At 65.9% G+C, this 57,671-nt stretch carries 45 protein-coding genes and 8 pseudogenes (1 of these 53 running past the window's edge); 28 read left to right on the top strand and 25 right to left on the bottom strand.

Features of this window, described 5'->3' with window-relative positions; genetic code table 11:
* Positions 1–305, bottom strand: the 5' portion of a protein-coding gene (locus P2T60_RS00265; protein WP_276280557.1) for a deoxyuridine 5'-triphosphate nucleotidohydrolase. Its footprint begins 190 nt before the window's first position; 305 of the gene's 495 nt are visible here — the first part of the coding sequence; its start codon is at positions 303–305; its stop codon lies off the left edge, out of view.
* Between the two features lie 164 nt (positions 306–469).
* On the opposite strand from P2T60_RS00265, the gene P2T60_RS00260 reads away from it, so the two are divergent.
* Both P2T60_RS00260 and P2T60_RS00255 read left to right on the top strand, forming a co-directional pair.
* Positions 470–2,443: an aconitate hydratase gene (locus P2T60_RS00260; RefSeq protein WP_276280556.1), complete on the top strand. Its 1,974-nt coding sequence runs from the start codon at positions 470–472 to the stop codon at positions 2,441–2,443.
* 366 nt (positions 2,444–2,809) lie between these two features.
* Positions 2,810–3,331: a GNAT family N-acetyltransferase gene (locus P2T60_RS00255; RefSeq protein ID WP_276280555.1), complete on the top strand. Its 522-nt coding sequence runs from the start codon at positions 2,810–2,812 to the stop codon at positions 3,329–3,331.
* Between the two features lie 108 nt (positions 3,332–3,439).
* Here P2T60_RS00255 and P2T60_RS00250 read toward each other — a convergent pair whose 3' ends face one another.
* Positions 3,440–3,940 (bottom strand): DUF5810 domain-containing protein, encoded by a 501-nt coding sequence (locus P2T60_RS00250; RefSeq protein ID WP_420028690.1) that lies wholly within the window; start codon positions 3,938–3,940, stop codon positions 3,440–3,442.
* Positions 3,941–4,369: 429 nt separating this feature from the next.
* Here P2T60_RS00250 and P2T60_RS00245 point away from each other — a divergent pair, with 429 nt between their 5' ends.
* A complete protein-coding gene (locus P2T60_RS00245) occupies positions 4,370–4,780 on the top strand; it encodes a DUF5809 family protein (RefSeq protein ID WP_276280554.1) in 411 nt (136 codons plus the stop codon).
* A gap of 74 nt (positions 4,781–4,854) precedes the next feature.
* Here P2T60_RS00245 and P2T60_RS00240 read toward each other — a convergent pair whose 3' ends face one another.
* Complete coding sequence (locus P2T60_RS00240; protein ID WP_276280553.1) at positions 4,855–5,370, bottom strand: metal-dependent transcriptional regulator; 516 nt, start codon at positions 5,368–5,370, stop codon at positions 4,855–4,857.
* Positions 5,371–5,822: 452 nt separating this feature from the next.
* On the opposite strand from P2T60_RS00240, the gene P2T60_RS00235 reads away from it, so the two are divergent.
* Positions 5,823–6,353, top strand: coding sequence for an NUDIX hydrolase (locus P2T60_RS00235; protein WP_276280552.1), 531 nt, complete (start codon positions 5,823–5,825; stop codon positions 6,351–6,353).
* Between the two features lie 10 nt (positions 6,354–6,363).
* Here P2T60_RS00235 and P2T60_RS00230 read toward each other — a convergent pair whose 3' ends face one another.
* Together P2T60_RS00230 and P2T60_RS00225 are read right to left on the bottom strand one after the other, a co-directional pair.
* Positions 6,364–7,011 (bottom strand): helix-turn-helix domain-containing protein, encoded by a 648-nt coding sequence (locus tag P2T60_RS00230; RefSeq protein WP_276280551.1) that lies wholly within the window; start codon positions 7,009–7,011, stop codon positions 6,364–6,366.
* Positions 7,012–7,077: 66 nt separating this feature from the next.
* A complete protein-coding gene (locus P2T60_RS00225) occupies positions 7,078–7,758 on the bottom strand; it encodes a uracil-DNA glycosylase (RefSeq protein ID WP_276280550.1) in 681 nt (226 codons plus the stop codon).
* 77 nt (positions 7,759–7,835) lie between these two features.
* Between P2T60_RS00225 and P2T60_RS00220 the strand changes: the two genes are divergently transcribed.
* On the top strand, positions 7,836–8,393 hold the full coding sequence (locus tag P2T60_RS00220) for a GNAT family N-acetyltransferase (protein ID WP_276280549.1): 558 nt from the start codon (positions 7,836–7,838) through the stop codon (positions 8,391–8,393).
* On the opposite strand, the gene P2T60_RS00215 is transcribed toward P2T60_RS00220, so the two are convergent.
* From P2T60_RS00215 to P2T60_RS00205, 3 genes are all read right to left on the bottom strand, one after another.
* A complete protein-coding gene (locus P2T60_RS00215) occupies positions 8,394–10,361 on the bottom strand; it encodes a hybrid sensor histidine kinase/response regulator (RefSeq protein ID WP_276280548.1) in 1,968 nt (655 codons plus the stop codon). It lies immediately after the preceding gene.
* A gap of 92 nt (positions 10,362–10,453) precedes the next feature.
* Positions 10,454–11,764 carry a ribonuclease catalytic domain-containing protein gene (locus P2T60_RS00210; RefSeq protein WP_276280547.1) on the bottom strand — a complete coding sequence of 437 codons (1,311 nt, stop codon included), beginning with the start codon at positions 11,762–11,764 and terminating at the stop codon, positions 10,454–10,456.
* 106 nt (positions 11,765–11,870) lie between these two features.
* Positions 11,871–12,170, bottom strand: a complete 300-nt coding sequence (locus tag P2T60_RS00205; protein WP_276280546.1) for a DUF7562 family protein — start codon at positions 12,168–12,170, stop codon at positions 11,871–11,873.
* A gap of 341 nt (positions 12,171–12,511) precedes the next feature.
* On the opposite strand from P2T60_RS00205, the gene P2T60_RS00200 reads away from it, so the two are divergent.
* Complete coding sequence (locus P2T60_RS00200; RefSeq protein WP_276280545.1) at positions 12,512–12,892, top strand: rhodanese-like domain-containing protein; 381 nt, start codon at positions 12,512–12,514, stop codon at positions 12,890–12,892.
* A 196-nt stretch (positions 12,893–13,088) separates the two neighbouring features.
* Here P2T60_RS00200 and yciH read toward each other — a convergent pair whose 3' ends face one another.
* From yciH to P2T60_RS00180, 4 genes are all read right to left on the bottom strand, one after another.
* The gene (gene yciH / locus P2T60_RS00195; RefSeq protein WP_128477306.1) at positions 13,089–13,382 is read right to left on the bottom strand and encodes a stress response translation initiation inhibitor YciH; all 294 of its coding nucleotides are present in this window, start codon (positions 13,380–13,382) and stop codon (positions 13,089–13,091) included.
* A gap of 139 nt (positions 13,383–13,521) precedes the next feature.
* Entirely contained in the window at positions 13,522–15,825 is a 2,304-nt protein-coding gene (locus P2T60_RS00190) for a transglutaminase TgpA family protein (protein ID WP_276280544.1), read from the bottom strand.
* The gene (locus P2T60_RS00185; RefSeq protein ID WP_276280543.1) at positions 15,822–16,898 is read right to left on the bottom strand and encodes a DUF58 domain-containing protein; all 1,077 of its coding nucleotides are present in this window, start codon (positions 16,896–16,898) and stop codon (positions 15,822–15,824) included. Before P2T60_RS00185 ends, P2T60_RS00190 begins: the two co-directional genes overlap by 4 nt.
* Positions 16,898–17,875, bottom strand: coding sequence for an AAA family ATPase (locus P2T60_RS00180; protein ID WP_276280542.1), 978 nt, complete (start codon positions 17,873–17,875; stop codon positions 16,898–16,900). The genes P2T60_RS00185 and P2T60_RS00180 overlap by 1 nt, the downstream gene beginning before the upstream one ends.
* Before the next feature lie 262 nt (positions 17,876–18,137).
* Between P2T60_RS00180 and P2T60_RS00175 the strand changes: the two genes are divergently transcribed.
* Positions 18,138–18,737 (top strand): TetR/AcrR family transcriptional regulator, encoded by a 600-nt coding sequence (locus P2T60_RS00175; RefSeq protein ID WP_276280541.1) that lies wholly within the window; start codon positions 18,138–18,140, stop codon positions 18,735–18,737.
* A gap of 350 nt (positions 18,738–19,087) precedes the next feature.
* On the opposite strand, the gene P2T60_RS00170 is transcribed toward P2T60_RS00175, so the two are convergent.
* Positions 19,088–19,324, bottom strand: a complete 237-nt coding sequence (locus P2T60_RS00170; protein WP_276280540.1) for a DUF7573 domain-containing protein — start codon at positions 19,322–19,324, stop codon at positions 19,088–19,090.
* A 233-nt stretch (positions 19,325–19,557) separates the two neighbouring features.
* On the opposite strand from P2T60_RS00170, the gene P2T60_RS00165 reads away from it, so the two are divergent.
* Positions 19,558–19,764: a DUF8024 family protein gene (locus tag P2T60_RS00165; protein WP_276280539.1), complete on the top strand. Its 207-nt coding sequence runs from the start codon at positions 19,558–19,560 to the stop codon at positions 19,762–19,764.
* Here P2T60_RS00165 and P2T60_RS00160 read toward each other — a convergent pair.
* Entirely contained in the window at positions 19,721–20,725 is a 1,005-nt protein-coding gene (locus tag P2T60_RS00160; RefSeq protein ID WP_276280538.1) for a 5,10-methylenetetrahydromethanopterin reductase, read from the bottom strand. The two genes, P2T60_RS00165 and P2T60_RS00160, sit on opposite strands and share 44 nt — an antisense overlap.
* Positions 20,712–21,500 (bottom strand): coenzyme F420-0:L-glutamate ligase, encoded by a 789-nt coding sequence (locus P2T60_RS00155; RefSeq protein ID WP_276280537.1) that lies wholly within the window; start codon positions 21,498–21,500, stop codon positions 20,712–20,714. The genes P2T60_RS00160 and P2T60_RS00155 overlap by 14 nt, the downstream gene beginning before the upstream one ends.
* Positions 21,501–21,998: 498 nt before the next feature.
* Between P2T60_RS00155 and P2T60_RS00150 the strand changes: the two genes are divergently transcribed.
* The 5 genes and pseudogenes from P2T60_RS00150 to P2T60_RS00130 all read left to right on the top strand — a co-directional run bounded on the left by P2T60_RS00150 (position 21,999) and on the right by P2T60_RS00130 (position 28,370).
* On the top strand, positions 21,999–23,666 hold the full coding sequence (locus P2T60_RS00150) for an Hvo_1808 family surface protein (protein WP_276280536.1): 1,668 nt from the start codon (positions 21,999–22,001) through the stop codon (positions 23,664–23,666).
* Between the two features lie 57 nt (positions 23,667–23,723).
* Positions 23,724–25,021, top strand: a pseudogene (locus P2T60_RS00145) (eIF2B alpha/beta/delta subunit family protein).
* A gap of 237 nt (positions 25,022–25,258) precedes the next feature.
* The gene (locus P2T60_RS00140; protein WP_276280535.1) at positions 25,259–25,780 is read left to right on the top strand and encodes a hypothetical protein; all 522 of its coding nucleotides are present in this window, start codon (positions 25,259–25,261) and stop codon (positions 25,778–25,780) included.
* A 570-nt stretch (positions 25,781–26,350) separates the two neighbouring features.
* Entirely contained in the window at positions 26,351–27,280 is a 930-nt protein-coding gene (ddh, locus tag P2T60_RS00135) for a D-2-hydroxyacid dehydrogenase (RefSeq protein ID WP_276280525.1), read from the top strand.
* Between the two features lie 340 nt (positions 27,281–27,620).
* A complete protein-coding gene (locus P2T60_RS00130; RefSeq protein WP_276280524.1) occupies positions 27,621–28,370 on the top strand; it encodes a hypothetical protein in 750 nt (249 codons plus the stop codon).
* A 19-nt stretch (positions 28,371–28,389) separates the two neighbouring features.
* Here the strand turns inward: P2T60_RS00130 and P2T60_RS00125 are convergent, their stop codons facing one another.
* The 3 genes and pseudogenes from P2T60_RS00125 to P2T60_RS00115 form a co-directional block, all read right to left on the bottom strand.
* Positions 28,390–29,616, bottom strand: coding sequence for a M20 family metallopeptidase (locus tag P2T60_RS00125; protein ID WP_276280534.1), 1,227 nt, complete (start codon positions 29,614–29,616; stop codon positions 28,390–28,392).
* Positions 29,609–31,054, bottom strand: coding sequence for an APC family permease (locus P2T60_RS00120; protein WP_276280521.1), 1,446 nt, complete (start codon positions 31,052–31,054; stop codon positions 29,609–29,611). Before P2T60_RS00120 ends, P2T60_RS00125 begins: the two co-directional genes overlap by 8 nt.
* 265 nt (positions 31,055–31,319) lie before the next feature.
* Positions 31,320–32,013 (bottom strand): annotated as a pseudogene (locus tag P2T60_RS00115) (helix-turn-helix domain-containing protein).
* A 103-nt stretch (positions 32,014–32,116) separates the two neighbouring features.
* Here P2T60_RS00115 and P2T60_RS00110 point away from each other — a divergent pair.
* On the top strand, positions 32,117–33,178 hold the full coding sequence (locus tag P2T60_RS00110; protein WP_276280519.1) for an N-acetyltransferase DgcN family protein: 1,062 nt from the start codon (positions 32,117–32,119) through the stop codon (positions 33,176–33,178).
* Between the two features lie 25 nt (positions 33,179–33,203).
* Here P2T60_RS00110 and P2T60_RS00105 read toward each other — a convergent pair whose 3' ends face one another.
* On the bottom strand, positions 33,204–34,298 hold the full coding sequence (locus tag P2T60_RS00105; RefSeq protein ID WP_276280518.1) for an NAD(P)/FAD-dependent oxidoreductase: 1,095 nt from the start codon (positions 34,296–34,298) through the stop codon (positions 33,204–33,206).
* Positions 34,299–34,679: 381 nt separating this feature from the next.
* Positions 34,680–35,300: a GTP-binding protein EngB gene (gene engB / locus P2T60_RS00100; protein ID WP_276280533.1), complete on the bottom strand. Its 621-nt coding sequence runs from the start codon at positions 35,298–35,300 to the stop codon at positions 34,680–34,682.
* A 424-nt stretch (positions 35,301–35,724) separates the two neighbouring features.
* Here engB and P2T60_RS00095 point away from each other — a divergent pair, with 424 nt between their 5' ends.
* The 3 genes from P2T60_RS00095 to P2T60_RS00085 all read left to right on the top strand — a co-directional run bounded on the left by P2T60_RS00095 (position 35,725) and on the right by P2T60_RS00085 (position 39,281).
* Positions 35,725–37,038 carry a TIGR00341 family protein gene (locus P2T60_RS00095; protein ID WP_276280516.1) on the top strand — a complete coding sequence of 438 codons (1,314 nt, stop codon included), beginning with the start codon at positions 35,725–35,727 and terminating at the stop codon, positions 37,036–37,038.
* Between the two features lie 92 nt (positions 37,039–37,130).
* Complete coding sequence (locus tag P2T60_RS00090; protein WP_276280515.1) at positions 37,131–37,877, top strand: SIMPL domain-containing protein; 747 nt, start codon at positions 37,131–37,133, stop codon at positions 37,875–37,877.
* Between the two features lie 60 nt (positions 37,878–37,937).
* Entirely contained in the window at positions 37,938–39,281 is a 1,344-nt protein-coding gene (locus P2T60_RS00085) for a TIGR00341 family protein (protein ID WP_276280514.1), read from the top strand.
* A 225-nt stretch (positions 39,282–39,506) separates the two neighbouring features.
* On the opposite strand, the gene P2T60_RS00080 is transcribed toward P2T60_RS00085, so the two are convergent.
* Positions 39,507–40,478 carry an NOG1 family protein gene (locus P2T60_RS00080; RefSeq protein ID WP_276280532.1) on the bottom strand — a complete coding sequence of 324 codons (972 nt, stop codon included), beginning with the start codon at positions 40,476–40,478 and terminating at the stop codon, positions 39,507–39,509.
* Positions 40,479–40,658: 180 nt separating this feature from the next.
* On the opposite strand from P2T60_RS00080, the gene P2T60_RS00075 reads away from it, so the two are divergent.
* Positions 40,659–40,808, top strand: coding sequence for a hypothetical protein (locus tag P2T60_RS00075; RefSeq protein WP_276280513.1), 150 nt, complete (start codon positions 40,659–40,661; stop codon positions 40,806–40,808).
* Here P2T60_RS00075 and P2T60_RS00070 read toward each other — a convergent pair.
* The gene (locus P2T60_RS00070; protein WP_276280512.1) at positions 40,792–41,199 is read right to left on the bottom strand and encodes a DUF7718 family protein; all 408 of its coding nucleotides are present in this window, start codon (positions 41,197–41,199) and stop codon (positions 40,792–40,794) included. The two genes, P2T60_RS00075 and P2T60_RS00070, sit on opposite strands and share 17 nt — an antisense overlap.
* Positions 41,200–41,380: 181 nt before the next feature.
* Here P2T60_RS00070 and thiD point away from each other — a divergent pair.
* A pseudogene (thiD, locus tag P2T60_RS00065) lies at positions 41,381–42,768 on the top strand (bifunctional hydroxymethylpyrimidine kinase/phosphomethylpyrimidine kinase).
* On the opposite strand, the gene P2T60_RS00060 reads toward thiD, so the two are convergent.
* Positions 42,765–43,238, bottom strand: coding sequence for a hypothetical protein (locus P2T60_RS00060; RefSeq protein WP_276280531.1), 474 nt, complete (start codon positions 43,236–43,238; stop codon positions 42,765–42,767). The pseudogene thiD and the gene P2T60_RS00060 overlap by 4 nt on opposite strands.
* Positions 43,239–43,296: 58 nt before the next feature.
* Between P2T60_RS00060 and P2T60_RS00055 the strand changes: the two genes are divergently transcribed.
* Positions 43,297–43,587 carry a DUF8152 family protein gene (locus tag P2T60_RS00055; RefSeq protein ID WP_276280509.1) on the top strand — a complete coding sequence of 97 codons (291 nt, stop codon included), beginning with the start codon at positions 43,297–43,299 and terminating at the stop codon, positions 43,585–43,587.
* Positions 43,588–43,598: 11 nt separating this feature from the next.
* Here the strand turns inward: P2T60_RS00055 and P2T60_RS00050 are convergent.
* Positions 43,599–43,754, bottom strand: a pseudogene (locus P2T60_RS00050) (RNA-guided endonuclease TnpB family protein); the annotation flags it as partial.
* Between the two features lie 413 nt (positions 43,755–44,167).
* Between P2T60_RS00050 and P2T60_RS00045 the strand changes: the two are divergent.
* Positions 44,168–44,365 (top strand): heavy-metal-associated domain-containing protein, encoded by a 198-nt coding sequence (locus P2T60_RS00045; RefSeq protein ID WP_276280508.1) that lies wholly within the window; start codon positions 44,168–44,170, stop codon positions 44,363–44,365.
* A gap of 72 nt (positions 44,366–44,437) precedes the next feature.
* Here P2T60_RS00045 and P2T60_RS00040 read toward each other — a convergent pair whose 3' ends face one another.
* Positions 44,438–45,643, bottom strand: a complete 1,206-nt coding sequence (locus P2T60_RS00040; RefSeq protein WP_276280530.1) for a hypothetical protein — start codon at positions 45,641–45,643, stop codon at positions 44,438–44,440.
* A gap of 194 nt (positions 45,644–45,837) precedes the next feature.
* Between P2T60_RS00040 and mutS the strand changes: the two are divergent.
* From mutS to P2T60_RS00005, 7 genes and pseudogenes are all read left to right on the top strand, one after another.
* Positions 45,838–48,574 (top strand): annotated as a pseudogene (mutS, locus tag P2T60_RS00035) (DNA mismatch repair protein MutS).
* A gap of 73 nt (positions 48,575–48,647) precedes the next feature.
* Positions 48,648–50,600 (top strand): acetate--CoA ligase, encoded by a 1,953-nt coding sequence (gene acs, locus P2T60_RS00030; protein ID WP_276280504.1) that lies wholly within the window; start codon positions 48,648–48,650, stop codon positions 50,598–50,600.
* 800 nt (positions 50,601–51,400) lie between these two features.
* Positions 51,401–52,963, top strand: coding sequence for a bacterio-opsin activator domain-containing protein (locus tag P2T60_RS00025; protein ID WP_276280529.1), 1,563 nt, complete (start codon positions 51,401–51,403; stop codon positions 52,961–52,963).
* A gap of 160 nt (positions 52,964–53,123) precedes the next feature.
* A pseudogene (gene acs, locus P2T60_RS00020) lies at positions 53,124–55,113 on the top strand (acetate--CoA ligase).
* Between the two features lie 85 nt (positions 55,114–55,198).
* A pseudogene (locus P2T60_RS00015) lies at positions 55,199–55,646 on the top strand (DUF4212 domain-containing protein).
* A complete protein-coding gene (locus P2T60_RS00010; RefSeq protein ID WP_420028689.1) occupies positions 55,643–57,307 on the top strand; it encodes a VC_2705 family sodium/solute symporter in 1,665 nt (554 codons plus the stop codon). Before P2T60_RS00015 ends, P2T60_RS00010 begins: the two are co-directional and overlap by 4 nt.
* 29 nt (positions 57,308–57,336) lie before the next feature.
* A pseudogene (locus tag P2T60_RS00005) lies at positions 57,337–57,669 on the top strand (universal stress protein); the annotation flags it as partial.
* Between the last annotated feature and the right edge of the window lie 2 nt (positions 57,670–57,671).

The raw sequence follows: 57,671 nt of genomic DNA, 5'->3' as shown, positions 1-57,671 counted from the left end.
GAGTTCCGGAGGAGCGACGACCGGGGGTAGACGTACCCGACGTGGTTCTCGGGAATCTCAACCGTCTCGGCGTACTGGACGACGTAGCCGCCGGACGTGAGGTAGTAGGTCTCGGGTGCGTCGTCGGCGACCTGTTCGGTTTCGAGTTGCTGGCGCTCGCCGACTTCTTTCGTCTCCCGACCGATTCGGCCGGGTTCGCGCTGTTCGTACACCGCTTCCAACGTGAGGTCCACGCCGTTTGGTTGGACTTGCTCGTCGTCGGTTTCGGAAACGTGTTCGGCCACGAAGGGACCGCTCTCGAACATATTCTGGAAGAGCTATCGGTGACGTATATCGGTATCGGAGTCGGTTCACCACGAACGGTCAGGAATTCCCGTAAGAATTGCCGCCCGGCTCCCGGATTGTCAATAATCATCATGAACAGAAACGCGCGGGATTTATAACCAAGGAGAGTCGATATTCGGTCGATATGGGACAGACGCTAACGGAGAAAATCCTCGAGGACCACCTCGTCGAGGGTGACCTCACGACCGGCGAGGAAATCGGAATCGAGATTGACCAAGTCCTCGCACAGGACACGACTGGAACACTCGTCTGGCTCCAGTTCGAGGCGCTGGACCTCGACGAGGTGCAGACCGAGCTGGCCGCGCAGTACTGCGACCACCAGACCTACCAGTTCGACTTCAAGAACACCGACGACCACCGCTTCCTGCGGTCGGCCGCCGGTACCTTCGGCGCGCACTTCTCCCGACCCGGTAACGGAATCTGCCACAACGTCCACAAGGAGAACTTCGCCGCGCCCGGCAAGACGATGCTCGGGTCGGACTCCCACACGCCGACTCCCGGCGGGATGGGCGAACTCGCCATCGGTTCGGGCGGTCTCGACGTTGCGGTCGCCATGGGTGGCGGCCCGTACTACATCGAGATGCCCGAAGTCGTCAGCGTCCGACTCGAAGGTGAACTTCCCGAGTGGGCCACCGCGAAGGACGTTATCCTCGAGATGCTCCGACGCCTCAGCGTGAAGGGCGGCGTCGGCAAAATCTTCGAGTACACCGGTCCGGGCGTCGAGAGCCTCTCGGTCCCCGAGCGGACGACCATCACCAACATGGGGACGGAACTCGGCGCGACCTCTTCCATCTTCCCGACCGACGAGAACACGAAGGACTACCTCGAACGCCTCGGCCGCGGCGACGAGTACGTCGAACTCTCGGCCGACGAGGACGCCGACTACGACGACGAAATCGTCATCGACCTGAGCGACCTCGAACCGCTCATCGCCAAGCCGTCGATGCCCGACAACGTGGTGCCCGTCAGCGAAGTCGAGGGCACGGAAGTCGACCAAGTGATGATTGGCTCCTGTACCAACGGTGCCTACGAGGACATCCTCCCGGCCGCTAAGATGCTCGAAGGCCGCGAGACGAACAAGACGACCGAGATGATTGTCGCGCCCGGTTCCAAGCAGGCCTCCGAGATGCTCGCCCGCGAGGGTTGGGTCTCCGAGATGATGGCCGCTGGCGTCAACTTCTCCGAGGCGACGTGCGGTGCCTGTATCGGCATCGGTCACGTTCCGGCAAGCGACTCCGTGTCGCTCCGGACGTTCAACCGCAACTTCGAGGGACGGTCGGGAATCGAGGACGACAACGTGTACCTCTGCTCGCCGGAAGTCGCAACCGCGGCCGCCATCAAGGGCGAAATCGTGGACCCGCGCAACCTCGCCGACGAACTCGGCGACCTCGAAGACCCCGGATTCGAGATGCCCGACGAGTACACGGGTAGCAAGGCCGACCTCATCGCGCCCGACGAGGCACCCGACGACGAACTCATCAAGGGTCCGAACATCGGCGACGTGCCCCTGAAGGACGAACTCGACGCGGACCTCGAAGGCCCGAACCTCCTGAAGATGGAGGACAACATCACGACCGACCACATCATCCCGGCGACTTCGGACATCCTGAAGTTCCGGTCGAACATCCCGAAGCTCTCGGAGTTCACGCTCTCGCGCGTGGACCAAGACTTCGCCGACCGCGCGCTGGACGCCGACGGTGGCTTCCTCGTGGCTGGCGAGAACTACGGTCAGGGTAGTTCCCGTGAACACGCGGCGCTGTGCCCGATGTACCTCGGCGTCGAGGGCGTCCTCGCCCAGAGTTTCGCCCGCATCCACAAGGCGAACCTCTTCAACTTCGGTCTCATCCCGCTGACCATCGACGAGGAGACCTACGAGAACATCGAGCAGGGCGACAACATCGAAATCGTGGACGACGTGGCCGAGGCGGTCCGCTCCGGTCAGGAAGAGTTCACGGTTCGCGTCAACGACGACTGGGAAGCGACGGCCCACCTCGACGCCTCCGAGCGCGAGCGCGAGATTCTCGCCGACGGTGGCAAGCTCTCGCACACGAAGAAGCACGCCGAAGGCGGCGACTCGCCCGCTCCGGCAGACGACTAAATCGCACGCCGAATTTTTCCGTTTTTTCGCGTTCTGAGTAGTGGTTACTGTGTCGCAAGGGTCGGTATGGAACAGCGGGCTAGCGTCTGTACCGCGAGCGAGTAGCGGAGCGACCGACTGCTCGGAAGACACGGTTTGTCTTCCGGTGTTTTTGGTCGAGCTTTTTATCGAGCGCAGTCGCCGACTGCGCTCGATAAAAAGCTCGTAGTGTCGTACGCAAAAGGTGGGGGGTGGGTGGGGGAGATTTCGGGAGCTTGCACCTCCGGCCGGAGAGTGCATTTACTTCTTATGATTCATCCTACTAAAGAATTGCGGGGTCGGTCTCGGGCATGACACTCATAAGGGTCGGGCGAGAAATCGCGGTCAGTGACAACGACTCACGCGGAAGACGAGGGCGACGTGCGAGTCCGGCAGGCAGTGCAGGCCGACCTGCTCGCCGTACTACGTATCGAGCGGGCCTCGTTCGACCAGCCGTGGCCGTTCTCCGCGTTCGAGCGCTATCTGGGCGAACCGGGCTTTCTGGTGGCCGTCACCGGCGGCGGGCCGTCTCCGGCCGACGAGCAGGGCGAACCGCGGGCGGACGAGAACGTCGTGGGCTACGTCGTCGCCAACCTCGTGCCGAACCACGGTCGGTCGTTCGGCCACGTCAAGGACATCGCGGTGCATCCCGACCACCGCGGCGAGGGCGTCGGCGCGGACCTGCTGGAGCATTCGCTCCGCGTGCTGGAGGTGCAGGGCGCACAGAGCGTCAAGTTAGAGGTGCGCGCGAGCAACGAGACGGCGCTGTCGCTGTACCGGGGCTTTGGCTTCCAGTACCTCCGGACCATCCCCCGGTACTACGACGACGGCGAGGACGCGCTGATTCTGGTCGTGGACTTGGACGCGTGAGGGTCGGGTTTCTCGCTTCGCAACGGTACCGCTAGGGCGACCCCGTTACCCACCCGGACCGCGGCGGATGGTCAGTCGAGCGTTCGCAGTCTGTGGCTCGGCGGTCGCTCACTCCGCTTCGTCGTCGCCGTCGCTCTCGGTGTCCTCGTCGTCCAGCATCTCCTCGGTCATCTGCTGGGCCTCCTGTAGAATCTCCTGTGCCTCGCCGTCGAGCGCGCCCGCGCCGCCCGCGCCGCGCCCGCCCGTGCCGCTTGCCATCGACCCCCGACCGCGGCCGTTCGCACGCTCTAACTCGTCTTCGAACAGGTCGCCGCCGCGCGGTTCGTCGCCGTGGTCGTGGCCCGTCGTGTCCTCGAAGACCTGCGGGAAGCCGACTTCCTTGGCGTACTCCTCGACGCGCGCCGCGAGTTCGTCCTCGCCCTGCTCGTTCCACCCCGGCGCGTGGTCGTCTAGCCACGCCTCGTGGCCCTCGTCGCCGAGCATCGCCGTGAACGCGAGGTGATTGGCGAGGTGTTCGGCGTCGGATTGGGGCGTCTCGCACACCGGACAGGCGTATCCCATGTCGCCCAGTTGGTCGCCCGCGCCGAAAAGCGCCACGTTCGACGCCACGGAATCTCTCGGCCCGCCGACGGGACGCGCTCGGCCGACCCGCCGACGGGACGCGCTCGGCCGACCCGCCGAACGCGGGCGCTCGACCGACCATCCGCCAGCGAACGCCCGCCCCACCAACCGACAGGGGCGGATAAAGGGGCCGTCCGCTCGCGGGCCGCAGGCCCGTGGTCGTCTCCGCGGGCAACTATTCGAGCGAGTGAACGGAGTGAGCGAGCGGGAATATCCCGCGGAGAGACCGCGAGCGGGCGGGGGCTTTCGAGGCATTCGTCACGGCAGTTCCGGCGGTTACTGTGCTGTTGCGGAGAGAACGAGCAGGCCCTCGAAAAGACGACACGGTAACAGGAGCGCCCGCAGTGCTGGTCACCGATTCTCCGGCGCTAACGCGTAGACGAAAACCAGTAGTCCCCCGACTCCGAATCTCCGGCCATGGAGACCCACGGCTTTCTCGCGCCCGAGGACGAATCGGACGCCCGAGAGCGCTACGAGGCGGTCGGTCCCGCGGCCCAGACGGTCGTCAAGGAGACCGCGAAGGCGATGGCGTTCGACGCCGACGAGTACGACGAGCGCGTGACCGGTGAAGTGGTCGAGACGGCCCGCGACGCCCTCTTCGCTTCGTTGCTCGAAGTCCGGACCGGCACGCGCGAGGAGTACGACGAGTGGCTGGCCGACCGCGACCGGGAAGTCATCGAACACGGGAGCGAGAACGTCGGCAACGTCGCGTGGCACGACGCGCTCGGCGAAACCGTCGTGGCCGCGACCTACGAGCGCGAACCGCGCGCGGCGGTGGCGACCCTCCGACGGCAGGCGTTCGGTCGCGTCTACCGCGAGTTAGTGTAAACAGACGAAATTATTCCCGAAGAAACGATTTTAGTTTTCTTAAGCAATATTTTCCGTTGCTTTCAGCCTTCGCGCTACGACTCGGCGTCAACGTTGTCGGCGTCGAGACCGGTTCGGTCGGCGTCGGCGCTCTCGTCCGACTCTCCGGCGTCGTCCAGACACGCGCTGTACTCGGCGCTCGGGCCGCTACACTTCCCGTCGCAGGGGTGGTCCACGAGGTCCTTGAGGCGGTGGACGGCCTCCTCGGAGAGTACTCGACCGATGGCGAGCGGTCCGTCCGCGGCGTCGTCGTCCCGGAGCGCGGCCGGGTCGAGACCGAGGTCGTCTTCGAGGAAGTTCTCGGTGACGCACCGCCGCCACGTGAACTCGCGGGCCGCCGTCTCGCCCTCGTCGGTGAGGGTGACGCCCTCGTACTTCTCGTAGACCGCGAGACCCCGGTCGTCCAGCGACGTGACCATCCCGGTGACGCTCGCGGCGCTCACGTCGAGAATTTCGGCGAGTTCGCTGGTCCGCGCCCGCCGGTCGGCGTCGGCGGTCAGCAGGTAGATGGCGCTGAGGTACCGGCCGACGCTCTCGGAAACCTCGCTCATGCTACGTGGGTGGTAGGCGTGAGCGAGTATAAGTTTGTTCCCGGAGACGTGAGGTTCGGGCGTGTAGTGACAAGAGAAAGCGTCTGAGAAGCGTTCGACAACCGAAGAAGAGTCGAGAAGAGTCGGCGGCAGGGTCGAGAAGAGCTAACTTCAGGCTTGAGCCAATGAGGACCGCAACCGCACCGCGACCGCGGACCACACCCTCCCCAACCGATTTCGGTCCTCGGCCTCCGCTTCGCTCCGGCCTGCGGTCCTCATCTCGCGCGAGTGGGCGCGACACGCTTGCGGTCGTGCCCGCACGCGCCGGTCGGCAGGTCGGTCAGCGCACGCCCACTTCGCTGGGTTCGCCAGCGCGCGCCGACTGTAGTAGATTGGAAATCCGAGGCTCGTCCGAAAGCCGGGTTCGACGCCGAGTAGTCACGCTTTAGCCGCCGGACGGCGACCGACTCCACATGAGCGACGACTGGCGCGTCATCGAGTCGGTCGTGGAGTACGAAACCGGGTGGTACACCGGCGGCTACGACCTCGTGGAGCAACCCGACGGTTCGACCAAGAAGTACTACTGGGCCGAACTCCCGCCCGCGGTCGTGATTCTGGCGGTCACCGACGGCGAAGTCGTCTTCGTCGAGCAGTACCGACCGGCCATCCGCGAGCAGTGCCTCGAATGCCCGGCCGGAATCGTGGAGGACGGCGAGTCCTACACGCAGGCCGGAGCGCGCGAACTCCGCGAGGAGACCGGCTTCGACCCCGCGGGCGTCAGCCTGCTGGAGGACTTCTACTGTGCGACCGGCGTCCTGCGCCACGAACGAGGCATCGTCTTCGCCGAGAGCCTGACCCCCGTCGAGCGCGAACTCGACAGCAACGAGTTCCTCTCGGTCCGGACGATGCCGGTCGAGGACGCCCTCGACGCCGCGCGCGCGGACCCCGCCAACGACGCCACCATCGAGGCGCTCCTACTCGCCGAGCAGGAGGGACTGCTGTAGGTCGGTCCCGTCAGGTCTCCGTGACGAGCGTCCGGGTGATGAGTTTCGCCTCGGCCCGGCGCATCCGCCCCGACACCGCCGTCGGCGAGAGACCGAGCAGGTCGGCGAGTTCTTCGAGCGTAACGTCGCGCGGTTCCTCGAAGTAGCCGTGTTCGAGCGCCGTCAGCAGGGTCTCGCGTTGCTCGGGCGTCAAGCCGTACTTGTCGTCGGTGTCGATTTCGGTCAGCGAGTGGAGTCGCCGGAGTTCCAGCGAGATGTCGTGGTCGGTGCAGTCGGCCTGAAACGACCGCACGTCCTCGTTGGACGCGAACCGGAGTTCGAACCGCCACGTGTCGCACTGACCGCTGGCCTCCAACACGGTGGCGTCGGTCTCCCGGATGATGCGTCCGAGGTCGGTCAGTACGTCGGTCCACTCGACCCGGTAGAGTATCTGGTCGTCTACGCAATCGACCACCTCCAGCGACTCCACGAGCGACTGGTCGCGTACCGTCTCGGCGAACGCGTCTAAGTTTTCACCCCACGCCCAAAAGAAGGGGAGAATCTGCATCCGGGTCGGGACGACCTTTTCGAGTTCGACGTGGACCCCCGGGTGTGCGGCGAGCGCGTCCCCCAGCGCGAACTCCTCGGCGGGCGTGGTGAACTCCGCGATGATACTCATCGCGTCGTACATCGGCATGCTTCATTAAAAGATGATTGCCAGACATTGAAATAGGCGGCCAACCTCTCATCGCCGCGCGGCGACGACCGCTCGAATCTCGGCGACGTACTCCTCGCGGGAGCGACCGATTCGGGGCAACCAGACGTTCTGGTACGACGGGTGCAACAGAGGGAGGACGGTGGTCCCGAACTCGGCAGACTCGCGCGGTTCGAGAACCGCGTCGAGAAACCCACCCGAAAGGTCGCCGAGTACCGACAGGGTGGCGTGCTTGCCGGTGGTCGCCACCACCGCGGGGTTCACCTGCTCGATTTCGGCCGCGAGGTGGTCCCGGCAGTTCGCTCGTTCCTCGGCGGTTGGTTCGCGGTTGGTGGGATTGGGGTCGCTGTCGGCCTCCTTCGGAAAGCACTTGACGGCGTTCGTGAAGTAGAGGTCCCCGTCGGCGAGTCCGGCGTCGGCGAACAGGTCCCGGACCGCCCGACCGGAGTGTCGAGAGGTGTAGGCCATCCCGGTCCAGTTGCCCCCGCGCCACGTCTCGGCCTCCGGGTCGCCGAACGCGGGCGCTTCGCCCACGACGACAACTTCGGCGTCTACCGACCCGTTGCCCCACGAGATGCGCTCGCGGGACTCGACCAGCGCGGGACACCGCGAACATCCCGGTTCGAGGACGTTGCGCGACTCGGGAGCGGAGACGTTGCGCGACTCGGGAGCGGAGACGTTGCGCGACTCGGGGTCGGAGGAGTCGGCCATGGTCGGAGTTGGCGGTCCTCATTACTCAAATGCTCGCTCGCGGAAGCTATTTGTCGCCGGTTACACACCTACAACGCATGGACGACCTGACCGTCCGCCCGGCGACCACGAGCGACGTGGCCGACGTTCGGCGCGTCGCCCGCGAGTCGTGGCACGCCGCGTACGACGACGTTCTGGGTGCCGAAACCGTCGAAGCGGTCTCGAACGACTGGTACGACCTCTACGACCTTCGCCAGTCGGTCGAACGCGAGGACAGCGCGTTTCTGGTCGCGGAACGTCCGCGAGAAGCGGGAGACGAACGGAAAGACGAACGGGCGACCGACGACGAACCGGCAGACCAGCGAATCGTCGGATTCGGCGAGGGCGTCCTCGGCGAGGAAGACGCCGCGGCCGAACTCGCCCGACTCTACGTCCACCCCGACCACTGGGGCGAGGGAATCGGGTCCGCGCTCATCGACCGCATCGAGACGTGGGTCGCCGAACACGGGACCGAGCGACTCCGACTGATAGTGCTGGCCGACAACGAAATCGGCAACGACTTCTACGAGAACCGGGGCTACCGGAGGGTCGGCACGCGCGAATCCGAGTTGGAGGGCGAGACGTTCGCCGAGTACGTCCGGGAGAGAGAAGTGTAGTCAGACATCCGCGCTCGGAAAGCACAGTTCGACTCGGCAGGTGTCGGCCCCGGCGTCGTCCGGCGGCCGGTCGTCCGAGGGTCCGTCGGCGGTCCGGACCGTCCACCCGTGGACTCGCGCGATGTCTTCCACGACGCGGAGTCCGTCGTCGGCCTGCGAGCAACCAGTCTCGCCCTCGCACCCGAGGCCATCGTCGGTGTCGCCGCCGCGACCACCCTCGACGGCGACGTAGAGACCGTCTCGCCCGTCGAGAGCGCCTACTTCGACGGTGACGGCCGCGTCGGGCGACGATTCGACCGAATCGTCGCCCGACGCCCGAGCGCTCGCGGCCGACCGGAGAACGTTCCGGAACAGCGTCTCGAACAGTCTTCCGAGGCGCGACTCGTCGCCGGACACCTCCGACGGCGGGTCGTCGGTCGTGAGGGTCGCTTCGCCCGTCTCGACTGCTTCCCACGCCTCTTCGACCACCGCGGGAATCGACGCGGTTGCCGACTCCGAGAGAATCCGGCCGCGTTCGGCGAGTTCGACCGCCTCGTCCACGCGGCGTTCGATTCGGTCCAGCGCGGTCCGGAGTCGGTCGAGTCGGTCGGCGTCTTCCGCGTCGAGTCGTCCGGCGATGTCGTCGGCGGTGGCGAGCGAATCCCGAACCTCGTGGCGGAGGACGCTCACGAACTCGTCGAGGTGTTGGTTCTGGCGCTGGAGTTCGCGCTCCCGGCGCTTCTGCTCGGTGATGTCCGTGTAGACGACGAACCCGTCCGCGTCCTCTTCGGGCGCGAGGACGGTGTGAAGCAGGAAGTCACGGGGACCGTCGGCGGTGATGCGCCGGACCTCCCACCCCGAGACGTGTTCGCCGTCCCGCATTCGCTCGTTGATTTCGGCCGCCTCGTCCTCGGCCGAGTCGCTCTCGGGGACGATGAGGTCGTCTATCGGTCGCCCGGCGATGTCCTCGATGTCCCACCCGAACACCTCCTCGAAGGTCGGGTTGGCCTCGGTGATGACGGGTTCGCCGTCCTCGAACGACCCGACGCCGATGGCGTGCGGAATGTTGTGGAATAGCGCGGCGAACTTGTCGCGTTCGTCGCGGAGTTGCTCTTCGGACTGGATGCGGTCCAGCGCGGCCGAGACGTGGGCCAACAGGAGTTCGGCGAGTTCGAGGTCCCTGTCGCTGAACCCCTCCACGTCGCGCGAAACCGCCTGAAAGACGCCGTGGTCGTCGATGGGGACGGTCAGCGTCGAGCGATAGTCGGACTCGGCCGGGGCGACCCCGTGGTCGCGCAGGTCGTCGATGCGAATCGTCTCGCCCTGTCTGTAGGCTCGGGCCGCGAAGTTGTCCTCGGCATCCACTGGGGTAGACCAGTAGTAACCGTCTGACGGGACGCCCTTCGAGACTGCCGCGGGGACGAGGTGGGACCCTTCGCAGAGACTGATGTCGCAGATGTCGAACGCCAGAATGTCCTCGGCGGCATCGACCGCGAGTTGGCAGAGTTCGGTCCGGTGGGTGCAGGTCGCGGCGCGGGCGGCGGTTTCGTGAAGCGCCTCGATTTTCTCCCCGGTCCGACGGAGTTGCACCTTGGCCCGGTTCTCCGAAATCGCGTTCTCGATGCGGTTGGCCAACACCTCGTAGTGGTCGGTGCCCGACTCCTTCTGGAGGTAGTCGGTGACGCCCGCCGAAATCGCTTCCGAGGCGATTTCCTCGCTCCCCTTGCCGGTGTAGAGGATGAACGGGAGCGAGGGGTAGTCGTCGCGTACCGCCTCCAGAAACTCCAGTCCGTTCATCTCGGGCATGTTGTAGTCCGAGACTACGCAGTCGAATTCGTCGTCGTCCCCGAGATACGAGAGACCCTCGCTCGCGGAAGTCGCCGTCGTAATCGACATCTCGTCGTCGATTCGCCGGAGGTACTCGGCCGCTAAATCGGCCAACCCCGGTTCGTCGTCGACGACGAGAATCTTCTTGCCAGAGGGAGTCATGATGGGTAAAGGCTAGCACACGGATATAAATTTTCCGAGTAATATCTGCGGATTTGATTGGGAAAATAGTCGGAAGACCTTCGAATCGGTGGTCAGGACTCGTCGGTGACTTCGAGACCACGGTTGTTGACCGCCGCGGCGTCGAGACCCACCTCTTCGAGGAACTGCTTGTACTCGCGTTCGCAGGTCTCGGCATCGGCCTGCTTGTCGCTGGCGCGGTCACAGAGCGCCACGAGGTCCTCGGGCACGTCGTTGCTGTAGACAATCCAGTGGTTGATGAGGTCACTGAGTCGCCGGATGGGACTGGTGAAGTGGCCGTAGATTTCGAAGTTGAGCGCGTGGTGGCCACCGAACGGGTCGTTCATGTACTTCGCGCGCGGCATCACCTTCATCACGGCCCACTGAATCTTGTCGAGTTGGCGCTCGGGTGCCTCTTCGAGGGTGGCGTTGACGGCCATCCGGGGGTCGTCCCACTTCGACCCCGGAATCGAGACGCCATCGAGGTCCTGAATCTCTCGGAGGGCCTCGCCCCACTCGTCGGGACTCGGTTGCGGGTGGACCCGATACATCGCCTCGACGCCGCGGTCCCACATGAGTTTGTGCGTGACGGCCTTGTTCGCCTTCAGCATGCACTCCTCGATGATGGTGTGGGCGCGGTCCCGCCGAGGGTTGAGGACGAGACTGCCGTCCTCCTTTCGCTGTTCGTGCATCCGGTCGGCGAGCGTCCAGACGAGTTCGGTCTTCTCCGCGAGGTCCACTTCCGGGTCTTCGAGGTGGTCGTCGGCGGACTCGGGGTCGTCTAACAGTCGCTCGGCCTCGGTGTAGGTCAGGCGGGCGTCGCTCTCGATGACCGACTTGTAGATTTCGATGGTCTCGAAACTCAGGTTCTCCTTGTCGAGGTGCATCTCGACGGTGTGGGCGAGGCGGTCCTCGTTGGGAACCAGCGAACAGACGGTCTCTGCCAGCACCGGCGGGAGCATGTGGATGGTGTAAGCGGGCAGGTAGACGGTGTTGGCCCGTTCGACCGCCTCGTCCCACATGTTGGTCTCGGGGTTGACGTAGTGAGTCACGTCGGCGATGTGGACCCAGAGGACGTACTCGTCGTCTCGTTCCTCGACCGAGAGGGCGTCGTCGAAGTCCTGAGCGTCGATGGGGTCGGTCGTCCACGTCGTCATATCGCGGAGGTCGCGGCGCTCTTCTACCTCTTCGCTAATCTCGGACTGAATGTCTTCGGTGCGCTTCTCGGCCTCGGTCAGCACCGCTTGGGGAAACTCGTCTCGAATCTCGAACTTCTCGAAGAGTTCCTCGCGCTTGTCTTCGAGTTTGTCGGCCAGTTCCGGCGAAATCTCGACCGGACCTTGCCCTTCGGGAGTGCCAGCCTCGGCCTGCGCGTCGTTCGTCATACTGTTGACTAACGGAGTCGAGTAGTTAGTCGTGTCGGAGGAATACGGACGCCGTTTGTGACTCGTCGTCGGCCCGTCGCACGTCGCTCCGGGATGTATCCCCGGCTTACCGTTCGTGGTCGAGGGGTCCGTAGCGGTCCTCGACGGCCTGACAGTACCGAGTCAGAAACTCGATTTCGGTGAGTCCCCCGGCGTCGATGTCTACCAGCAGTTCTTCGAGTTCGTCCCGCGGTTGGTGACAGAGACCGGTGTGACACTCCTTACAGAGGAACTCGAACTGCTTGCCCTTCCGGTCCCAGCGGTCGCCCTCCTTGTCGTACTCGCGGGCGTCGGACCGGCGAACGGTCTCGCCGCAGGCGATGCAATCGACCGAGTTGCTTCCCCGGTTGCTCCGGGTGCCCCACATACTCGGACTCACGTGCCGGGATTACTTGCGGTTTTTGGTCAACTGCACGACAGTTTCGCGGGACGACGCGGCGAAAGTAACGAAGGCTTAACTGCGAGTTTTCGCGGCGTCGGACCGCGGAAGATAAGAGGTCGCCACCGAACGCTCGACTGTCCATCCGCCGGTTCAGGCGGTCCCTTTCGGGGACTTCTCGGTCGCAGTTTCTGGGGCCGCGGTAACGGTGCGGAGCCAAAGCGAGCAGTTTCCGTGACGATTGCACCGACGATTCCGGCAGTCGCCGTCGTAACTCGGTCCCGTACCGAGCGTGGGGCTTATTCGGCCCGGCGACCAACCACGAGTCGATGGACGCCGAAATCTCCCCCGAGGAGGTCGAAAAACTCCTCGACGCGGGCGAAGCGGTCCGCGTCGTGGACATCCGGTCGAAGGCAGAGTTCGACCGGGGACACATCCCCGGCAGCGAGAACATCCCGTTCCACGCGCTCGCCGACGAAATAGAACGACTCGACGGCGCGGAGCGCGTCGTCACCGTCTGCCCGCACGGGAAAGCCAGCGTGCAGGCCGCGCGACTCGTCGCCTCCTACGAGGGCGTGCCCGACGACGCCCGCGTCGAGAGCATGGCGGGCGGACTCTCGAAGTGGGAGTCCGAACTGGAACGGACGGACGACGCTGACGGCGACGACGCCGACGAGGAAGTCACCGAGGGTCCCGACGCGCCCTTCTGACCGGCGCGCTTTCGACCGGCGAGTCGCGGGACAGCTCTATCGTTCTCGAAGTAATTTTTCATCGTGTTAAAGAAATATATTTCTTGCTTTAGCAAATGCAGAACATTCTCGACCGTCCGCTCGCGGTCTCGGAACAGAAGTGGAACGGCAGTGGGCACTCGTTGACCCGCTACGACAGCGCAAAACCGACGTGAGGTTAGGCTACGTTGAACCCTTTGTCACGGAGGAAATCCTCGACGCGCCCGGTGTGATTGCCCTGAAGCTCTATCTGCCCGTCTTCGACGGTCCCGCCGCACGCGAACTTGGACTTGAGGTCCGAGGACAAACTGTCCAAATCTACGTCCTTGGGGTCGAATCCTTCGATAATCGTTACCTCTTTACCGTAGCGTCGCTCGTCGATGCGGATGTTGATTTGCTGGGACTCTTTGGCAACGTCTTCGCAGACGCAGAGCTCTTGAGGCAGCCCGCACGTCGAGCACACTTCCGACATTACAGTTCGGGAATTGGTCGTAGGGGTACAAAACTGTGTCGCTAATTCCTCGGGTTGGACCGCGATAGAAAGCGAACGCGACGGCCAATCGGCCGATTCCGCGCGCGGCGGGCGACCGAAGGTCGTTCCCGCGAGCGGTTCAGCGTCGGCCGAGCAAGCCTCGGCGTTCGCGGACCAACTCGTCCACCAGCGACACCGCTTCGTCGGCCAGTCCGTCCTCGACCGCTCCGGCGTAGCGAACTCGCTCGTAGATAGCCCCGACGCGCTCGGCCCTATCGTCCAAGTCGTCGGTCGCCGCCAGCGCCGCGAAGTACTCGCGGGGCGTCTCGCCCGGCCGACGCTCGCGGTACTCGCTCCCGAGCAGGTGTTCGAGGCGCTCGAACGCCCGTTCCACGTCGGTCTCGGGGTTGCGGCGTGGTTGCCACCGCAACCACGCCGCGCGCCGGAACCGTCCGAGGAGTCCGGTCCGTCTCGCGGCCGCGAGCAGGCCCACGGCCACGAGCGCGCCCAGCACCGCCTGCTCGCGCGAGGGGACGCCGACCGGGAGGCCACCGCTCTCGTCGCCGGAGTCCCCGCCGAGCGTCCCGTTTTCGGTGGTGGTGAACCCGCCGACCGTGCCGTCGAAACCGTCCCCGCCGGGGTTGATTGGCTGGCGGTCCCCGAGTCCCTGCCCGGCGGTGGTCGGAACCGTCGTCGCGTTCCCCTCGGGCGTCGTCGTCGCGTTCCCCTCGGGACCGGCAGTCGTCGTCTCCGTGGCCGTCGTGGTCCACGTCCCTTCCTCGCTCTCGTCGGTGTCCACGCCAGAGACGTTCCCCTGCCGGGCCTGCTGGACTTGCGAGTTCTCGACCTGCTGGCGCGGGCCGCCGGGGGTCGGGTCGAACTTCACCCACCCGACCTCCGGGAAGTAGACTTCGACCCACGCGTGGGAGTCGAGTCCGCGGACGACCCACTGGTCCCTATCGACGCGCTGGCCGGGGGTGTAGCCCACCACGAACCGAGCGGGAACACCCTGCGACCGGAGCATCGTGACCATCGAGGTGGCGTAGTAGGTGCAGTAGCCCGACTGCATGTCGAAGATGAAGCTCTCGGCGATGTTTCCCTCGGGACGGGACACGTCGAGCGAGTAGCTCTTGTTGCCTTCGAGCCAACCTTCGATGGCCTTCGCCTTGGCGTAGGGCGTCCGTGCGTCCGCCGAGCGCACGATTCGATTCGTCCGGGTCCGGATGCGGTCGGCCGAACTCCCCGGCAGTTGGAGGTAGCGACTCTCGACTCGCTCGGGGTAGTCGGTCCCGGCGGTCCGGAGTTGGCGCGTCGTGGGGTCCGGAACCCGACTGACCACCGTGTAGCTCTCGCCCTCGCGGAGCGCGCCCACCGGCTCGAAGGCTCCGAGCGACGTGCGGCGGGTGTTGTCCCGGTCGCCCGACTGCAACCGGGTGGGCTTCCACGCGGCGGGCATCGCGCCCATCCGCTTCACCTCGACTTCGACGGTCTGTTTCACGACTTTCGACCGGCCGGGCGGCGCGGACCGGGAGCGATACGCCCCGCCCTCGCCGGTCCGAATCCAGCCGTTGCCGTCGTAGCGGTCGTAGGCCGCGACCCGCCAGTACTGGGGTTCGTTCGACTCGACGCTGAACCGGACCTTCGGCGAGAGCCGAATCGACCCGACGATGGACACCCGGTCGCCGCTGGTGACGAACGCCTGTTCGACGGTCGGCGTGCCCGCGCCGCCGCCCGGAAGGATGGGACTCGCGCCGCCGCCGGGGACGACGCTGGCAGTCGAGGCGAGCAGTATCATCGCCACCAGCACGACCGCCAGCGTGTCCACCTGCGCGGCGGTCCCGCCGCGGCGCGCGAGAGTGCCGAACCCGAGAGTCGCGGTGGCCGCGAGCATCCCGACCAGCGTGGCGAAGTTGCCGAGGTCTCCGGTCAGCACGAAGAAGCCGAACGCCGCGCCCGCCGCGCCGACCGCCAGCGCGTAGCGCCGCCGGAAGACGAGGTACCACGGCGCGAACACCATCGCGGGGGCGACGCCGAGCGCCCACGCGCCGACTTCGGTCATCCGCAACACCGACAGGCCGGTCAGCAGGGCCACGTTGTCGGCGACGACCTTCCCGAGCGACACCGCGACGAGGTAGGCGCTTGGCACCGCCAGATAGTAGGCTACGAGTCCGAGCGCCAGCAACGCGACTGCGAGCGCACCGGCCTGCACGGGTCGAAGCCGACGGGCGGTCGCCGCCCCCGCCAGCAGGGTCGCGCTGACGAGCGCGACCAGCGTGGTCGTCCCGCCCACGATGTCGGTGACGTGGTAGAGAACGTTCAGGTAGGTCGCCATCAGGACCGCGAGCGACCCGACCGCCAGCCAGTGGTACGACACCGCCACGTCGCCGAGGTCGAGTTCACGCCCGACCCCGGAGGGTCCGCCGGACGCAGCGTCGGCGCTCATCGCTCACCTCCCGCGAGTCGGTCGTCCCGCGGGGGACCGCCGTCGGCGAACGCGGTTCGGCCGTCGGCGTCGTTCGCAGTCGGCCCGCCGGACTGCTCGACGGCCGACCCGGACAACTGCCCGAAGGTGACGGTCCGCTCGCCGACGGTGACGCGAACCTCCTCCTCGTCGGCCCGGCCCGCCACGAGTACGTCGGACCCCTCCCGGCGTCGGTCGCCCACCGTGCCGGGGTGGGTCCCGGCCAGCAGAGTCAGCAGTTCGGTCCGGTGGTCGGGTCCCGCGCCGGGTTCGACCCGGCCGCCGGGGACGGTCAGGCCGACCGCGAGTCCGGCGTCGAGCAGGTACGTCAGGACGCTGGCGGCGGCCTCGGCCACCTCGTCCATCCGACCGCCGTCGGCCTCCGCGAGGAGTTCGACCCGTTCGCGTTCCTCGTTGGCCTCGAACTCCATCACCACGAGGTCATCGTTCGGGCGCTTGGCGCTGGACTTCCAGTGAACGTCTCTGAGCGGGTCGCCGCGCTCGTACTCCCGGAGTTGGTCGAACCGCTCGCGGCCGCCGAGACCGAACTCCTTGTGGAGTGCCGCGAGGTCGCTGGCGTCGTTCAACCGGTGAATCTCGGGGAAGACGACGATTTCGTTCGAGACGGGGTAGGTGTAGGTCTCCTGCCAGACGCCGAGTACGTCCTCGGCGACGACTTCGACCGGGCCGACCGACTGGAAGCCCCGGTCTCGGAGCGTCACGTCGAAGGTCACGGTGCCGTCGGCGACGGTGGTCTCTAACTCGGGGGCGGCGACTTCGAGTCCCTCGCCGGTTTCGAGTCGGACCGTCGCGGCTAGCGGCGTCGAAGCCTCGAAGTCCAGCGAGACGGTCTCGGCCTCGCCAGCGAATCCGTACTCGGGCGTCCGGGTCCGGAGTTCTGGCTGGCCGGTCCGACGGACCTGCACCCACCCGGCGACGAGGGCGACCAGCGCCGGGCCGACGACCGCGTTCAACGAGCGGGCGCTGAACCACGCGGCCATCAGGAACGACCCGACCGCGACGGCCGCGAGCGCCCATCCGCGTCTCGTCAGCATCACTCCACCGGAACCGAGTCGAGCGCGTCGGTTATCAACTCGCGGCCCGACTTGCCGCCCGACTCCGCGCCGGTCCGGACCCGGTGGGCGAGGACGCCCTCGGCCTCGGTCTGCACGTCGTCGGGAATCACGTAGTCCCGGCCTTCGAGGACGGCACGGGCCTGCGCCGACCGGAGGAGCGCGATGGACCCCCGCGGACTCACCCCGAGGTCGGCGTGGTCGCGGGTGTAGTTGGCGAGTCGGGTGACGTACGCCCGGACGGGTTCCTCGGCGCTCACGTCGGCCACCGTCTCGCGGGCGGCCAGCACGTCTTCGGCCGTGGCGACCGGTTCGAGTCCCTCGATGGGGTGGCCGCCCGTGACTCGCCGGAGGACTTCCGACTCGTCGTCGGGCGAGGGGTAGCCGAGGGTGAGGCGCTTGGCGAAGCGGTCCACCTCGGCGATTGGGAGTTCGTAGGTCCGGTCGGCCTCCACGTCGTTCTGCGTGGCGATGACGGTGAAGGGCTGGTCGAGTTCGTAGGTCTCGCCGTCCACGGTGACTTGGGCCTCCTCCATCGCTTCGAGCAGGGCCGACTGGGTTTTGGGCGGAGCGCGGTTGATTTCGTCGGCGAGGACGACGTTGCCGAAGACGGGACCGGGCCGGAAGTCGAACTCGCGGGTCCGCTCGTCGAAGACGTTCACGCCGGTCACGTCGGTCGGCATCAGGTCGGGCGTGAACTGGACCCGCGAGAAGTCACAGTCGATGGACCGGGCCAGCGACCGGGCGAGCATCGTCTTGCCGACGCCGGGCACGTCGTCCAACAGGAGGTGGCCCCGCGCGAGGATAGCGGTCACGATGTGTTCGGTCACGTCGTGGTGGCCCACGATGACTCGCTCGACGTTCTCTATCACCCGCTCGGCGACGCTCGCCGCTTCGTCTACCGGCAGGGGGTCGGGTGACGGGTCGGTTCGGCGCTTTGGGGGATTGGCTTCCGTCATGAGTGGTGCTGTCTGCACGCAGAGGGCGAGAAAGTCGGCGACCGATTCGCCGGTCGCCGGAGCGTGCTTTACTGTCCCAACCTTTCGCGTCCACCTTTGAAACTTTTGTCCCGGCGAAAACTCGTCGCTGTGGTGGCCGACCGCGCCGCCGTCACGGAAATTGTCGGGTCTCTCCGCGGGCAAGACAGTTCCGAAACGGGTCGTCCTCTGCTGGAGACGGAGATTTAATACGTCGGTCGGTCGTACGTAGATAGTACGCTACATGCCGCCCGAGGCCCTCTTCGAAGAATCGGCCGACGACACCCGTACGGCCATCATGGAAGCGACGTACCGGGCGCTGACCGACTACGGGTACGCCGACTTGACGATTCAGCGCATCGCCGACGAGTTCGACAAGAGCAAGTCCCTGCTCTATCACCACCACGACGGGAAAGACGACCTGTTGGTCGATTTCCTCGAATTCGCGCTCGACCACTTCGAGGACAACGTGCCGTTCCGCGACGACACCGCCGACGAGCGACTCCGTACGCTCCTCGACGCGGTGGCCGCCACGAAACCCGAGGCGGACGAGGAGTTCGTCGGCATCCTCGTGGAACTGCGTGCGCAGGCGGTCAACGACGACGACTTCCGGGACCACTTCCTCGGGAGCGACCGGTTCTTCCACGACCACATCGTGGACATCATCGCGGAGGGAATCGAGGAAGGGACTTTTCGGGACGTTGACCCCGAACAGACCGCTTCGTTCCTGCTAACGCTGGTCAGCGGCGCGATGGTCCGCAATACGACCGGCAACCAAGTGGCCGTCGAACGGACACGGGCAGAAATCCGCGAGTACATCGACGCTCGCCTCCTCGCCGACTGACGGCGGAGCGCGACTCACCGACCGCCGTTCCGAGAGTCGTCACAACCGCGTTCCGAGAGTCGTCACAACCGCGTTCCGAGAGTCGTCACATCCGTCGTTTCGAGAGTCGTCACATCCGTCGTTTCGAGAGTCGTCACAGTCCACGGGACGCGCCGCGTTCGCGCGGAACCGCGCGAACGCGGCGGGGAGGAACGGGGGCGCGGTGCGGTGGCGGTGCTGTGCGGTTGCGGTATGATTGGTTCAAGCCTGAAGCTAGTTTCTCGCCGTCGCGTTCGTGGGAAGTCGTCGGAAGTCTCGCCGTCGCCTTCGTTGAAACCCGTCGGAGGCCTCGCCCTCACTCCATCCGCGTCTCACCACTCTTTGCAGTCGGGACAGACGAGCGACCCGTCTCGCTCGCCGCCCGACCGCCAGCGTCGTTCGACCACCTCGCCGCAGGCGGCGCACTCGCCGCCCGCGGGCGACCAGTCGTAGGTAGAGACGGCGGGGTCGAACTCCTCGGGGTCCGGCGTCTCGGCGTCGGAAACCTCCTCGGCGTCGTCGCCGCTCTCGGTCGAATCGAAGGCGTCGAGGGGTACGTCCTCGGGCACGCGCCGGACTACGCAGGCCCCCGTCGTAAGAGTAGCGGAGACGCGGGGAGTTCGGAATTTGAGGAATATATAGATATGTTAGAGACAGAGATAGAAGTCTTAAAGCAATAAAAAATTTGCTTGCGGAGCTTCGCAACGAGACGACTGCCGAGACGACGGGAACGCGGTAGGCAGGAGACGACGCCGCGGATGCATACGGAGCAAACAAGTATCCCCACTACACACGTCTACGCATGGCAGGCATCATCCAGAACATCGTGGACATGATAGGCTACTTCGCCGACGCCGCCACCGCGTTCCCGACTTCGATACTGCTGTTGGCGACGGGGTTCGTGCTGATAACCGGGTCGTCGCTGGTGCTGGCGTACCTGACCGCGGGCGCGGCCATCGACCTCATCACTCCCGAGTCGGCAGGTCGCAGGCCTCAGCAACGAGGCTAACCGCCTCCTTGGGGTCCGGGCCGAGCGGCGACCCGGCGACGAAGCTATCGGCGTACTCCAACACGCCCGCAATCTTCTCCGCGGCGGTCGCCGGCGTGCCAGCGATGCAGAAGGCGTCTATCATCGCCGGTGTAACCGCCTCGAACGCAGTCGAGAAGTCGCCCGACTCGATAGCCTTGCCGATTTCGGCCGCGCGCTCGTGGTCGATGCCGTGCCTGTCGAGGACCGGCGGCGCGGCCCCGCCCGCGATGAACGCCACCGGGGGTCTGGCGGCCTCCCGCGCGGCGTCGGCGTCCTCGGCCACGCTGACGCTGGCGTAGGCCGCGAAGTCGAAGTCCCCGCGCTCGTCCGGTCGCTCGGCGAGACCCTTCTCGACCTGTTGGTCGGCCCACGCGAAGTCGTCTGGGTGGGAGGCGTTGACAAGCACGCCGTCGGCGTGCTTGGCGGCCATCCGAATCATGTGGGGTCCCTGCGCGCCGACGTAGACCGGGATGTCGTTCGCGCCGTCGCCCCCGCCGATGGCGTCGGCGTAGTTCAGCGCGGCGTCGGTGGCTTGGAACGTTCCTTCGTGGTCCACGCGCTCGCCGGACCAGAGCTTCTGGGAGACCTTCATGGCCTCCAGCACGCGCCGGAGGGGTTTCTCGCGGTCGAATCCCAGATTCGTGAGCGTCGAGCGGTCGCCCGCGCCGAGTCCGCACACCGCCCGGCCGTCGCTGGTCTCGTCCAGCGTCGCCACGCGCGAGGCGAGCGACACCGGATGGGTCTCGTAGGGGTTGGCGACGCCCGGCCCGACCAGTAGGTCGTCGGTCGCGGCCGCAACTCGGTCGAGGACGACGAACGGGTCGCGGTTGTTGTAGTGGCAACTCGCAAAGAGGGCGTCGAAGCCCTCCGCTTGCGCCGTCTCGCCGATTTCCACGAGGTCCGAAATCGGATGCTCGGGCGTGAGTTCAATCCCGCGCAAACTCCCACCCCCTGAGGGCTTGGCGCACGAAGTCGCCGTCCACGTCCCGATACAGGTTGTCGCTTCCCTCGTGGTCGCCGAACTCCCAGTCGCGGACGACGGCCACCGGCAGGCCGTCGTCGCCCTCGCCGGTGACGAGGTTCGCCGCGGCCGCGAGTTCGTCCACGACGGCCTCGACCGTGACTTCGAGTTCGTGGCCGTCGCGGTCGGTCTCGCCGCGCCAGTCCCGACTCGCCGGGACGCCCGACCATCCGATGGCGACTCCGCGCTGGCCGTGGCGGAACGGTCGGCCGGAGGTGTCGGTCACGATTACGGCGGGGTCGGATTCGAGGTTCCGGCGAATCCGGTCGGCGCTCTCGGTCGGTCGGTCGGGCAGAAGCAGGAGGTCGCCACCTTCGCCGTCCGCGCCGTCCCTACCGGAACCGACGTTCGAGCGGTCGATGCCCGCGTTGACGCCGACGTGCCCGAACTTGGTGGCGGTGAGAAGGAACGGCGCTTCCATGATAATCTCGGTACTCTCCTCCAAGACGGCCTGCGCGAATCGGGGGTCTTTCTCCTCGCCGGAAATCCCTTCGAGTCGCTCGGCAATCTCTCTCGCTCTGGGTCCGGCCGGGAAGTCGTCGAGGTCGGCGCGCCGACCCTCGGCCTTCGAGACGATTGTGCTGGCGACCAGCAGTACGTCGTCGTCCCGGAGGTCGGCCCGCGAATCGACGAGGGCCGCGAGGTCGTCGCCCTCCCGGACCTCGGGCAGTCCCGGCACAGCGAACACGTCCATACCCGAAGATTGACGCGTCGGCGTAAAAACCCGCCCGAAACGGGCAATCGAGACGACAGACCGCGGACGGTGCAGGCGTAGCAGGAGTCGCGCAGAAGATGCAGGCGTAGCTAACCACCCGGCGCGTGCGGGCGCGACCGCGGAGCGTGTCGCGCCCGCCGCGCGAGGTCTTCCGGAGCGACGCGACGGACGGCTCGTCGGAACTCGCTTCCGACGGTGGACGAGGACCGCAGGCCGCAAGGCCGAGGCTTGCGAGACGCTTCGCGTCTCGCTGATTTCAGAACGTCGTTCGCAAATCAGCGAGCGACCGGAGGGAGCGAGACGCGCAGTCGGTTGGGGAGGGTGTGGCTGTCGCGGTGCGGTCCGATATGAGTCGGCAGTAGCTAGTTTCTCGCCGACTTCCACCATCGTTCCACGCTTTCGAGTTCCAGAAGTCGCGGAGTCGGAGCGGGCGACGACCTTTTGCCCGGCGCGTCCGTGGATACCCACGGAGGAGTAGTGGGGAATGCTAACACAGGGAAAGAAATCGACAGCGATGCTACTGGTAGTCGCGTTGCTCGCGTCGGGTGTCGCCGGGGGACCCTCGGCGGAGCGACGGCGACCGAAGAGAAACCAGAGCAGAGCGCACAGGACGGACAGCAGACCGGGCCGACCGGACAGCAGGCCGGGCCGACCGGACAGCAGACCGGGCCGGGCCAATCCGCGACGAGTTGCGCGGCCGCGCCGCCCGAGGACGGAAGCGACCCCGACGCCGACGCGAAAGGGTGGGAGAACGGAATCTGGTACGACGAGTCAATCGACGTGAACCAATCCGACGGGGTGGAGAAGGCCGAGCGAAAGCGAATCGTCTCGCGGACGATGGCCCGCGTCGAGGCGGTGCGGTGCATCGAGTTCGACCAGTCGGTGCCCGTGTCGGTCCTCAGCAGAGAGGAGTACCGACGACAACAGGCGAGCGGCGAGACCGACGAAGCACTCCGGAAGTTCGACAACGTGAAGTTCGAAGCCCTGATGCTGGTCAACGAGTCGGCCGACTCCATCGCGGTCCAGAACCGCAACCGCGGGAGCGGCGTTCTCGGTTTCTACAGTCCGCGAAACGACGAAATCGTCGTCATCGCGGAGAGCGCCGAGGACCTGCGAATCGACGAACTCACGCTGGCCCACGAACTGATGCACGCGTGGCAGGACGCCCGGTACGACCTCGCGGGCAGTCCGTTCGACGCGAAACTCCGCGACCAAGTGAACGCGCGGAACGGTCTCGTGGAGGGCGACGCCAGTTACACCGAGGCGCTCTACGAACAGCAGTGCGGCGAAGGGTGGGAGTGTCTCGACGCGAAGCGAGGGGGAGGCGGCGGCGAACTCGCCAACATCGGCGTCTACCTGATGAAGTTCCAACCGTACAGCGACGGCCCGGCGTTCGTCCGGATGGTCCGGCAGGTGGGCGGATGGGACGCGGTGAACGAGATGTACGCGAACCCGCCAGCGAGTACCGAGCAGGTCATCCATCCGCTCAGGTACGAGACCGACCCGCCGACGAACGTGAGTCTGAACGACACGGCGACGGACGGGTGGTCTCGCGTGCGCGCGACCGACCGACCCGGATACGGGCGACTCGGCGAGGCGGCGGTGATGATGACGTTCGTCTATCCGTACTACCACAGTCAGGGCGAGGCCCAAATCGTGCCGCCCGAAGAGTGGTTCGACTACAACGAGTCGGGCGAACTCAGCGACTTCGACCCGCTGAACTACGAGTCGGACTACTCGGCGGGGTGGGACGGCGACCGACTCCACGTCTACGAGAACCCCAGCGGGGAGTTCGGATACGTCTGGCGACTCGCGTGGGACTCGCCCCAGAACGCCGAGCAGTTCGTGGAGGGGTACCGAAACGTCCTCTACTACTGGGGGGCGGAAAAACTCGGGCCGAACGTGTGGCGCATCCCGGACGGCGGGTTCGCCGACGCCTTCTACGTGAGCGTCGATGGCCGGAACGTGACCATCGTGAACGCGCCGACCGTCGAGCAGTTGTCCGAGGTCCGCCCCGACGTGGGACCGATTGCGACGACTGACGCGACCAACGAGACCGACGCGGGCGACGAGACCACGACGGAAGACGAGTCGGTCTCCATCGAGGTGGAGACGAACGCGACCACGACCACGGCCGACGGATAAGTCGCTCGCGCCGGTCCGAACCCGGATTTCAAGCCGTTTCGGGCCGACGGTACGAGTATGGACGAAACCCACGTCGTCACCTGCTTTCTGCGGAATCGCGGCGAAGTGCTGTTGCTCCGGCGCTCGGAGCAAGTCGGGTCCTACCCCGGAAAGTGGGGCGGGGTCGCGGGCCACGCCGAAGGGTCCCCGACGCCGCGGCCCGCGAGGAAATCGAGGAGGAGACGGGCCTGCTCGACGCCTGCACGCTCGCTCGGAAGGGCGTCACCTTCGAGTTCGAGGACAGCGAGGCGCGGAGCGTCTCGGAAAACCGGGAGTCACCCGGTGACGGGGACCTCGACGCGCGGTGGGTCGTCCACCCCTATCTGTTCGACTGCGAGCGTCGAGACGCCGAGACCGACTGGGAGACCGTCGAGTCGGAGTGGGTACACCCGACCGAAATCCTCCGGCGCGAGACGGTGCCGAAGCTCTGGGCCTCCTACTCCCGAGTCGGTCCGACCGTCCGGCAGGTGGCCGAGGACGCCGACCACGGTTCGGCGTACCTCTCGGTCCGGGCGCTCGAACTCCTGCGCGACCGGGCGGGGAGTTTCGCCGCGCGCGACACCGAGGCGGTCGGGTGGTCGCAACTGACCGCTGTCGCCGAGCAACTCCTCGACGCCCGACCGAGTATGGCCGCGGTCGGCAATCGGGTGAACCGTGCGATGGCCGCCGCCAGCGGCGAGGCCACCGCGGAGGCGGTCGAACGCGCCGCCCGCGAGGGAATCGAGCGCGCGTTTCGGGCGGACGAGCAGGCGGCCGAGAACGCGGCGGCCGAGATTCGGAGCGAGAGCGTCCTGACGCTCTCGCGGTCGGGGACCGTGCTGGACGCCCTGCCCGCCGCGAACCGGGTCTTCGTCGCGGAGTCGCGCCCGGCGCGGGAGGGCGTCGGCGTCGCCGAGCGACTGGCCGCGAACGCCGACGGGCCGGACGTGGCGCTCCACACCGACGCCGCGACTGCGCACGTACTAGCGACCGAGGACGTGGACGCGGTGGTGGTCGGCGCGGACGCGATTCTGCCCGACGCCCGCGTGGTGAACAAGACCGGAACGCGGGCGGCGGCGAGCGCCGCCGCCCGCGAGGGCCTTCCGGTCTACGTCGTCGCCGCCAGCGACAAAGTGCGGACCGACGACGCGGTGCGTCTGGAGGACGGCGACCCCGAAGCCGTGTACGACGGCGAGACCGACCTCGACGTGCTGAATCCGACCTTCGACGTGACGCCAGCGGATTGGATTTCGGGCGTGATTACCGAGAGCGGGGTGTTGGACGCCGAGGAACTCAGGGACGTAGTTGAGGAACTTCGTGGCTACTCGACGTGGTGACAGTAAGTAGCTGGCCGTTCCACGGCGTGGAGGCGACAGAAGGATGGATGTTAACTCAAACCACGCCTCCACAAGACTAATGAAATAATACTAATTAGTAGTATCCATGAAGGGAGGTGTGACCCGTCGAGACGCAGCAAAGATTGGAGGGAGCGTCTTCGGAGCGGGGCCGGATTCTCGACACTCGGCCAGCAAGTGAGTGCGAGCGGCTTGTTCGAGAGCATCGACCTCCGCGAGGTGAAGGTCGGTGACGATACGCTCTTTCCGGAAGAGGGTGACGAAACCACGTTGACCGTCGAAATCAGGAGTACCTACGACGAGACCAAGTGGGGTCACGTCGTTCCGCATTTGTACCATCAGAACTACATTGACGACCAGCGTGTGTATCTGAATCCGGATACATACGGCGGTAATGCCATCGAAATCCCTCCCAATCAGACGACCGAATACACGTTCGAGTGGGCACCAGGTGTCTTCCTCGAGCCGGGAATCTATCATCTGGAAGTGAACGTAAACGACGAAAACGACGAGGGCGGCTGGAACGACCCGCTATGGGCGAGTTGGTATATCGAAAACGCGGTCGCCGTGGGGTTCGACATCGACCTCGGTTGCTACCAGTCGATACGGAACTACCAGAAGGAGGTTCGGTCTAAAGGCGGCCCATCGGTCAGTTCGGCCGGTAACGGTATCGGCGCGGCGATGTCGCTCATCTCGATAATCTACAGTCAGAATCAGGTTGCGTCGAACTGCGGCGACTAACTAGTACCCTGGTCTCTTCTAGCTGGCTCGAACATGCGACCCCTCATTCGAACAGCAGGACACAGGGCAACGTCACGGGATTCTATAACCGAAGCAGGGTGTACGTGACCCCCGAAACGCCGTCGAATTCGGCGTCGTACTCAACTCTGTCCCACTCTATTTTAGTATTTAAATATATTAAAACTGCTATAACTATATTAAAATCTATGACTGAAATATTCTTTTCTCTAAACTTTGGAACAGAGGTGCAGGATAGGCTCCTCTGAGAAGGCCGACTGCGTGACGCTTTTCACCGTGAGCGTCCAACCCCCTCGTGGTGGCCGTGACGAGCAGTTACCCCCACCGAGCCCCTTGTGACGAGGGATTTACACCGAGCCACCACTTCGGAGACGCTACCCGCCGAGAAATATCTACGAGGTTTTGAACGCGCGCTACGTTGCTTAGAGAACGATTTTTAATGGCGAGAGCAATCTGTAGCGTTCCATAGCGGCCGCGCTCGCCGACCGCCGCCAGTTCTGGCGGCGGTCGGCGACCCGAAGATTCAACCGCCGAGACTCCGGACGTTTCCCCATGCAAGTACGACGCATCGGCGTCCACGAGTCCGTGAGCGCGGTCTTCCCGCCCGAACGACTCCGCGAGGCGCTGTCGGACCTCGGTCCCGCGATTCCGGTGGTCGGCGACGACGAACTCGGCGACTGCGACGCGGTGGTGACGTTCGGCTACTCCGAGACCTTCCTCGACGCCGACCTCAAGTGGGTCCACTCGATTCAGGCCGGGTACGACCGGTTCCCCCTCGACGCCTTCGAGGACGAAGGCGTCGTCCTGACCAACAGCACCGGCATCCACGACGCCAGCGTCGGCGAGTTCGCGGTCGGCCTGATGCTGTCGTTCGCGCGCCGACTCTACGCCTACGTCCGAAGCCAGCAGTCCCACGAGTGGGCTTCCCCCGCGTGGGACGAACCGTTCACGCTCGACGGCGAGCGATTGTGCGTCGTCGGGTTGGGCACCCTCGGGCAGGGCATCGCCGAGCGCGCAGACGCCCTCGGGATGGAAGTCGTCGGCGTCCGACGCTCGGGCGACCCGACCCCGCACACCGAGGAAGTCTTCACGCCCGACGACCTCGGCGAGGCCGTCGCGGACGCCAAGTTCGTCGCGCTGGCGGTCCCGCTGACCGACGAGACCGAAGGGTTGTTCGGTGCCGCGGAGTTCGCGGCGATGCGCGAGGACGCCTACCTCCTCAACGTCGCCCGTGGGTCGGTCGTCGTGCAGGACGAACTCGTCGCCGCGCTCCGCGGCGACGAGATTGCTGGCGCGGGTCTGGACGTATTCGAGGAGGAACCCCTGCCCGAGGACTCGCCGCTGTGGGAGATGGAGGAGGTCATCGTGACTCCTCACCGCGCCGCGGCCGAGCGCGATTACTTCCGACACATCGCGGAGTTAGTCCGGGAGAACGTCGAGCGCGTGGACGCGGGCGAGGAGATGACGAATCGGATTATATAAGGAAGTCTTAAAACCATCCTTAGAGACGTTTTACTTGTCGGAGTCACGGATTATTTCCGCTCTGTATTCAAGAATAATCCAGGTGTATCACTTTTCTAGACGTATTCAAAATGAAATATGTGGTGTGAAAAAGTAGCATCGAAATTAGTGGTGAACCATGGGAGCCTGTCAAAAGCAGATGAATCGGAGAACAGCGTTACGGACATTCGCTGGTGGACTGCTGATACCACGAAATACACTAGTACATAAATTAAAACAGGAGGCAGATACCGAGACCATTGTCATACCAGCTACTCCGGAATACGAGACTGAAATTACTCTTCTCAGTAAATTACCTGGTGTGAGTGTCGAAGAAACGAGAGCCAGATATATCATTACAATTGAGGTATCACAGTTGGAATCGCCACCGACGGAAGAGAAAGAGCAAGCACGGTCGGATATTCGGAAATCTATTCCAAGTGGTGGTATTGTGGCAAAATTTGCCCCACCACAGACGACTACAGAAGAACCACCCAGAGCGCTCACCGACGAGAGGACAGTATTTACCAAAATGAATACAGGAAGCAGTCTATCTCGACGAAGAGGAAATCTACTCGCAACGGGAGGCGCCGATTATGACCAAGAGCGGAACCGCATGACTGCTTCAGTGATAACCGCGATGGGAGCGGGAGACAGAAGCGAGATTTCCCGACTCGGGGTGGATTTTCGAGTAGAAGGTAATGAATCCCGTAGCGCAATCGTCGTAGCGACAGGGGAGTATGAAGGATTATTAACTGCAGTCGGATCAGCGGCGTCAGAACTGTCCCTGAGTTTGAACATCGTAGACCAGTCAACCAACGCGAAACTGAGTACGGAAATCGTCTCTGAGTCGGGGAGCATCAAAGACTGGAAAAAGCGGCAAGGAGATTTCCGAGAGGGAGTACAAACGCTTCTTCGCCCCGACGTTGAGTATACTGCGTACGTCGAGTTAGAGAGTTACGTAGACTGTTACGGGGTCGGAGAGGCCAGTACAGACTTCGGTCCACAAGATAACGATCGGGCTGAACCGCCACACGGCGTTGAATTGGAAAGCATTGAAATCGTTGTCTAAATTCAGAAAAACCCTGATTTCACCCGCAGAACTCGGCCGCCGCCTCCGTCACGATTTCCGCGACTTCGACCACCTCGTCGGTGTAGACGAACTCGCCCGCGCCGTGGATGTTCTCGCCGTCGGGACCGACGATGACCGTCGGCAGGCCCGCCCGGTCGCCCAGATAGTTGAAGTCGCCGACGCTGGCGAAGTAGCCGAGTTCGGGGTCCACGCCCGCGACTTCGCGGGTCGCGTCCTGCAAGGCCCCGACGAGTTCGTGGTCCTCGTCGGTGACGTACGGCCCGTACTTGATGCCGGGGTCGGGGGCCTCGCGGAAGCTGATTTCCACCTCGCTTTCAAGGTCCAACTCCGCGACGACTTCCTCGGCGTCGGCGCGCACGGACTCCGCCGTCTCGCCGACGACGACGTGGCGGTCCACCATCAGGCGGGCGCGCTCGGGCACCGAGAGCGTCTGACTACCGGATTCGAGCATGAGCGGGCAGACCGACCCGTCGCCCAGTTTGTCGTGGCTCCCGACCTCGATTTCGGTCAGGCCCTCCGCGAGTCGTCCGGCGTCCACCAGCGCGCTGACTCCCTTGTGGGGTTGGGAACCGTGGGCGGCCTTCCCCTTGACCGTGATGTCGTAGAGGAATCGCCCGCGCGCGCCGAGCAGGAGCGCCGGGTTGTCGAGGTCCTCTTGGGCGAGGATGGGACCGGGTTCGGTTACGACGGCGGCGTCGCAGTCGTCGGTGAGTCCGTCCCGGATGAGGCGGTCGGTCCCGAGACCGTAGGGACCTTCCTCGTCCACGACGGCGGTCAGAAGCACGTCGCCCCGGAGTTCGCGGTCCGACTCGGCCAGCGCCTCGAACGCCTTCATCACCGCGGCGAGACCGCCCTTCATGTCGCAGGCACCCTGTCCGTAGAGTTTCCCGTCCTCGATGCGGCCCGAGCAGGGGTCTTCCGCCCAGTCCTCAACCAATTTCACCGTGTCCATGTGGGCGTTGAGCAGGAGCGTCGGCGCGTCCGGGTCGCTCCCCTCCAGTCGGGCAACCACGTTGTCGCCCTCGTACTCGGTAATCTCGGGTTCGCTGACGTGGTGGTACTCGGGGTCCAAGTCCCGGTCGTCCAACCAGTCGTAGACGAACTCCGCGAGGTCGTGTTCCTCGAAGTACGGACTCGGAATTTTGACCATCTGTTGGAGCAGGTCGATGGTCTCCTCGGGGTCGATAGCGAGACCGGAGGCCGGTCCCGTCTCGGTCTCAGTCATCGCTGGCACCCCCCACGTTTCCGTCGTCCACGCCGCCGACGGTCTCGTCGCTCACGCCGCCGACCTTCGGGTCGTACTCGTCGGAGGCGACCCCCGGAAGCGTGTCGAGGATTGCCTCCACGTCGGTTCCCTTCTGCTCGCCGCGGTACCAGTAGACCGCGAAGACGACGAGTCCGACCGCCAGCCACGGCAGGTAGATGCTCAGCGACCCCTGATACGCCTTCGTCAGCAGGCCGACCGACCCGACCGTAGCGACGACGCCCGTAATCGGGGTGAGCCATCCGAAGTCGAACCCAGCCCGTTTCACGAGGTCCGGGCGCTTCGCTCGGGCGTAGAGCAGGGTTATCGACACCGAGGCGTACGCGATGAGGTAGCTGAACGTGGCGATGGCGAGCGCCTGATTCAGGCCCGCGCTCCAGAAGGTCAGTCCGGCGGCGATGACGTACAGCGTCGCCAGCGACCAGTGGGGCGTGCCGAATCGGTCGCTGACCGCGGAGAACTGCTCGGGGAACACCTCGTCCCACGACCACGAGTAGGGCATCTTGATGCCCGCGGCCATCACCGCGTGGACGCTGGAAGCGGTCGCCAGCAGGCCGCCGAACGAGACGACCGCGATGGCCGAGTCGCCGAGGAACGCTTCTGCGGCGGTCGCAAGCGGCCGGGCCGAGTCCGCGAGGACGGTGTAGTCCGCGACCACGCCGTAGATGACCGCCGAGGTCCAGACGTAGAGAATTACGAGGACGAGCGTCCCGCCAGCCATCGCCAGCGGGAGGTTGCGCTCGGGATTCTTGACTTCGGCCCCCATCTGGCCCGCGACGGCGATGCCGATATAGGCGTAGAACAGCGGCACCGCCGCGCCGACGAACCCGTCGAGACCACCGGTGAAGAACGGTTGGTAGTTCGCGGGGTCGATGTTGAAACTTCCCGGAATCACCAGCACCAGAATCGAGGCCATCAGCACGCCGAAGATGGCGTTCTGCGAGAGGCTGTAGCCTTTCGTGCCGACGAGGTTCACGAGGAACAGGACCGTCAACAGGGCGAAGCCCGCGAGTTTCGGGTCGACCGAGGGGTAGAACACCTGTAGGTAGCTCCCGAACCCGATTGCCAGCACCGCGTCGGCGGCCATGTAGCCGAGCCACTTCGACCACGTGACGACGAATCCGGGCAGTCGGGACCCGAAGGTTCTGGAGACGTAGGCGTAGGACCCGGCGGCCGCCGGGAAGATGGTCGCCATCCAACTGTAGTTGATAGCGATGCTCATCGCCAACAGGCCCGACAGAATCACCACGAGGATGACGCTGGGGCCGGTGGTCGCGCTGGCGGTGCCGAGCGTGACGAACAGACCCGCGCCGAGGGTGCCCGCCACGACGGTACTCATCGCGCCGAGCGGTCCCATGTCCCGCGAGAGGCTTCGGTCGTCCCGTGATTGGGATGTCATAGTATATCATACCAGAACCCGAAGACAAAGCCCCCGTCCCAGAATGGAAGGGTCCCACGCGAAGTGCAGAGACGTTCCGAAAACGCGACGACGACCGCCGCGACCGTGAATCGGGAAAGCCCACGCGCGCTCTCGGTCGCGCGGGCTATCCGCGGGCGCAGTCCTGCGCCCGCGAGTCCTGCGCCCGCGGATAGCCCATGCGCTCGCGGGTGGCCACGCGAACGCGCCCGGAGTCTGCGCGAGCAATCACACATCCGACGAGCAATCACACCTCCCCGAGGAGTTTCACCTCGGCCTTCCGGAGGTGTTCGAGCAGGGTCGCCTTCGACACGTCCAAGTCCTCGGCGAGTTCGGTCGCCGACACCTCGCGGGGCCACGTGTAGTAGCCCTTCTGACGCGCCAACTCGAACACCTCGCGCTGGCGGGCCGAGAGTTCGTCGGTCCGGAAGATGCCGCTCCCGGCGGCGGGCGCGGTGATGAGTTCGACCACCACGTCGGCGTCCATCTCGTCGCGTATCGCGTCGATGCGGTCGTGGACCGCGGTCCGACTCTCGTTGACGATGACCGTCCAGTACTCCCGGCCGTCGTACATCCGGACCGGTTCGTCCGGGATGAACCCCGCGAGACCAGCGCATCGTTGATGCTGTTTTCGATGTCGTACCGGACCACGATTCCCCGACTCGCGTTACCCGGAACCTGCGTGTCGGCGTCGGCGTGGGGACTCGCCGTCTCCACACCGACTCGGTGAGGTCCGAGTCCCGAATCGCCCCGACCAGTTCGTCCACCTCGTCGGTGGCGTCCCCGTAGGCCGTGAACCGACCGTTCGCCATCCCGTCGATGCGGTGGACGCCGTGGCCGAGCAACCCCCCGTCGGTTCGCTCTGTCACGGCAAGGGTCCAACAGTCGGGATGCCAGATGTCGAGCGTTAGCCGTAGTCCACCCGTGGTATCAGTTGCCATGCACCTCGGTCGTACCGATGGAGTCGTCGCCTAAATAGCTGTCTCTCGGTCCCTCTCATGAACGGTGGTAGCGTTTTACGGAGGTCGTTCGTGAGTCATCAGCATGGACCTTCACGGCGCCTTCGACGCGCCGGTCCCCGCCGTCGTCCTCGCGGAGGGCGCGTTCGGGACCACCGAGGGCAAGACCGCGAACGGCGTAGTGATGCACAGCGAACTCTTCGAGGCGAGAGCGGTCGTCGATTCCGCGCGCGCCGGACGGACCGCCGCCGACGTACTCGGACGCGACGACGTTGCCGACGTGCCGGTCGTCGCGTCCGTGGACGCGGCGCTGGAGCGCGCACCCGAGACCGAGGCGCTGGTCATCGGGGTCGCGCCCGCGGGCGGACAACTCCCCGACGCGTGGGTCGAAGACATCGAGCGAGCGATGCGGGCCGGGTGCGACGTGGTGTCGGGGCTGCACACCTTCCTCTCCGAGCGCCCGCGGTGGCAGGAGTTGGCCGCCGAGTCCGGCGTCCGCCTGTTCGACGTGCGCAAACCACCGGCGGGAGACGACCTGCGGGTCGGCGACGGCCGGGTGGACGACGTAGACGCCGACGTGGTGCTGACGATGGGCACCGACTGCGCGGTGGGCAAGCGCACGACCACCTTCGAACTCTACCGGGCCGCGCGGGAGGCCGGTCTGGACGCCGGATGGGTCGCCACCGGTCAGACCGGAATCATGGTCGGGGCGCATCGCGGCGTCGTCGTGGACCGCGTGCCCGCCGACTTCACCGCGGGCGTGGTCGAGGATTTAGTCTGCGCCGTGGCCGAGGACCACGACTTCGTGTTCGTGGAGGGGCAAGCCGCGCTGACCCACCGGGCGTACTCCGGCGTCACCCTCTCGTTGCTCCACGGCGCGAACCCCGACGCCGTGGTGCTGGTGGACGACCCCGACCGGGAGGGGCGCGCGGACTTCGAGCGGTTCTCGGTCGCGGGCGTCGAGCGGGAAGTCGCGGCCATCGAGTCGCTGGCCGGGTCGCCGGACGAGACCGAAACACCGGTCGCGGCACTCTCGACGTGGGGGGACGCCGACGAGCAGTCGGCGGCGTGGGGACTCCCGGCCGGGAACGTCTACGACGACGGCGGACCGGAGCGTCTGCTCGACGCCGTGTTAGACGCGCTCTGAGGCGTCGGCGGTCGAGTGGGGTCAGTCAGCGGTCCGGCGGCGTCATCCCAGCGTGGTCGTCGTCGGCCCGCACGCGCCACATCCGGGCGCGGAGGTCGTCGGGCATCGCGGGCACGCCGAGGTCGTCGAGTCGGTCGAGTTCGTCTGCCGCGACCGGGAACCGCCGCAGGTCCTTGTGGAGCGCGATACCGGCGTACGCGCCGTCACCGACGGCGATGGGCGTCTGGTTCTGGCCGTGGGTCAGGTCGCCGACCGCGTAGGCCCCATCGACGCTGGTCTCGCGGTCGTCGTCCACCGCGACCGACCCGTCGTCGTTGCAGTCGCATCCGAGGTCGGCCGCGAGGTCGTTGTTGAACTCCTTGCCGTGGACCGCGAACCCGCCGCCGTACTCGCGTGCGTGACCGTCGGCGAACTCCAGACCGCCGAGCCATCGCTCGCCGTCGCCGTGGTCGGGGTCCTCGTCGGCGTAGGCGTGGTCCACGCGGTCGGAAACGACTTCGACGGGGTGTTCGCGGACCTGTTCGGACACGTCGTCACTCCACGCCGGTTCCTCGTCGTTCAGCAGGAGGTCAACGTCGTCGGTGAAGTTCAGGAGGGTCATGGCGACGTGGGCCGCGTGGTCGTCGCGGCCGAGGACGAAGACGGGTTCGTCGCCGAGGGTGTAGGCGTCGCAGTGCAGGCAGTAGTGGAGACCGCGGCCGGTGAACTCCCGGAGGTCGCGGACGTTCGGCGGTACGTCGGTGAACCCGGTGGCGAACACCACGCGGTCGGCCCGGAGCGCGACTTTCTCGGCGGTCACGCGGAACTGGGTGCCGTCGCTCTCGTTCTCGAAGTCCGGGGCGTCGTCGGGTCCGACTCGCTCGACTTCCCGCACGTCGTCTTGGTAGTAGTCCGCGCCGTACTCCTCCAACTGGTCGATTGCGAGTGCGGTCACGTCCCGCCCGGAGGTCTCCTCGGAGACGCCGACGAGGTTGTGGACGAACGAGACCGACTCGTAGCGCCCGCCCTCACGGTTGACGACCGCGGTCCGGTGGCCGAGGCGGGTCGCGTAGAGCGCGGTGGTGAGTCCCGCGGGTCCGCCGCCGACGACGACCACCTCGTAGGCCGGAGTCTGAGTCATCACCGACAGTACGAGCGGCGGGGTGTTCGGACTTGGGGCCGCACAAAGAGAGGTATTTAGGTATCTTAGAAGTGACTAAAGAATTGTCTGAGAACTGTATTTCTATCTCCGCGCGCGAAGCTCCGTTCGGCGTTCCACTCCGGCGCGCGCTGGCGCGGCCTCGTGCCGCGCCAGACCGCGCGAGGGCCGAGTAGCGCAACGAAGTGAGCAACGCAGGCGGTTGGGGAGGACGAGGTGCGGGGCGGTGCGGTCTTGATTGGAGTCGGCAATAGCTAGCTCCGTCGAACCAACCGACCGCGAAGCCAATCCCGTCGAACCAACCGACCGCGAAGCCAATCCCGTCGAACCAACCGACCGCGAAGCAAGCCCCGAATCGACCGATTAGGAGAAGAACTTCATCAGGTCGTCGCGCTTGGCCTCGTGGAGATGCTCCTTGACCGCCTCGTTCAGCGCGTCGATGTTCCCGCGCTTGGCGCTAATCGGGGCAATCGTCTCCTGCCACTGCTTCCACGGCGGATGCAGGCCCAGTCGGTCGCACAACTCGTTCAGACGCTCGTCCTCGTCGTCTACCTTGTCCATCTTGTTGACCGCGACGACGACGGGGATGTCCACGTCCCGGAGGAAGTAGAACATCTCCACGTCGTAAGGAATCTCGTCCTCCCCGGAGTGGCGGTCGATGATGTCCACCGCGCTCTTGCCGTCCACGACGAGGACCCCGACCAGAATCTTGTCGGCGTTGTCCTCGACGTAGCGCACGATGTCGGTCTTGATTTGCTCGCGTTGCTCCTCGGGCACGCCCGACATGAACCCGAACCCCGGCAAGTCGGTCAGCACGAAGTCCTCGCTGGCCCAGTCGTAGTGGTTGGGCGAGCGCGTGACGCCGGGTTTGCCCCCGGTTTCAGAGCTGTGGCCCGTAATCTCGCGCATCAGCGTGGACTTACCGACGTTCGACCGGCCGACGAAGATTACCTCGGCGTCTCGGCCCGGACGACTCTCGAACATACCCGGACTTGGGCGCGCGGCGGTTTAACGGGCGTGGTTCTCTGAAACCGGGGTTCCGTGGGTCGCCGGTGTTCGTCGGTCCGAGCGGTGGTACTGGTGATTTGGCGTCGGTCTGACCGGTGGAGGACGACCGGAGCGGCTAGCGACAGGCTTGAGCCAATCAGGACCGCACCGCCACCGCACCGCGCCCCCGTTCCTCCCCGCGTGCGACTGCGCTCGCGGGGAACCGCGAGCGCGAGCGCAGTCGCGGCGCGTCCCGTGGTGGGTGAAAATACGCGAGACGACGGCCGGTCGAAATGCGCGAGACGACGGCGGGTGACGACCCGCGGAAGCGTCCCTATCGCGGGTCACGAAACGCGGTCTCGGACCCGCCTTCGTCCCCGTGCCGCGGCTTATTTACACCTCCCGTGCCATTCCCGAACATATGCGGCTCGTGCAGGTTTCGATTCCGGCCGGTAAGCGAGAGATGGTCGCCGACGTACTCGACTCCGAGGGCGTCGATTACATGCTGACCGACGAGACCAGCGGCCGGGAGTACACAGCCATCGCCTACTTTCCGCTTCCGACCGCGGCGGTCCAACCGATTCTGGACAAACTGCAGGACGCGGGACTCGGCGAGGACCCCCACGCGGTCATCATCGACGCCGAGACTGACACCTCCCGCCAGTACGAGGAACTCGAACAGCGCTACGCCGAGGAGAACGGCGACACCGAGACCATCGCCCGCGAGGAGATGCGAACCGAGGCCCGCGAGATGACACCGAAGTTCCCGACGTTCGTGGCGATGACCATCATCAGCGCCGTCGTCGCCACCGCGGGCATGCTGTTGGACTCGCCCGCCGTCGTGGTCGGGTCGATGGTCATCGCGCCGCTCATCGGTCCCGCGATGGGCGCGAGCGTCGGCACCGTTCTCGGCGACCGGCAACTGTTCCGCCGCGGCGTCAAGTACCAGTTCATCGGCGGGTTCGCCGCCATCGCCTCGGCCACCCTGTTCTCACTCGGCGTGCGGTACGGCTTCCTCCTCCCGCCCGGAACCGACGTACTCGGCATCTCGCAGGTCAGCGGCAGACTCACGCCCGACTTCCTCTCGCTGGCGGTCGCACTCGGCGCGGGCACGGCGGGCGCGCTGAGTCTCGCTTCCGGCGTCTCCGTCGCCATCGTCGGCGTGATGATAGCCGCCGCACTCGTACCGCCCGCCGCCGCCGTCGGCATCGCAATCGCGTGGCAACAACCGCTGGCGGCGGTCAGTTCGCTCGTCCTCGTGCTGGTCAACATCTTCTCCATCAACCTCTCGGGACTCGTTGTCTTCTGGTATCTCGACTACGGGCCGAAAAACTGGTTCGAACTCAACCAGACTCGCTCGGTACTGTTCAAGCGCGTCGGCGTTCTCGTGGTCGCTATCGCCCTTCTCTCGCTGTTTCTCGGCGGTGTCACCTACACCACCATCCAGAACGCGACGTTCCAGAATCAGGCCCAACAGGAGGTCAACCGCGTCCTCGACCAGAGCCAGTACGAGGAGGCGACGCTCCTGAACGTCGAGTTCGAACAGAGCGGGACGCTCCCGTTCGACCAGTCCCAGCGCGTCGTCGTCACCGTGGGTCGCCCGCCGGGAGAGGAGTACCCCGACCTCGCAGAGCAGTTGAGCAGACGCGTCAACCGCAACACCGGCCACGACATCGTGGTACAGGTCAGGTATGTCGAAGTCGAGCAGGTCCCGCCGTCAGTTACCCACGACTGAAGTCGTGGGCTTCCTCCTCGATTCTGTGTGAGTCAAATTGGCGTTTCACCCATACGCGCTTTTTTGCCGACCGCCGTCGTATCCGACTCCCGATGCACAGGGGAATACTCGCAACGGTGGGTGTCGCAGTCCTGCTGGCGACGGCCGGATGCGTCGGGAGTCTCGCGCCGACCGACGGTGCCAGCGCACGGACACAGCAACTCGACCGCGAGAGCGGAACTATCGGGGTCTCGGCGACCGGACAGGTCGAGGCCGAACCCGACCAAGCAATCGTGCAGGTCGCGGTCCTCGCGCGCGGCGACGACGCGAACGCGGTCCGGGAGCGAATCGCCGAGAACGCCACGCAGATGCGCGAGGCGCTCCGGCGCGCCGGAATCGGTGACGACCAGATTCGGACCGTCGCGTTCCGCATCGACCAAGAGTACCGCGAGGTCGAGGGCGAGCGCCGACCCGCCGGGTTCGAAGGCGTCCACGCCTTCGAGATTACGCTGTCGAACGTGAGCAGGGCGGGCGCGATACTCGACACCGCAGTTGCGAACGGGGCCGACCGCGTGGACAGCGTGGAACTCACGCTGTCGGACGAACGCAGGCGAGCGGTCCGAAGTGAGGCCCTCCGGGACGCGATGGAGAACGCGCGGGCCGACGCCGACGTTATCGCCGAGAGCGCGAACCTGACGATTTCGGGCGTCCACACCGCCACGACCGGTGACCTGAACTTCAGTCCGGTTCGGGCCGAAGCCCTCAGCGCCGACGCCGGAGGCGGCGGCGGGACGAGTATCGAGTCCGGGCCGGTGACGGTGACGGCGCAGGTGCAGGTGACGTACAACGCCAGCGGATAGCGCCGCCGGGCGCGTCCCCGGGGCCTGAATCCTTTTGCGTCGGTAGGGCGTGACTCTGCTGTGCGCCTGATACACGTCCACGTGCCGGACGAACGGCGCGAGGAGATTCTGCGAACCCTCGACGAGATTGGAATCGACTACGCGGTCCTCGACGCCGACGACCGGGCGGGCGACGGCGCTCTCGTGGAGTTCCCCCTGCCGAGCGACGGCGTTGGCGACGTGATGGCCGCGCTCGAAGACGACGGACTCAGGGCGGACGACTACACGGTCATGGCAACGGCGGAGACGGCTTCGACGCCGAACATGGAGGCGCTGGAGAGTCGCTACTCCGGGGACTTCGACCCGCTGACGAGACAGGAACTCCGGTCGAAGGCCCGCGACATGGCTCACGACCGGACATCGTTCGTCTGGATGATATTCCTGAGCGCCATCATCGCCACGGCGGGTCTGTTGGTCGATTCGCCCGCCGTCGTGGTCGGGTCGATGGTCATCGCGCCGATGGTCGGGCCGGTTCTCACCGCGAGCGTCGGCGCAGTCACCGGCGACGGAGAGATGCTCGTGGACAGCATCAAACTACAGGCGATAGGACTCGGGGTCGCCGTCGTCACGGCGCTGGCGTTCGGCTACCTCCTCAAGGCGTTCTCGTTCGTCCCGCAGTTGCAGATTACCGCGCTCGGCCAGATTAGCTCCCGAGTCGCGCCGAGTCTGCTGACCGTCGCGGTCGGGTTGGCGGCGGGGAGCGCCTCGGCGTTCGGCCTGACGACGAAGGGACCGACTTCCCTCATCGGCGTCATGATTGCCGCGGCGCTGATTCCGGCCGCCGCGACCACCGGCATCGCCACCGTCTGGGGGTTTCCGGTCGTCGCAATCGGGTCGCTGGTCCTCCTGCTGGTCTCGCTCATCTGCATCAACGTCGCGGCGTTCGTCACGCTCTGGTATCTGGACTACCGGCCCGACGGGTTCGACTCGAACCTCTGGCACTTCGATAGCCGCGCCCAAACCGCGGCGATGGGTCTCGCGGCGCTGATAATCGTCCTCGTCGTCGGCGGCGCGACGGTCGCCACCTACCAGCAAATCAGCTACGAGCGAACAATCAACCGACAGGTGAGCGGCGTCCTCGACGACCCCGAGTACGCGAATCTGACCTACGTCGGGACGACGACCCAGTACGGGTTCACGGGCACCTACTTCGAACCGGAGACCATCACCGTCACCATCAGTCGCACGACCGACCGCGAGTACCCGAGTCTGGCGACCCGGCTTCAGCGGCGTCTGAACGACGCGACGGGCCAGAATCCGAAGGTCCGGGTCCGCTTCGTGGACTACCAGACCGCGAACGGGACGGGGCAGTCGTCGGTCGCGGGGACGCCGCTCGTCGGGGAGCGTCAGGGAACGCTCGGGTGAGTTAAAGGACAGGTATAGAAATGTCTAAGAACGCTATAGAAGTGCGTAAGAAACATATCCCTTTTCCACGGACGCGTAGGCCAGTTTCGGCGCGCGCTGGCGTCACCGGCGCGAAACGCCGACTGCTCGGGGGATGCGGGTCGTCCCCGGCGCGGCGCTTGCGCGCAAGCGCCGCGCCGACTCGGGGAAGCCTTCCTGTCGTAGTCAGTTCGACGTACCGGGACGTTACGAACGCTCCCCGTCCTCGAACGGCAGTTCGGGTTCGTACCCCACCGCCTCGACTGCGGCGTCCAGCACGCCCTCGACGTTCTCGCCGCTCTCGACGCTCATGTAGGCGTCGGCGTCCACGTCGGTCGAGAGGTCCGACTTGTTGCAGACGGTCAGCACGTCCACGTCGCCGAATCGGTCGGCGAGGGCGTCCCGGAGTTCGAGTTGCGCGTCGAGGGGGTAGCCACAGTAGCCGCTGGCGTCCACGACGAAGACGATTGCGTCAGCGAGGTGCGTCAGCGCCGAGACAGCCTGATTCTCGATGTCGTTTCGCTCGTCCTCCGGGCGGTCGAGCAGGCCGGGCGTGTCCACGATTTGGTAGCGGATGCGCTCGCGCTCGAAGTGGCCGACGCGGACGCCCTTGGTCGTGAATGGGTACTCGGCGATTTCGTTGCGGGCGTTCGTGACCGCGTTGACGAACGACGACTTGCCGACGTTGGGGTAGCCAGCGACGACAATCGTGGGTTCGTCGGGGTCGATGTCGGGGAGTCGCCGGAGGTCCTGATGGGCCTCACCGACCCGCAGGAGGTCGTCTTCGACTTCCTCTACCACGTCCGCGAGGCGGGCGAACCCCTGCTTGCGAATCTTCCGGTCGGCGTCGGCGTCACCCGTGAGTTTGCCCTGATACTCCCGGCCGAGGTTGTGGGTCTTGCGACTCGCCCACTGAATCTCCGAGAGGCTCTGGCGCAACTCGTCCACGTCCACGATGGCGTCCGCCAACTCGTAGTAGAAGGGGTCGATGTCGTCGAAGTCCGGCCATTCCGCGGCGACGTTCTGCAAGTTGTCGCTCAGGATGTTGGAAGCCGTCTGGAGCATCGACTGCTGGGCCTCCGCGCCGCTTTTGGCCCGGCCCGCCCGCGCCGCCCGCGAGAAGGCCTTGTCGATGAGTTCCTCCGACGTTGGGGTCGTCGGCAGGGTCTCGAAAATCATGGACGTAGATAGGGTCTCGCGGCATTAAAAGGGCGTCCATACGAGCGTGAGGAAGTTCGACTACGAAATCCGACTGGCAGTAGTACCGGCTTACTCGGACTGCTTTCTCGGTCTGAGACCACCATCAGGTATTTACGCCGTCTATAACAACGTTACAACCGAGATAAGTGGGTTCTACCAATGGCACTCAAACAAGAAGACGACGAGACGGCCGCTGAGCAACTGAGTCGAGAGACGGGGCGGCCCGTCGAGGAGTTCGAACCGGACTTCGACGAGGAACCCATTCCGGACGCGAGCGAACAGACGTGGGAATCTACCGACGAAGCGTGACCGACCATCGACCGCCGAGGTCGTTGAACTCCTCGTAGCGTTCGAGCAAGAAGTCCAGATTGTCCAAGAGATACTCTTCACACCAGCGCGGCGCTTTCTCCACGGTCACGAACGGGAAGTCGTCCGTAGAGTAGTACTCGTCGTCGCCCCGATATATGTCGAGGTGGAGACCTTCCTCGCGGATGTCGTTGCCGTCCGGCGCGGCGGGATTGTGGTCGAAGCGAGCGACTGGTCGCCAGTCGTCGCACTCACAGGGCCAGTAGAACTCGTCGTCGAGACCGTACTCTAACTCGACGACGAACGCCGCGACTTCGCCTCGTTCGACCTTCACGTACCGGAGAATTCGAGTACATAGATAGTCGGTGTAGACAATATCGGATATTTCAGTCACGGGTTCCTCGTATGCACTGGGTAGAAGTCGATAGTGGAAAATTTCTCGCACGCACGCGAAACACGTCATTTTCCTTATTTCGTGTGCGCCAGTTCCATCCCGCAGCGTACTCGTTTCCCGGAAGCACCGACGCCACCCGACCACCCACCTCTAAGTACCACTTCGTTTTACCACCGAGTAAATGAGCGACGAGAGCCGACCCGTCACCGGCGACACCCGCGTCCCGTCCCCCGTCGAGAAACCCGTGGTGCTGACCGTCGCGGGGAGCGACTCCGGCGGCGGCGCGGGCGTGCAGGCCGACCTCAAGACCATAGAGGCCCACGGCGCTTTCGGGACGAGCGCAGTGACGGCCGTCACCGCACAGCACACCCGCGGCGTCGAATCGACCCACGTCCTGCCCGCCGAAGAGGTCGCGGCCCAAATCGACGCCGTGACAGACGACTTCGACGTGCGGGCCGCCAAGACCGGGATGCTCGCCACCGCCGACATCGTGGAGGCGGTGGCCGACCGCGCCGCGGACGCCGCGTTTCCGGTCGTCGTGGACCCCGTGATGGTGGCCGCCTCTGGCGACCGCTTGCTCGACCCTGCGGCCGAGGACGCCTACGCGAACCTCGTCGCCGAGGCCGCACTGGTGACTCCCAACGCCGACGAAGCGGAAGTGCTGACCGACGTGGCAGTCGCGGACCGCGAGTCCGCAATCGCGGCGGGCGAGCGACTGGTCTCGATGGGTGCCGACGCCGCCCTCCTGAAGGGCGGACACGTCCCCGGCGAGACGGTCCGCGACGTGTTGGTGACGCCCGAGGGGACGCGCACGGCCAGACACTCCCGCATCGACACCGACGCGACTCACGGGTCGGGGTGCGCGCTCTCGGCCGCGGTCGCAAGCAATTTCGCGCGTGGGTACAACCTTAATAATGCAGTCGAGACGAGCGTCGAGTTCGTGACTCGCGCGGTCCGCTACCCCCTCGACGTGGGCGAGGGACCCGGCGCGGTCCACCACGGCGTCGAGCGCCGGAACCGCGCCGCCCGCGAACCCACCGCCGAGGAGGTCCGAGAGGTGGTCAGGGAGTTCGTGGACGCCGACGTGTCCGCGCTCGTCCCCGAAGTCGGTACGAACGTCGTCGGCGCGACCCCTACGCCGAAGACGCGAGCGAGACTGCCGCCGTGGAGGGCCGGATTACTCGCACGTTCTCGGGAGTCAAGCCGAACCGCGGCGTGCGCTTCGGCGCGTCGAGTCACGTCGCGCGCTTCCTGCTGGCCTGCCGGGAGTTCGACCCCGACCTGCGCTTCGCCGCGAACTGCCGGTTCGACGCCGACGTGGAGGCCGCGCTCGACTCGCTGGACTGGCCGGTCGCGGAGTACGACCGGGGGTCGGAGCCTGAGGGTGTGAAGGAGCGCGAGGAGTCCACGATGCAGTGGGGCGCGCGGCAGGCCTTCGAGTCGGTCGAGGGGACGCCTGTGGCGGTGGTCGATAGGGGCGAGGACGGAAAGGAGGCGATGACGAAGGTGGTAGCGCGCGACGGCGAGAAGTTGGCCGAGCGCGTGCTGGCGTTGTTGGACGCGCTCTAAGGGTCGGTCGGGTCGTCTATCCAGTTGTAGCACCGATACTCGTCGTCGCTCTCCCCAGTCAGCGCCTCGATGGGGACGAACCCCTTCCCGCCGCGCGCGCCGACCTTCTCACCCTCCGGGTCGTCGGCGACGAACATCGCCTTCGCGCGCATCTCGACCGTGACCGCGAACTCGCCGACGCCCGACTCGTCGGGGTCGAACGACATGGACGCTCCCTCGGGCGCGACCCCGAGCGTGACGTAGCCGTCGGGTGATTCGACCGCGATGTCGTGGCTGGCGAGTCCGCCCGCGAGGTCCTCGACCCACGCGCGGAGTTCGTCCCGGTCAAGGTCGGCGTCGAGTTCAGAGCTCCCGTCGTCGGCGATTTCGCCTTCCTCGAAGACGAACTCGGGGTATTGGAGGTCTTCGGGCGGGAGACCGTGGTCTTCGGAGTCGCTCTCGTCGCTCGCGTCGTCTCGCTCGTCGGTCATGTTCCGACGCCCGTACTACGACCGCATTACTGTTACGAGAGCAGAACGAACGCCGAACGTGACCGCCACTGACGACGCAGACCTCCCCTCACTCGTCGCCGACCTCCACGACCACCTCGAAGCCACCGCCGAGTTACCCGTCGAGACGCGGGCGAGCCAGTGGCTCGGAGAAGCGGAGGCCGTCTGCGAGGACGCCACGGGACCGAACGTACCCGAAGCGGTCGTCCAAAAGCGAGTCGAACAGGTCCGGATGCTCCTCTCGAACGTCAAGGAGACCGGGAACGAAGCGGCCGACGAACACGTCGCGGCGGCGCGGGAACTCGTCGCGGAAATCGAGACTCGGCTGTGAACTACCCTACCCTACTCACTCGCCGGTGACACGGCTCGTTCCTTGAGGGTAGGGCGTCCTGCTTCCACGACGCGCTTTGCAGGAACCGTGGTGGTTCCCGTAGGGAGTGCAGTCTCCACAGGCGTTGATTCGGAGCGTCCCGCTCCTACTCGCTTGATACCGCCAGAACGAGTCGTGGTCGATTTGGGTCCGACCCGAGTACCAGTAGCCGACGAGTCCGAACGGGCCGGAGTACAGCACCGTGAACCCCAGACGAACTTCATGAGGCTCTTCAGTTCCGAGTTGTTCTTCCGGAGCCCCCAGACGAGAACGGCCAGCGAGACGGCGACCAGCGCGCCCCACGCCGCGAGGTACGTCGGATTCGTCAGGACGTTCTGTAGCGCCTGCTGGATTCCCATGCCCGAAGCTACGGTCCGTGGACTTTACGGGATTTTGGCTACGTGCAATTCCGTGCCGACGCCGGAGTCCGGCGTCGGCACGGAATTGCCGCGGCGAAGCCTTAATTTCTTAACCTCGGCTCGTTTCGAGTTCCGAAGCCGAAGGGGAAAGCGCGAAAAGGGACGCGACCCAAGTGTGAGACATGGCAAAGACAATCACCGTCGAAGGGATGAGCTGTGGCGGCTGTGAGGAGAACGTCGAAAACGCGCTTCGGGACGTACCGGGCGTCACCGACGCCGAGGCGGACAACGAGTCCGACAGCGTGACCGTCGAAGGCGACGCCTCGGACGCGGACCTCGTGGCGGCAGTCGAGGACGCGGGTTACACGGCGAAGGCCTAAGCAACAAATAAGCGCGGTAGAGCAACAAAATTAATTTCTTTAGGTGTATTTTAGATTCTTTTAGCAATACATTCACTCGTACCGAAACGCCTGCGCGAGTCGGAGTTTGCCGGTCCGCTCGAAGGGGAACGTCCCGCGTTGGAACGTCGCTCCCGACCGGACGACGACGACGTGGTTGCCGCGCTCGGCGGGTTCGGACGCCGCGACGAGACTTCCGATTTTGAAGTTCTCCGAGTTCCGACTCGGGCGCTTCCACTGCCAGCGCCACTTCGAGGTGTTCGCCGACGAGAGGTTTCGGCGCGTGACGTTCGGTTGGGAGTACGACCACGACGCGCTCGGTCCCGACAGGCCCAGACTCAGACCGACGCTCTGGACCGGGCCGCCGGTGCCGCCGTTGGGTTCGTGTTGGGCGGCCGCGATTATCGGCGCGTACCCGCTTCGCCAGTCGTGGACCGCCTCCGAACTCCGGATTCGCCAACCGGGGTCGCGGTTCGGCACGACGTTGAGGTCCTGCACGACGAGGTGGGACCGGCGTTCGGGCAGAGTGCGGTCGAGTCCGAGTCTCGACCGCGAGACGATTTCACCGGCCTCCGTCCCGACGATGGCGACCCCGAGCGAGACCAGATTCTCGACTTCGACATCCGGTTGGGTCGTCGCGGTCCCGAGCGCCGCCGGACCCGCGGTCATCGCGCGGGCCGCCTCGGTGGTCTCGCCGTCGGTGGTCGCCGCGTCGCCTGCGTCGGCGGCGAGTACGTCCACCGACGCGGCTTCCGGAATCGACCGCTCCGCGGTCGCCTGTAAGTTTCTCGTGAGTCGCTCGACGGACTCGATGCGACTCGCAACGTCGGCGTCGGGTTTGGCCGAGGTCGTGGTCTCCTCGGCCGCGGCCGTCGTTTCGAGCGCTTCGGTCGTCGGTTCTCCGGGCGGGCGGTTCAACTCCTCCGGCCCGCCGACCATGAACGAACTCCGGCCCTGCGCGTCGATGGTGAACGCGAACGAGTAGACCGGAAATTCGAGCAGTGGCCCGACCCGGCCGACGCTGATAGCGCGGGCCGAGTCGGTGTGGCGACGGTACGCTCGCAGGACCCTGCGCTGAGCGTCCTCGATGTCGGACGCCGACAGCGGCGGTTCGCTCTCGCGGCGGTATATCTCCGTCTTGCACACGCCGTCGTCGCGGCACACCGGCTCGCGTCCCTGTCCCCCGATACCCCGGACGCCCGAAGCGAGTCCGAACGCGGTCGCTCCGACGCCTTTCAGAAACGTGCGTCGTCGTTCCATAGTTGTTCTCCGTGGGTAGCCCCACCTAACCACATTATTAATCGTCAACTATTCGCGTATTAGCTGTTTCCCTAACGCGCGACCCGTCCGGCGTTTCGCCGACCGCCTCCCGAACCCGCACCGTTTTAGTCGTCGTCGCCCCTCCGACTCGACTATGACTCTGTTCGCTCACTCGTCGCTCGGAGGTGGTCGCCGTGTCCGGACCTGACGGCGAGGTCGGGGGTATCGTCGGCGAGTTCTTCTCGCTCAAGTCCGGGACCGACGCCGACTATCTGGTGATGCAGGTCGGGGACTTCTACGAGTTCTTCGGTGACGACGCCGAGGAAGTCGCCGACCTCCTCGACCTGAAGGTCTCCCAGAAGTCGTCTCACGGGTCGAACTACCCCATGGCCGGGGTCCCAGTGGACAAACTCACTCCGCACCTCAAGCAGTTGGTCGAACGGGGGTACCGGGTCGCGGTGGCCGACCAGCACGAGACCCCCGACGGCCACGCCAGAGAGATTACCCGCGTCGTGACGCCCGGCACCCTGCTCGAAACCTCGGACGCCGACGCCCGGTATCTCGTCGGCGTGGTCCGTGCGGACGCCGACCGCTACGGTCTCGCCTTCGCCGACGTGACCACCGGCCGGTTCCTCGTGACCGAAGTCACCGGCGAGGACGCCGAGACCGCCGCAGACCGCGTGTTCACCGAACTCTACCGATTCGACCCCGCGGAGGTTCTGCCCGGCCCGGAGGTCCGCAACGACGACGCCTTCTTGGAGCGAGTCCGCGAGCGCACGGACGCGACGCTCTCGCTCCACCGCGCGGACGCGTTCGCACCCGGTCGGGCGACCCACGAGACCAAAGAACAGTTCGGACGGGAGACACTCGCTAGCGTCGGTCTCGACGGAGGCAGGGAGGAAAAGCCGCAAGTGCAGGCCGCGGGCGCGCTCCTGTCGTACGTCGAGGACCGGCACCGGCGTCAGAGCCTCGATGACGCGCCTCCAGTCGTACGCGGGCGACGACCACGTGTCGCTCGACGCGACGACCCAGCGCAACCTCGAACTCACCGAGACGATGCAGGGCGACCGCGAGGGGTCGCTCTTTTCGACCATCGACCACACCGCGACGAGTCCGGGCAAGCGCCTCCTGAAGGAGTGGCTTCAGCGCCCGCGCAGGGACCTGCCGACGCTCCGGACGCGCGCCGACGGCGTGGCCGCCTTCGCCGACTCCGCGCTGGCCCGCGAGACGGTCCGCGAGACCCTCGGCGAGGCCTACGACCTCGAACGACTGGCGAGCAAGGCGGCCCACGGGAGCGCGGACGCCCGCGACCTCCTGCGCGCCCGCGAGACCCTCGCGCTCCTGCCGGAAGTCGCCGACGCCGTGGCCAGCGACCCGACGCTGGCCGACTCGCCGCTGGCCGAAATCGTCTCGCGGCCCGACCGCGAGGCGGCCGCAGACCTCCGGGAGGAACTCGGCGCAATCGCCGAGGACCCGCCCGGCACCGTCACCGAGGGCGGCCTGTTCCGCCGGGGCCACGACGACGAACTCGACGCACTCATCGACCAACACGAGGAAGCAAAGGAGTGGCTCGCAACGCTGGACGACCGCGAGAAGCGCGAGACCGGCATCACCCACCTCACCGTAGACCGCAACAAGACCGACGGCTACTACATCCAAGTCGGCAACTCGGAGACCGGGAAGGTTCCGGACCGCTACGACCGACTCAAGAGTCTGAAGAACTCCGAGCGCTACACCACCGACGAGTTGGACGAGCGAGAGCGCGAAATCCTCCGCCTCGAAGAGCGCCGCGGCGAACTGGAGTACGAACTCTTCTCGGAGTTGCGCCAGCGGGTCGCAGACCGGGCCGACCTGCTCCAGTCGGTCGGCCGCGCACTCGCGGAACTCGACGCCCTCGCCAGCCTCGCGGTCCACGCCGTCGAGAACGACTGGGTGCGACCCGAGTTGCGTGAGTCGGGCGACATCGACATCAAGGCGGGCCGCCACCCCGTCGTAGAGCGCACCACCGAGTTCGTCCCCAACGACCTCCGGACCGACGACGACCGGCGGTTTCTGGTCGTCACCGGCCCGAACATGTCGGGCAAATCGACCTACATGCGACAGGCCGCGCTCGTGACCCTGCTCGCCCAAATCGGGAGTTTCGTCCCGGCCGACGCCGCCGAGGTCGGTCTCGTTGACGGCATCTACACCCGCGTCGGCGCGCTCGACGAACTCGCGCAGGGTCGCTCTACTTTCATGGTCGAGATGCAGGAACTAAGTAACATCCTCCACTCCGCGACGGAAGACTCGCTGGTGATTCTGGACGAGGTGGGCCGGGGAACCGCGACCTACGACGGGATTTCAATCGCGTGGGCCGCGACGGAGTACCTCGCCAACCGAATCGAGTCCACTACGCTCTTCGCCACCCACTACCACGAACTCACGAGTCTGGCCGACCGACTCTCGGGCGTCCGGAACGTCCACGTCGCCGCGGACGAGTCCGACGGCGACGTGACCTTCCTCCGGACCGTCGAGGACGGGCCGACGAACCGGTCCTACGGCATCCACGTCGCGGAGTTGGCCGGAGTCCCCGAACCCGTGGTAGAGCGGTCGCGCGACGTTCTCCAGCGCCTGCGCGAGGACGAGGCCATCGACGTGCGGGGCGGCGACGGCGGTGACGGGGGCGACGGCGAACCGAAGCAGGTCGTGTTCGACCTCGGGTCGGGACAGTTCCAAGGCGCGGCCGACTCGTCCGACGCGAATGCGTCGGGCGAGTCGGCGGAGGAAGCGGGGACGGCGGGCGAGTCGGCGGCAAAAAAAGAGACCCCGGAGCCGAGAAACCCCGAGACGGAGGCCGTACTGGAGGAACTGGAGAACACCGACCTGAGCGACACCTCGCCAATCGAGTTGATGAATCGCGTGCAGGAGTGGCAAGCGCAGTTGGAGGAGTAACACGACCCGACTCGGGGAGGGCGTCCGGCAAGAGGCGAACGATTTTTCCCTATTTGCGCGAAATTCGAGACGAATGGACGACAGCAGTCCGGACGAAACCGACGGCGGGCACGAGTGGGTGACGCCGCCGGAGTCGTTCGTAGAGCAGGCGAACGTGACGGCGGCCGACCGCGAAGCGTTCCGCGAGGCGGGGTGGCCCGAGTGCTGGCGGCGGCCCGGCGACCTGCTGGACTGGGGCTGCGGGTTCGACGCGGTGCTGGACGAGGACGACGGCGACGAGGGACCGATTCGCTGGTTCCCCGGCGGGCGACTCAACGCCTCGTACAACTGCGTGGACCGCCACGTCGAGGCGGGACGCGGCGACGAGACGGCCCTCGCGTGGGAGGGGAAACTCGGTGAGACCCGGACGTACAGTTACCGAGAACTCGCCGACGAGGTGAACGCGTTCGCGGCGGCCCTGCGGGAGTTGGGCGTCGAAGAGGGCGACGTGGTGACGCTCTACCTGCCGATGATTCCCGAGTTGCCGGTCGCCATGCTCGCGTGCGCTCGCATTGGCGCGCCCCACTCGGTCGTCTTCGCCGGATTCTCCGCGGACGCGCTGGCGACTCGCCTCTCCGGAGCGGACTCGGAGTACCTCGTAACCTGCGACGGCTACTACCGGCGCGGGGCCGCCCTCGACCTGAAGCGGCGGGCCGACAACGCCTGCGTGTCGGTCGGCCACGCGGTCGAACAGGTCGTGGTGAACCGTCTCGACGACGACCGACCGGTGGGCGACCACCGCGCGTACGCCGACCTCGTGGAGACACATGCGGGCGCGGAAGTCGAACCGGTCTCGCGCGCGAGCGACGACCTGCTGTTTCTCATCTACACCTCCGGGACGACCGGCGAACCCACGCTGGTTCGCCACACCACGGGTGGCTACCTGACTCACGTCACGTGGACGAGTCATGCCGTCCTCGACTTGGGTCCCGACGACACCCACTGGTGTTCGGCCGACGTGGGGTGGATTACGGGCCACTCCTACGCGGTGTACGGACCGCTGGCGCTCGGCGCGACCACGGTGTTGTACGAGGGGACGCCCGACCACCCCGAGACCGACCGCCTCTGGGAGATTATCGAGCGCAACGGCGTAGACGTGTTCTACACCGCGCCGACCTCAATCCGGGCGTTCATGAAGTGGGGCGAACAGCACCCCGAGCGCCACGACCTGTCGAGTCTGCGCTTGCTCGGGACCGTCGGCGAACCGATAGACGAGACGGCGTGGCACTGGTACCGCAACCACGTCGGCGACGGCCGGTGTCCGGTGGTGGACACGTGGTGGCAGACCGAGACGGGCGGCATCGTTCTCTCGACGCTCCCCGGCGTAGACCGGATGCGCCCCGGCGCGGTCGGCAAGAGTCTGCCGGGCATCGAGACGGTCGTGGTGGACGAGCGAGGCCACCGCGTCGCCGACGGCGAAGCGGGGCAACTGGTCATCACTCGCCCGTGGCCGGGGATGGCCCGGTCGCTGTGCGAAGGCACCGACTGGGGCGCGCGACGGACTCGGACCGTGGACGGCCAGTGGCAGTACGCCACGGGTGACAACGCGGTCCGCGACGAGGACGGCTATCTCCACCTCCTCGGGCGGGCAGACGACGTGCTGAAGGTCTCGGACAGGCGACTCAGCACGACCGAAATCGAATCGGCCATCGTCGGCGTCGAAGGGGTCGCGGAGGCCGCCGTCGTGGTCGGCGAGGACGACGACGCCGTGCGCCAGTCGGAGATTCACGCCTTCGTCAGTCCCGAGTCGAACGTCGCGGGCGATGACGCCCTCCGCGGGCGCGTTCGGACCGCGGTCGAGGAGGCCATCGGTCCCATCGCGGCACCCGACGCGGTGACGTTCGCGCCCTCGCTCCCGAAAACGCGCTCGGGAAAGGTCGTCCGCCGGTACCTCGCGGCCATCGCCAACGGCGAGGACCTCGGCGACACCAGCGCCCTCCGGAACCCGGAGGTCGTCGGCGAGTTGGAGTCGTTGCTGGACAGGTAGCTGTCCGGGCCGGCGTCATTTCGTGTTTTTCTAAAGAAGAGAAATTTTTCGAGCGGAAGTGTCTCGGTGGCTACTATAAACGTATGGTGGTGTTTAAACAATATATAGAATTCTTAGGACAATTTGAATGTTGCTCCCGCGGGTGGGGACGACGCGAGCGAAGCGAGCGTCGGGGAGAAGGCCGGGACGGGTGAATCTCGGGCGGGACGGACCGCGCGGAGAATCAGGAGGACCCGAAGAGCTAGCTACTGTTCGAATCTATCGGACCGCAACCGCGACGGCGACGGTGAGGAGACCGACTTCAGCCTCGGACCGATGAGGACCGCACAGCATCGCGAACTGCACAGCACCGCCGACGGCAGAAACAACGACAGACGCAGAGTCAACGGAGCTAGTTTCAGGCTCGAACCAATCAGGACCGCACGCCGCAACCGCACCGCGACGACCGGGTGGGGGCTTTCTCCGTCTCGGTTTCCCCGTCGTTTTGGCTGTCGCGGTCCCTGCAGTCGCCGTAACGGTGTGCAGCGACCAACCCGGAGCGGTCTGAACTCCCGACACTCGTTACCGAAGTTTTATTCGGCTTCCTGAGAGAATCCGAAACGAGATGGGTGGCGAGGCACGCGGCGAGTACCTGACGACCGGGGAGTTCGAGCGCCTCCGACGGCGAACCGAGACCTACCGCGAGGACCTCGTGGTGACGTTGGCCGGGCGCGTCGGTCTCCGAGCGTCCGAAATCACGCGGATTCGGCCCGCCGACCTCCGCGAGCGAGCGCGCCGGGCGAGTCCACTTCCTGCTCACCGTGCCCGAGGGCGACGGCGACACCCGCGAGGCGTACGTCCCGCCGGAAATCGCACACGACATCCGGAAGTTCGCCACCGTCAACGACGTGGACCGCCACGACCCCGTGGTGGACGTGTCCGCCCGGCGCGTCCAGATGCTGGTCGGCGACGTGGCCGACCGGACCGCCGACCTGCGGGACGTGACCTGCCGTGACCTCCGCCAGCACTTCGCGCGGCGACTCCTCGCCGAGAAAGGGGTCTCCCCGCGGGTCGTGCAGACCGTCGGCGGGTGGTCGAGTCTCCAGAGCCTCGCGCCGTACCTCGACGAACCAACCACCGGCGAGGTCCTCGACGCCTTCGCCGACCGCTCGTCGCCGGACCGATACCGCGCCGACCCGCCGCGAAACGACGCCCGCCCGTCCACCGCGAGAACGTCTCTCTCCGCCGACGCGAGAAGCGATGACCTCCTCTCTCGCGCGGGCGCGTTAGGCGAGGCGCTCGCGGACGCGTCCACGAGCGAGGACGTGGAACGGGCGACCTGCGACTGCCTCGCCGACACGTACCGCGCGGTCTGGATTTGCGACGGCCGCGGCGAGACGCGGGCCAGCGCCGCCCCCGAACGCACCGACGACGTTCCCGGCGAAGTCCTCGCCGCCGCGGACCTGCCCGACGACTTCCACGAGGTGACGGTGGTAAGCGCGCCGACCGGTGGCGCGCTGTCGGGATGTTCGGTCGCAGTCGCGCCGCTTCGGTCGAGCGAGACGGTCCACGGCCTACTCTGCGTGGCCGACGACGCCTTCGGGTCGGCCGACCGGACCCTGCTCGCGGATGCGGGCCGTCGCGTCGGTCGGACGCTCACGGCCATCGCGCGCAAGCAGTTGCTCTTGGCCGACACCGGGGTCGCCCTCTCGCTTCGCACCACCGACCCCGGCGTGTTCCTCGTCGCGGCCTCTTCGGACCTCGGGTGCCAGTTCGAACTCGAAGGCGTCGTCCCGGTCGAAGACCACTCACTGCTCTACTTCGTCACGGCGACCGGGGCCGCGGTCGGCGACGTTCTCGAACGGGTCTCCGGTGCGGACGCCGTGGACGAGGCCCGACTCATTCGCGACTACGGCGACGGCGCGCTCTTGGAGTTCGCCGTCTCGGGCGAGTCCATCGCGCCGATGCTGGTCGAACGCGGCGGCACGGTCCGGGAACTCTCGGTGGAGGGCGGTGTCGCCCACGTCTCGGGCGTCTTCTCACAGCGCGTGGACGTTCGGCAGGTCGTGGAAGCGGTCGAAGACGCGTTCCCCCGGACGAACCTACGCTCGAAGCGCGAAGTCGAGGAACCGGTCCGGAGCGCCGCCAGCGTCCAGCAGACGGTCCACGACCGCATCACCGAGCGCCAGCGGGCCGTCCTCCGGGCGGCCTACCTCGCGGGGTACTTCGAGTGGCCCCGCGGGAGTACCGCCGAGGAACTCGCCGCCTCGATGGGCGTCTCGTCGCCGACGCTCCACAACCACCTCCGGAAGGCCCAACAGAAGGTGTTAGACGCCGTGTTCGACGACCCGGACCACCGGGTCGTGAACGACGAACAACACTAACTGTCTAGCGTCGCGGACGAGTTCGAGTCGGTGAACCGTCGCCGAAACGTCGGAAAAATTTACCAATCCGTCCGAGAGCGCCTGAAACCAACTATTTTCCGGGCTTGGGATAGTTAGTTCCCCCACTTATATAGTAGTGATTGGACTGTGAACGTGGCTCATGCAGGAAGAACAAGACGTTGAACTCGAAGCCCGACTCGAAGACCAAGAGCGATTCGAGCCACCCGAATCGTTCGTCGAAGGCGCGAACGTCTCCGACGAGTCCGTCTACGAGACGTTCGAGGAGGAGTGGCCCGAGTGCTGGGAGCAGGCCGCGGACCTGCTCGATTGGAACGAGGAGTACGACACGGTGCTGGACGACTCGAACCCGCCGTTCTACGAGTGGTTCACCGGTGGCGAACTCAACGCCTCGGCGAGCTGCACAGACCGGCATCTGGACGAGCGCGGCGACGAGGCCGCAATCGAGTGGGTCGGCGAGCCGACCGACGAGGAGAACCGGACCTACACCTACGAACAGCTCCACCGCGAGGTCAACGAGTTCGCGGCGGCGCTCCGCGAGATGGGCGTCGGCGAGGACGACGTGGTGACGATGTACATGCCGATGGTACCGGAGCTACCCATCGCCATGCTCGCGTGCGCTCGCATCGGCGCACCTCACTCGGTCGTCTTCGCTGGCTTCTCCGCGGACGCCCTCGCAACCCGGATGAACGCCGCCGACTCGGAGTACCTCGTGACCTGCGACGGCTACTACCGGCGCGGCGACCCTCGAACACAAGGCCAAGGCCGACGAGGGTCTGGAAGGCGTCGAACACGAGGTCAGCGACGTGGTTGTCGTGGACCGACTCGGCGAGGCTTACGACCACCCGATGGGCGAGAGCCACCACGGGTACGCCGACCTCGTGGCCGAACAGGAAGGCGCGGAAGTCGAACCGGTGTCGCGTGACGCCGAGGATATGCTGTTCCTGATGTACACGTCGGGGACCACGGGACAACCCAAGGGCGTCAAGCACACGACGGGCGGGTATCTGGCGTGGACTGCGTGGACCTCCCAAGCGGTACTGGACGTGAAACCCGAGGACACGTACTTTTGCTCGGCGGACATCGGGTGGATTACCGGCCACTCCTACATCGTCTACGGTCCCCTCGCCTTGGGGACGACCACGATGATGTACGAGGGCACGCCCGACCACCCCGAGCGCGACCGACTCTGGGAGATTATCGAGGAGTACGAGGCCGACCAACTCTACACCGCGCCGACCGCGATTCGGGCGTTCATGAAGTGGGGGACCGAGTATCCCGACCAGCACGACCTGTCGAGTCTGCGCCTGTTAGGGACGGTCGGCGAACCCATCAACCCGCGGGCGTGGAAGTGGTACTACAAGCACATCGGCGACGAGTCCTGTCCCATCGTGGACACGTGGTGGCAGACCGAGACCGGCGGCATGATGGTCACTACCCTCCCCGGCGTGAAAGACATGAAACCCGGAAGTGCGGGACCGCCCCTGCCGGGCCTCGACGTGCAGGTCATCGACCCGGACGGCGAGGAAGTCGAGGCCGGACGAGCCGGACACCTCACGGTCCAGAAGCCGTGGCCGGGGATGCTCCGGACGCTGTACAACAACGACGAGCGATACATTCAGGAGTACTGGGCGGAGTACTCGGACACCGATTCGGACGACCCCGACGACTGGGTGTACTTCCCCGAAGACGGCGCGAAGATAGACGAGGACGGCTACATCACGGTCCTCGGACGGGTGGACGACGTACTCAACGTCTCGGGCCACCGCCTCGGCACCATGGAAATCGAATCGGCCATCGTCGGCGTCGAAGGCGTGGCAGAGGCCGCAGTCGTCGGCGGCGACCACGACGTGAAAGGCGAGGCGGTCTACGCCTACGTCATCACCGAGGACGGCTACGAGGGCGACGACGAGATGCGCGACCGGATTATCGAGGGCGTCGAGGACGCCATCGGTCCCATCGCTCGGCCCGAGGCGGTCGTGTTCACCCCCGAACTCCCCAAGACTCGCTCGGGCAAAATCATGCGCCGCCTGCTCGAGGACATCGCCAACGACGAGGACCTCGGCGACACCTCCACGCTCCGGAATCCCGACGTGGTTAGCGAGATAGAGGCGAAGGTACGCGACGACTGAGAACTCCCTCGCTTTTCGACGGTCGAAACGAATCCGGACGAGACGCGAACCGAAATACGTGGCAGACAAACACACACGGAAATCTATGTCAGATAATAACTCACGGAAGACAGACAATCCCTCACGAAACCGAGAACCGAATCCGGAGATCGAGACCGACGGCGGGGTAGCGACCGGTCGCCAGACCGCCGACACCGACTACCTCGACGCGCGGGTCAACATCTTCAAGCCCTCGACTCCGTTCATGCGCGACCACCTCCGCATCGTCTGGACGATGTTCGCGGCGTGGGCCGTGTTCGTCTTCGGACCGGTGACGGCGACGTACCTCGCCACCGACTTCATGACGAGTACGACGATGCTGGGCTTTCCACTCCACTACCTCCTGACCGCGATGGGCGCGCCGACGGGCGCGCTCCTCCTCGCTGGTCTACGCGCGAAAGCGCGACCAGTTGGACGAGAAGTACGGCATCGACCACTCGTCGGGACGCGCGGAACCGGAGGCCGCCGCGACTGACGGAGGGACCGACAAATGATGTTCACACCACTAGACCTCCTGCCGGACGCGCTCAACGCCTCGTTCAAGCTGATTCCGGCGGTCATGGTCTCCGGAATGCTGTTGCTGTTCCTCGGCATCGGCTACGCCTTCCGCGTGGCCGACACCGAGGACCTGTGGGTCGCTGGTCGGTCCATCGGGAACATCGAGAACGGGATGGCCATCGGTGCCAACTGGATGTCCGCGGCGTCGTACCTCGGCATGGCCGCGCTCATCGCCCTCTCGGGCTACTACGGACTCGCGTTCGTGGTCGGGTGGTCCACGGGCTACTTCATCCTGCTCATCTTCCTCGCGGCCCAGATGCGCCGGTTCGGGAAGTACACCGCGCCCGACTTCGTGGGCGACCGGTTCGACTCCGACACGGCGAGGGCAATCGCCGCGTTGACGACCATCCTCATCGGGTTCGTCTACTCGGTGGGGCAGGCCCGCGGGATGGGTCTGGTCGGCATCTACGTCTTCGGCGGCGACTACGCCACCATGGTCATCCTGTTGATGGCCATCACGGTCGGCTATCTGGCGCTGTCGGGGATGCTCGGGGCGACCAAGAACATGGCGGTCCAGTACGTCATCCTCATCGTGGCGTTCCTCGCGGGCCTCTACGCCGTCGGGTGGACGCAGGGCTACTCCACGTTCCTCCCGCAGGTCGAGTACGGCGCGCTGTTGAGCCAACTCAACACCGAGTTCACCGAACCGTTCTCGACGGGCGGGTTCTACCTCTGGATTGCGACGGCGTTCTCGCTCATCGTCGGCACCTGCGGACTTCCCCACGTGCTGGTGCGGTTCTACACGGTCGAGAGCGAGCGGACCGCCCGGTGGTCCACCGTCTGGGGTCTGTTCTTCATCTGTCTGCTCTACCTGAGCGCCCCGGCGTTCGCCGCGTTCGGCACCGACCTCTACGCGAAGAACGTCGGCGACGTGTACGGCGCGAGCGGAATGAGCGGCGCGGAGGGCGACGTTATCGTCGTGCTGGCCTCGCAACTGGCGAACCTGCCGACGTGGTTCGTCGGACTCGTCGCGGCGGGCGGCATCGCCGCGGCGATTGCGACGACCGCGGGCCTGTTCATCGCGGCGTCCTCGGCGGCGGCACACGACATCTACACGAGCATCATCAACGAGGACGCGACCCAGCGCCAGCAACTCATCATCGGCCGCGCGACCATCATCGTGCTGGGCGCAATCGTGACCGTGACCGCGCTCAACCCGCCCGCGCTGGTCGGCGAGTTGGTCGCGCTGGCGTTCTCGCTGGCGGGTCTCGTGCTGTTCCCGATGTTCTTCCTCGGTCTCTGGTGGGAGAACGCCAACCGACAGGGCGCGCTGGCCGGGATGACGACGGGACTGCTCATCTGGCTCGGCGCGGTGTTCAACGAAACCATCTTCGCTACCGACGCCGGTCCGGTCGTGCAGGTCTACGCCGACCTGTTCCCGGCGGTCGGTGCCGCACTCCTCGGGACGCCAATCGTCTTCGCCGTCACCATCGGCGTCTCGCTGGTGACCGACGAACCGTCCGAGCGCATCAAGCGCATCGTCCGGCAGTGTCACAGCCCCGAACCGATGGGCCAACAGCAGAGCGCCGAAGACGTGGTTTCGACCGACGGCGGTCTGACGAACGAAGAGAGTCGGACCCGTCGACTTCGCGTCTGACGGCAGTCACGTGCAGGGGGACGACTGAGATGTACGAGCGCATCCTCATCCCCACCGACGGGAGCGACACCGCGGCTCAGGCCGTCGGCGAGGCGCTGGAAATCGCCGAGAAGTTCGACGCCGAAGTCCATACGCTCTACGTCGTGGACACCGACGCCGCGGAGTTGAGCCTCGGCACCGAGCAGGTAGAGCGCATCCGACAGGGCCGGTTCGGCGAGATGGACGAACTCGAAGCCCGCGCCCGCGACGCGACCGGAGACGTTGCCGAACGGGGCCGTGAGCGCGGACTCGAAGTCGAGGAACACTTCCGTGGCGGCCGACCCCACAAGGTCATCGCCGACTTCGCCGAGGACCGCGACATGGA

The sequence above is a fragment of the Halorussus caseinilyticus genome (assembly GCF_029338395.1).
GTDB lineage: Archaea > Halobacteriota > Halobacteria > Halobacteriales > Haladaptataceae > Halorussus > Halorussus caseinilyticus.
This window is presented reverse-complemented; position numbering and strand designations above follow the sequence as displayed.

Excerpts from the sequence above, each read along its gene's own strand:
- P2T60_RS00260 (WP_276280556.1), top strand. The coding sequence starts at position 470 with ATGGGACAGACGCTAACGGAGAAAATCCTCGAGGACCACCTCGTCGAG.
- P2T60_RS00245 (WP_276280554.1), top strand. The coding sequence starts at position 4,370 with ATGGAGACCCACGGCTTTCTCGCGCCCGAGGACGAATCGGACGCCCGA.
- P2T60_RS00240 (WP_276280553.1), bottom strand. The coding sequence starts at position 5,370 with ATGAGCGAGGTTTCCGAGAGCGTCGGCCGGTACCTCAGCGCCATCTAC.
- P2T60_RS00235 (WP_276280552.1), top strand. The coding sequence starts at position 5,823 with ATGAGCGACGACTGGCGCGTCATCGAGTCGGTCGTGGAGTACGAAACC.
- P2T60_RS00230 (WP_276280551.1), bottom strand. The coding sequence starts at position 7,011 with ATGAGTATCATCGCGGAGTTCACCACGCCCGCCGAGGAGTTCGCGCTG.
- P2T60_RS00225 (WP_276280550.1), bottom strand. The coding sequence starts at position 7,758 with ATGGCCGACTCCTCCGACCCCGAGTCGCGCAACGTCTCCGCTCCCGAG.
- P2T60_RS00220 (WP_276280549.1), top strand. The coding sequence starts at position 7,836 with ATGGACGACCTGACCGTCCGCCCGGCGACCACGAGCGACGTGGCCGAC.
- P2T60_RS00215 (WP_276280548.1), bottom strand. The coding sequence starts at position 10,361 with ATGACTCCCTCTGGCAAGAAGATTCTCGTCGTCGACGACGAACCGGGG.
- P2T60_RS00210 (WP_276280547.1), bottom strand. The coding sequence starts at position 11,764 with ATGACGAACGACGCGCAGGCCGAGGCTGGCACTCCCGAAGGGCAAGGT.
- P2T60_RS00205 (WP_276280546.1), bottom strand. The coding sequence starts at position 12,170 with ATGTGGGGCACCCGGAGCAACCGGGGAAGCAACTCGGTCGATTGCATC.
- P2T60_RS00200 (WP_276280545.1), top strand. The coding sequence starts at position 12,512 with ATGGACGCCGAAATCTCCCCCGAGGAGGTCGAAAAACTCCTCGACGCG.
- yciH (WP_128477306.1), bottom strand. The coding sequence starts at position 13,382 with ATGTCGGAAGTGTGCTCGACGTGCGGGCTGCCTCAAGAGCTCTGCGTC.
- P2T60_RS00190 (WP_276280544.1), bottom strand. The coding sequence starts at position 15,825 with ATGAGCGCCGACGCTGCGTCCGGCGGACCCTCCGGGGTCGGGCGTGAA.
- P2T60_RS00185 (WP_276280543.1), bottom strand. The coding sequence starts at position 16,898 with ATGCTGACGAGACGCGGATGGGCGCTCGCGGCCGTCGCGGTCGGGTCG.
- P2T60_RS00180 (WP_276280542.1), bottom strand. The coding sequence starts at position 17,875 with ATGACGGAAGCCAATCCCCCAAAGCGCCGAACCGACCCGTCACCCGAC.
- P2T60_RS00175 (WP_276280541.1), top strand. The coding sequence starts at position 18,138 with ATGCCGCCCGAGGCCCTCTTCGAAGAATCGGCCGACGACACCCGTACG.
- P2T60_RS00165 (WP_276280539.1), top strand. The coding sequence starts at position 19,558 with ATGGCAGGCATCATCCAGAACATCGTGGACATGATAGGCTACTTCGCC.
- P2T60_RS00155 (WP_276280537.1), bottom strand. The coding sequence starts at position 21,500 with ATGGACGTGTTCGCTGTGCCGGGACTGCCCGAGGTCCGGGAGGGCGAC.
- ddh (WP_276280525.1), top strand. The coding sequence starts at position 26,351 with ATGCAAGTACGACGCATCGGCGTCCACGAGTCCGTGAGCGCGGTCTTC.
- P2T60_RS00125 (WP_276280534.1), bottom strand. The coding sequence starts at position 29,616 with ATGACTGAGACCGAGACGGGACCGGCCTCCGGTCTCGCTATCGACCCC.
- P2T60_RS00120 (WP_276280521.1), bottom strand. The coding sequence starts at position 31,054 with ATGACATCCCAATCACGGGACGACCGAAGCCTCTCGCGGGACATGGGA.
- P2T60_RS00110 (WP_276280519.1), top strand. The coding sequence starts at position 32,117 with ATGGACCTTCACGGCGCCTTCGACGCGCCGGTCCCCGCCGTCGTCCTC.
- P2T60_RS00105 (WP_276280518.1), bottom strand. The coding sequence starts at position 34,298 with ATGACTCAGACTCCGGCCTACGAGGTGGTCGTCGTCGGCGGCGGACCC.
- engB (WP_276280533.1), bottom strand. The coding sequence starts at position 35,300 with ATGTTCGAGAGTCGTCCGGGCCGAGACGCCGAGGTAATCTTCGTCGGC.
- P2T60_RS00095 (WP_276280516.1), top strand. The coding sequence starts at position 35,725 with ATGCGGCTCGTGCAGGTTTCGATTCCGGCCGGTAAGCGAGAGATGGTC.
- P2T60_RS00090 (WP_276280515.1), top strand. The coding sequence starts at position 37,131 with ATGCACAGGGGAATACTCGCAACGGTGGGTGTCGCAGTCCTGCTGGCG.
- P2T60_RS00080 (WP_276280532.1), bottom strand. The coding sequence starts at position 40,478 with ATGATTTTCGAGACCCTGCCGACGACCCCAACGTCGGAGGAACTCATC.
- P2T60_RS00075 (WP_276280513.1), top strand. The coding sequence starts at position 40,659 with ATGGCACTCAAACAAGAAGACGACGAGACGGCCGCTGAGCAACTGAGT.
- P2T60_RS00060 (WP_276280531.1), bottom strand. The coding sequence starts at position 43,238 with ATGACCGACGAGCGAGACGACGCGAGCGACGAGAGCGACTCCGAAGAC.
- P2T60_RS00045 (WP_276280508.1), top strand. The coding sequence starts at position 44,168 with ATGGCAAAGACAATCACCGTCGAAGGGATGAGCTGTGGCGGCTGTGAG.
- P2T60_RS00040 (WP_276280530.1), bottom strand. The coding sequence starts at position 45,643 with ATGGAACGACGACGCACGTTTCTGAAAGGCGTCGGAGCGACCGCGTTC.
- acs (WP_276280504.1), top strand. The coding sequence starts at position 48,648 with ATGGACGACAGCAGTCCGGACGAAACCGACGGCGGGCACGAGTGGGTG.
- P2T60_RS00010 (WP_420028689.1), top strand. The coding sequence starts at position 55,643 with ATGATGTTCACACCACTAGACCTCCTGCCGGACGCGCTCAACGCCTCG.